Source organism: Orientia tsutsugamushi str. Boryong (genome assembly GCF_000063545.1).
GTDB lineage: Bacteria > Pseudomonadota > Alphaproteobacteria > Rickettsiales > Rickettsiaceae > Orientia > Orientia tsutsugamushi_C.
Genome location: NC_009488.1, coordinates 2,076,173 through 2,127,051 on the forward strand (window position 1 = coordinate 2,076,173; position 50,879 = coordinate 2,127,051).

Annotated in this window: 36 protein-coding genes, 1 tRNA gene and 4 pseudogenes (1 of these 41 cut by a window edge); 24 read left to right on the top strand and 17 right to left on the bottom strand. The window is 29.4% G+C overall.

The genetic code is table 11. The annotated features are described in order from the left end of the window. Positions 1-817 (top strand): IS5-like element ISOt6 family transposase gene (locus tag OTBS_RS13525; protein WP_157866385.1). Its coding sequence is split into 2 segments (ribosomal slippage): positions 1-381 and positions 381-817, totalling 825 coding nucleotides; it begins 7 nt to the left of the window's first position; the frame shifts between segments, so codons are not numbered across the junction. Here OTBS_RS13525 and OTBS_RS09825 read toward each other — a convergent pair. Continuing rightward, the gene (locus OTBS_RS09825) at positions 777-1,277 is read right to left on the bottom strand and encodes an IS982 family transposase (RefSeq protein WP_157866469.1); all 501 of its coding nucleotides are present in this window, start codon (positions 1,275-1,277) and stop codon (positions 777-779) included. The two genes, OTBS_RS13525 and OTBS_RS09825, sit on opposite strands and share 41 nt — an antisense overlap. Before the next feature lie 90 nt (positions 1,278-1,367). Between OTBS_RS09825 and OTBS_RS18095 the strand changes: the two are divergent. Together OTBS_RS18095 and OTBS_RS10755 are read left to right on the top strand one after the other, a co-directional pair. Beyond that, positions 1,368-1,670 (top strand): annotated as a pseudogene (locus OTBS_RS18095) (IS982 family transposase); the annotation flags it as partial. 1,145 nt (positions 1,671-2,815) lie between these two features. Then, positions 2,816-4,765 carry an autotransporter outer membrane beta-barrel domain-containing protein gene (locus OTBS_RS10755; RefSeq protein WP_011944685.1) on the top strand — a complete coding sequence of 650 codons (1,950 nt, stop codon included), beginning with the start codon at positions 2,816-2,818 and terminating at the stop codon, positions 4,763-4,765. A gap of 128 nt (positions 4,766-4,893) precedes the next feature. Here OTBS_RS10755 and OTBS_RS09840 read toward each other — a convergent pair. Further along, positions 4,894-5,310 (bottom strand): annotated as a pseudogene (locus OTBS_RS09840) (transposase); the annotation flags it as partial. Positions 5,311-5,316: 6 nt separating this feature from the next. Here OTBS_RS09840 and OTBS_RS09845 point away from each other — a divergent pair. The 3 genes from OTBS_RS09845 (at position 5,317) to OTBS_RS09855 (ending at position 7,522) form a co-directional block, all read left to right on the top strand. After that, positions 5,317-6,339 (top strand): reverse transcriptase domain-containing protein, encoded by a 1,023-nt coding sequence (locus tag OTBS_RS09845; RefSeq protein WP_232489018.1) that lies wholly within the window; start codon positions 5,317-5,319, stop codon positions 6,337-6,339. A 439-nt stretch (positions 6,340-6,778) separates the two neighbouring features. Beyond that, positions 6,779-7,138: a hypothetical protein gene (locus OTBS_RS09850; RefSeq protein WP_041621383.1), complete on the top strand. Its 360-nt coding sequence runs from the start codon at positions 6,779-6,781 to the stop codon at positions 7,136-7,138. A gap of 36 nt (positions 7,139-7,174) precedes the next feature. Continuing rightward, positions 7,175-7,522 carry a hypothetical protein gene (locus OTBS_RS09855; RefSeq protein ID WP_041621384.1) on the top strand — a complete coding sequence of 116 codons (348 nt, stop codon included), beginning with the start codon at positions 7,175-7,177 and terminating at the stop codon, positions 7,520-7,522. Positions 7,523-8,187: 665 nt separating this feature from the next. On the opposite strand, the gene OTBS_RS09865 is transcribed toward OTBS_RS09855, so the two are convergent. The 7 genes from OTBS_RS09865 to mnmE form a co-directional block, all read right to left on the bottom strand. After that, positions 8,188-8,481, bottom strand: coding sequence for a transposase (locus OTBS_RS09865; protein ID WP_050897580.1), 294 nt, complete (start codon positions 8,479-8,481; stop codon positions 8,188-8,190). A gap of 923 nt (positions 8,482-9,404) precedes the next feature. Continuing rightward, a complete protein-coding gene (locus OTBS_RS09870; protein ID WP_011945164.1) occupies positions 9,405-10,343 on the bottom strand; it encodes an RluA family pseudouridine synthase in 939 nt (312 codons plus the stop codon). Continuing rightward, positions 10,327-11,199: a DNA polymerase III subunit delta' gene (locus OTBS_RS09875; protein WP_011945165.1), complete on the bottom strand. Its 873-nt coding sequence runs from the start codon at positions 11,197-11,199 to the stop codon at positions 10,327-10,329. The genes OTBS_RS09870 and OTBS_RS09875 overlap by 17 nt, the downstream gene beginning before the upstream one ends. A 23-nt stretch (positions 11,200-11,222) precedes the next feature. Further along, positions 11,223-11,750 carry an inorganic diphosphatase gene (gene ppa / locus OTBS_RS09880; protein WP_011945166.1) on the bottom strand — a complete coding sequence of 176 codons (528 nt, stop codon included), beginning with the start codon at positions 11,748-11,750 and terminating at the stop codon, positions 11,223-11,225. Between the two features lie 82 nt (positions 11,751-11,832). Next, positions 11,833-12,264 (bottom strand): RNA polymerase-binding protein DksA, encoded by a 432-nt coding sequence (dksA, locus tag OTBS_RS09885; protein WP_011945167.1) that lies wholly within the window; start codon positions 12,262-12,264, stop codon positions 11,833-11,835. Between the two features lie 33 nt (positions 12,265-12,297). After that, positions 12,298-13,236, bottom strand: a complete 939-nt coding sequence (locus tag OTBS_RS09890; RefSeq protein ID WP_011945168.1) for a tyrosine recombinase XerC — start codon at positions 13,234-13,236, stop codon at positions 12,298-12,300. Positions 13,237-13,261: 25 nt separating this feature from the next. After that, the gene (mnmE, locus tag OTBS_RS09895) at positions 13,262-14,605 is read right to left on the bottom strand and encodes a tRNA uridine-5-carboxymethylaminomethyl(34) synthesis GTPase MnmE (RefSeq protein ID WP_011945169.1); all 1,344 of its coding nucleotides are present in this window, start codon (positions 14,603-14,605) and stop codon (positions 13,262-13,264) included. 80 nt (positions 14,606-14,685) lie between these two features. On the opposite strand from mnmE, the gene OTBS_RS09900 reads away from it, so the two are divergent. Both OTBS_RS09900 and OTBS_RS18100 read left to right on the top strand, forming a co-directional pair. After that, entirely contained in the window at positions 14,686-19,611 is a 4,926-nt protein-coding gene (locus tag OTBS_RS09900) for an NAD-glutamate dehydrogenase domain-containing protein (protein WP_011945170.1), read from the top strand. 582 nt (positions 19,612-20,193) lie between these two features. Beyond that, a pseudogene (locus OTBS_RS18100) lies at positions 20,194-20,523 on the top strand (IS982 family transposase); the annotation flags it as partial. 20 nt (positions 20,524-20,543) lie between these two features. On the opposite strand, the gene OTBS_RS13540 reads toward OTBS_RS18100, so the two are convergent. After that, positions 20,544-21,367 (bottom strand): IS5 family transposase gene (locus OTBS_RS13540; RefSeq protein ID WP_157866471.1). Its coding sequence is split into 2 segments (ribosomal slippage): positions 20,544-20,980 and positions 20,980-21,367, totalling 825 coding nucleotides; the frame shifts between segments, so codons are not numbered across the junction. 60 nt (positions 21,368-21,427) lie between these two features. Between OTBS_RS13540 and OTBS_RS13545 the strand changes: the two are divergent. Further along, positions 21,428-21,541, top strand: a pseudogene (locus OTBS_RS13545) (transposase); the annotation flags it as partial. Between the two features lie 1,428 nt (positions 21,542-22,969). Here OTBS_RS13545 and secB read toward each other — a convergent pair. Next, on the bottom strand, positions 22,970-23,452 hold the full coding sequence (gene secB, locus OTBS_RS09920; RefSeq protein ID WP_011945171.1) for a protein-export chaperone SecB: 483 nt from the start codon (positions 23,450-23,452) through the stop codon (positions 22,970-22,972). Between the two features lie 42 nt (positions 23,453-23,494). Next, positions 23,495-24,061, bottom strand: a complete 567-nt coding sequence (gene dcd, locus OTBS_RS09925) for a dCTP deaminase (protein ID WP_011945172.1) — start codon at positions 24,059-24,061, stop codon at positions 23,495-23,497. A 634-nt stretch (positions 24,062-24,695) separates the two neighbouring features. On the opposite strand from dcd, the gene OTBS_RS09930 reads away from it, so the two are divergent. Continuing rightward, on the top strand, positions 24,696-25,976 hold the full coding sequence (locus OTBS_RS09930) for a porin (protein WP_011945173.1): 1,281 nt from the start codon (positions 24,696-24,698) through the stop codon (positions 25,974-25,976). A 163-nt stretch (positions 25,977-26,139) separates the two neighbouring features. Here OTBS_RS09930 and frr read toward each other — a convergent pair whose 3' ends face one another. Then, entirely contained in the window at positions 26,140-26,703 is a 564-nt protein-coding gene (frr, locus tag OTBS_RS09935; RefSeq protein WP_011945174.1) for a ribosome recycling factor, read from the bottom strand. A gap of 279 nt (positions 26,704-26,982) precedes the next feature. Between frr and nuoG the strand changes: the two genes are divergently transcribed. The 14 genes from nuoG (at position 26,983) to mrdA (ending at position 44,319) form a co-directional block, all read left to right on the top strand. Next, entirely contained in the window at positions 26,983-29,022 is a 2,040-nt protein-coding gene (nuoG, locus tag OTBS_RS09940) for an NADH-quinone oxidoreductase subunit NuoG (RefSeq protein ID WP_011945175.1), read from the top strand. A gap of 56 nt (positions 29,023-29,078) precedes the next feature. Beyond that, positions 29,079-30,149 (top strand): NADH-quinone oxidoreductase subunit NuoH, encoded by a 1,071-nt coding sequence (nuoH, locus tag OTBS_RS09945; protein ID WP_011945176.1) that lies wholly within the window; start codon positions 29,079-29,081, stop codon positions 30,147-30,149. A 31-nt stretch (positions 30,150-30,180) separates the two neighbouring features. After that, a complete protein-coding gene (nuoI, locus tag OTBS_RS09950) occupies positions 30,181-30,660 on the top strand; it encodes an NADH-quinone oxidoreductase subunit NuoI (RefSeq protein WP_041621568.1) in 480 nt (159 codons plus the stop codon). A 3-nt stretch (positions 30,661-30,663) separates the two neighbouring features. After that, positions 30,664-31,272: an NADH-quinone oxidoreductase subunit J gene (locus tag OTBS_RS09955; RefSeq protein ID WP_011945178.1), complete on the top strand. Its 609-nt coding sequence runs from the start codon at positions 30,664-30,666 to the stop codon at positions 31,270-31,272. Further along, entirely contained in the window at positions 31,256-31,579 is a 324-nt protein-coding gene (nuoK, locus tag OTBS_RS09960) for an NADH-quinone oxidoreductase subunit NuoK (RefSeq protein WP_011945179.1), read from the top strand. Before OTBS_RS09955 ends, nuoK begins: the two co-directional genes overlap by 17 nt. Positions 31,580-31,582: 3 nt before the next feature. Continuing rightward, on the top strand, positions 31,583-33,490 hold the full coding sequence (gene nuoL / locus OTBS_RS09965; RefSeq protein WP_011945180.1) for an NADH-quinone oxidoreductase subunit L: 1,908 nt from the start codon (positions 31,583-31,585) through the stop codon (positions 33,488-33,490). Then, a complete protein-coding gene (locus tag OTBS_RS09970) occupies positions 33,491-34,987 on the top strand; it encodes an NADH-quinone oxidoreductase subunit M (protein WP_041621388.1) in 1,497 nt (498 codons plus the stop codon). It begins immediately after the preceding gene. 44 nt (positions 34,988-35,031) lie between these two features. Then, positions 35,032-36,468: an NADH-quinone oxidoreductase subunit N gene (locus OTBS_RS09975; protein ID WP_011945182.1), complete on the top strand. Its 1,437-nt coding sequence runs from the start codon at positions 35,032-35,034 to the stop codon at positions 36,466-36,468. Between the two features lie 84 nt (positions 36,469-36,552). After that, positions 36,553-37,878, top strand: a complete 1,326-nt coding sequence (gene tilS / locus OTBS_RS09980) for a tRNA lysidine(34) synthetase TilS (RefSeq protein ID WP_011945183.1) — start codon at positions 36,553-36,555, stop codon at positions 37,876-37,878. A gap of 16 nt (positions 37,879-37,894) precedes the next feature. Beyond that, complete coding sequence (gene ftsH / locus OTBS_RS09985) at positions 37,895-39,778, top strand: ATP-dependent zinc metalloprotease FtsH (protein ID WP_011945184.1); 1,884 nt, start codon at positions 37,895-37,897, stop codon at positions 39,776-39,778. Between the two features lie 34 nt (positions 39,779-39,812). Then, a complete protein-coding gene (locus tag OTBS_RS09990; protein WP_011945185.1) occupies positions 39,813-40,349 on the top strand; it encodes a DNA-3-methyladenine glycosylase in 537 nt (178 codons plus the stop codon). A gap of 15 nt (positions 40,350-40,364) precedes the next feature. Continuing rightward, positions 40,365-40,787: a tRNA (adenosine(37)-N6)-threonylcarbamoyltransferase complex ATPase subunit type 1 TsaE gene (tsaE, locus tag OTBS_RS09995; protein ID WP_011945186.1), complete on the top strand. Its 423-nt coding sequence runs from the start codon at positions 40,365-40,367 to the stop codon at positions 40,785-40,787. 169 nt (positions 40,788-40,956) lie between these two features. Continuing rightward, positions 40,957-42,084, top strand: coding sequence for a rod shape-determining protein RodA (rodA, locus tag OTBS_RS10000; protein ID WP_011945187.1), 1,128 nt, complete (start codon positions 40,957-40,959; stop codon positions 42,082-42,084). A 486-nt stretch (positions 42,085-42,570) separates the two neighbouring features. Continuing rightward, positions 42,571-44,319 (top strand): penicillin-binding protein 2, encoded by a 1,749-nt coding sequence (gene mrdA, locus OTBS_RS10010; RefSeq protein WP_011945189.1) that lies wholly within the window; start codon positions 42,571-42,573, stop codon positions 44,317-44,319. 156 nt (positions 44,320-44,475) lie between these two features. Here the strand turns inward: mrdA and OTBS_RS10015 are convergent, their stop codons facing one another. The 4 genes from OTBS_RS10015 to OTBS_RS10035 all read right to left on the bottom strand — a co-directional run bounded on the left by OTBS_RS10015 (position 44,476) and on the right by OTBS_RS10035 (position 50,526). Next, positions 44,476-45,969, bottom strand: a complete 1,494-nt coding sequence (locus tag OTBS_RS10015) for a UbiD family decarboxylase (RefSeq protein ID WP_041621390.1) — start codon at positions 45,967-45,969, stop codon at positions 44,476-44,478. 1,607 nt (positions 45,970-47,576) lie between these two features. After that, positions 47,577-47,651 (bottom strand) — tRNA-Ala (locus OTBS_RS10025). A gap of 736 nt (positions 47,652-48,387) precedes the next feature. Further along, positions 48,388-49,914 (bottom strand): ankyrin repeat domain-containing protein, encoded by a 1,527-nt coding sequence (locus OTBS_RS10030; RefSeq protein WP_011945192.1) that lies wholly within the window; start codon positions 49,912-49,914, stop codon positions 48,388-48,390. 384 nt (positions 49,915-50,298) lie between these two features. Next, positions 50,299-50,526: a succinate dehydrogenase assembly factor 2 gene (locus tag OTBS_RS10035; protein WP_232489020.1), complete on the bottom strand. Its 228-nt coding sequence runs from the start codon at positions 50,524-50,526 to the stop codon at positions 50,299-50,301. Positions 50,527-50,879: the final 353 nt, after the last annotated feature.

Genomic DNA, 50,879 nt, shown 5'->3' on the forward strand with positions numbered 1-50,879 from the left:
TAGATCAGATTAAAGAGTTAAAGGATGAAAAATTTCGTCGATTAACAGTAGTAAGGAAGGGAACATTCTCAAAGATGGTGGATATTTTGAGGAAAGCTGATGGTGTTAAGAAATCAAAAGGAGGGCGTAAAAATAAGCTCAATTTGGAGGAACAGTTATTGATGGCCTTAGAATACCTTAGAGAATACCGTACTTATTTTCATATAGGTCAGAACTATGGGATTAGTGAAAGTTCAGCATATAAGGCTGTAAAATGGGTAGAAGACACCTTAGTTAAACACCCAAACTTTGCTCTTCCAGGTCGTAAAGCTCTAATGAATAGCGATATGAATTATGAAGTAGTCTTGATTGATGCTACTGAGAGTCCAATAGAAAGACCCAAAAAAAACAAAAATTCTATTATTCAGGAAAGAAGAAAAGGCATACACTAAAGACTCAAATAGTGGTAGACAAGAAAACACACCAAGTAATATGTACAGATTTTTCTAACGGTAAAAAACATGACTTTAGATTATTTAAGGAATCCAAAATTCTTATCCATCCTAAGATTAAAGCGATTACTGATACAGGATATCAAGGTATACAAAAAATTCACAATAATTCTGCATTACCAAAGAAAAAAAGCAAGAAAAATCCTTTAACTAAAAATGATAAAAAGAATAATCGTAGGTTAGCAGGAAAAAGAGTTGTCAATGAAAACGTTATTGCTATGCTAAAACGGTTCAAAATTATTGCTGACAAATATCGAAATAGACGTAAAAGATTCGGTCTTAGATTTAATTTGATCTCTGGCATTTATAATTTTGAACTACCTTAACCAGTTTCGAAAGAGGTCTATTAAAGACAGACTCAATTAGTGAACGTTTATTTAATAAGCACTTATCATCTATGTCCAATAAATATGTTTTCATATCTTTACGAAGATTAGTAAATAAATGTAGACCATTGGTCAACAGTTGATAAAATAACTCTTTAGATATGTAAGCTTTATCACCAAACAATTTATCAGATAAGCCTTCAGAAATAACTGAAGCTATAGATAGATCGCTTTTATTGCCTTTAGTAATTTTAACTGACATTATTTCACCTTTATTATTGATTATAATATGTAGCTTAAAGCCTAAGAACCAGCCATAACTACTCTTACCAATTTTAGAAATTCTGTTAAAAACTCTATTGCTGGAAATACGTTTATTATGACAAATTGCTAACTTTGTAGAATCGATGTAATATATACCAGTCTCTTCTCCTTTCAGATAATGCATTAATAACGCCAATTTAGGATAAGTAAGAGTATAAAAGGTAGTGAATAAAAGGTATACAAAGAGAGGATGTTAAGTTAAAAAGAAAATTTAAATAAACAAGGAATAACCCAACATGAAAAATGTATTATAACAGTATACTATTTAATAGATAATTTTTGCAAGATATATCAAGAGTGGGAAAGAAAGAGATTAATACCAAGTAGTAATCAAAGGAACAGAGATGGAAAGTTGTCCTTAGCTGAGTTATTAACAATAACGATATATTTTTATTTATCTCCATGCAAGGATTTTAAAAATTATTATCTATATTACTTGCGTTATAAGTATAAAGGATACTTTTGTTTACCAAGCTATAGTAGGATAATACAACTGTGGCCTAGAATATTGCTACCATTAGCCGTATTAACGCCAGATTAGGATAAGGGAAAGTATGAAAAGCATAATGAAAAAGGTCTACAAGAGATAATGTACAATTATGATTATGCGAGATATTAAATATAGTTTTAATTAATAGACATTTATTGCTCACATATCTGCAAATGCAAATTTAGAATAAGAAACAGTTAGAAAGAGATAATATACAAGTGTTACAATTGTCAATGTTCAGGTTATTAAGTATAGTATTATGAACTAATACTTGTAGAAATATGATCAATAAATAAACCGTTATTAATTGAAATTATGTTTAAATATGTTGCATAATTTAATTGTACATTATCTCTTGTAAACTTTTTTCATTATGCTTTTCATACTTTCTCTTATCCTAATCTGGCGTTTATAGTAATAATATATAATAAAAAAGAAATTAGTATGACATGTACTATAGATTTTCGGAAAACAGTGCTGAGGATAAAGGCAATGCAGAAAATCAGTTTCGAAACAGTAGCAAGACGTTTTGGAATAGGAAAAATACAGTATTTGTATGGAGTAAAAACATATTACCGTTACAAAAGAGAAACACAAGCGCCAACAAAAATCTCTATTAAAAAACTAAAAAAAGAAGATGTATCACAATAATGTTATAGGAGCATTAGTAGATAAATCTCTGCTGACTATATCAATTTTAACTGGAATGTTAATACTGCTATTTTTAACTGTTTGATAGAACAGGATTTAATACCGAAATTACCTAATAATTCTCTAGTTGTGATGTACAATGCAAGTTTTCATAAAAGTACTCATTTAAAAACTATTATAGAAAAAGAGACATATATTAGAATATTTACAGCATTATTCTCCTGATTTAAATTCAATTAAAAAAATGCTTTCAAGCTAAATCAAGCAAAATGAAATATTACTGTGACATGGGTACTCTACTTGAAAAGTATATAACATAACTGTTTTATACTAGTTTAGCTATGTCTTTGCATTATACATTTTTACAGAAGTTAAAATTATATAAAATTTGCTGCATTAGCTACTTTAAAGTTACTATATATACACATATATACATATTTTCTATGTAATTTAAAGAAATATCATTGAATTATAGATTAACTTATATTATCATTTATCTTATTTTAGTATATAATTAATAATGATTGTTAAATATGTTAAAAACCAACAAACAAGGAACTATTGTTAAAATATCGCTAATTGTTTCTACTTTATTTTTTGCTAGTACAACTCAAAGGATATTAGGTATGAATCTACTACTTGATTTAGAAACTAAACAAAGCAAGTTTAAAACCTTAGATCAAGATAAGATTCATCTAACTCGGAATATAGGTAATTTAGAACGTCAAGTTAGTGAATTTATTGCCAATCAAACGAATCTTCAGCAAGGAATACAAGATCTTCATGGCATGCGTCAAAGTGTTACTCAGCTAAATCAGGTACTAAGAAATTTGCTAGTTAATGCCAAGGCATTTGATTTTATAAAAAATTTGCGAGTACAACGGGTTAATACTAATGATAATAATGAAGTGCAGCAGAGGGCAGCAGAGTTACGTCAACAATATGACAAAGTAAATGATTGTAAGCAGTTAGTAGAAGGTTTTTATCATGACATAAATCAAGTAGGTTCAGAAGAGGTATTAAAGGGTTTAAGGGGATATCAATTCGATAAATTTGTAGGCGTTGTCCGGGTTGTAAAATATGATCTACAGGATGCATTAGCTAGTCTAGAATATGCGTGTTTAGCTATGCGAGACGCGATAATTCTAATGAATATACAACCTTATGCTGCCAAGGATATTAATGACAAAATACAGTTGGTTAATACACTTATACACGCGTTGCAAGATACGCCACTTATTAAGGCTAGACGCAAGATAAAGCCATTAAGTAATAATACATTACAAAAAATTGATATGTTTGTAAATCAACTAGTGCAAGAACTTCGTGTAGAAATAGCTGAGCTGAATTGTCAAATTGCTGAGTTGAATCAAGAAATAATTAAGGCTGATCAAAAAGTTAAAGCTATTAATAGTAAGCTAGATGATTTGGATAATACTAAGCCAGATGCAAGTGTTATAGAACATGTGATAAGAGAAGATAAAACATTAGAAGAAGCTGTGAAAAATCATGACTCTGCAGTTACTGGTGCTATGAATATGAATATTAACACTGCAGTAAGTGGAGTAACATCCAGTATGGGTAATATTGTGAGTGGACAAGGTAACCAGACTAATATTATAAGTTCTGGATCAAACATTTGTAGTAGTAATAATGGTTGGAATATTCAGGGGAATATTTTTACTTCCAAAAGTAGCCAAGAAGAGAATGAAGAACTAAAGAAATATGATGCAGGAATTAATGGAGTATTTATTACAGTAAATAAATATGTAAATGAGAACACTATTGTTGGTGCTACAGGCTTATATTCAAATCTTAATATTCAGTATGATGAAAACATTAAGCACATATTCAACAAAACAGACTGTAAAACATTCTCATTATCTTTAAATGGTAGATATTATCCTCAAGACAATGTATTTACGCAAGGCATAATTGGGTTTATTACATATGATGGTAAAACTGAATATATAGCTAACAAACCTTCAAGTGAAATTAGTGGTAAAGGTTACTATGTAGATTTTATGTTAGGAGGAGATTTAAATTCAATAGCATATAATCCGAAGTTAACTGTATCACCAATAGTTGGAATTAGGTATAATAAGTTTAACAACTCTAGCTATAAATTATTTAATGATGTTAATGTAAGTGATGCAGAGCATCATATACTAGAAGCTAGAGCAGGGGGGACAGTAAAATATGTTATTGATAATAAAAATATATCAATAATACCTGAAGTATATGCTTTTATTCATAGCAATTTGCCAACTAACAGTAGTAATATAAAACTAGAATATGTTGCTTCATCAAACTCTAGTACTGTGGATATTAAACCAGCAAAAATGCATACACTATTTGGTCAGTTAGGTGGAACAGTAACTATATATCGTGGTCCAATTCGATTTGGAGCATCATATAGTGCTTATTTTGCTGAAAAATATATTGCTCATGTTGGATCTTTAAATATAAAAGCTAATTTCTAGCTTTTATATTTTTTGCTACTTAAATATCTGATGTTATATATTGAAAGCACAAAGTTTGATAAGAAATGCTTAGACTATAGGAGGAGTAAGTATTATGGCTTTTTTTAATGATTATATATAACGCCAATTTAGGATAAGGAGATAGAAGAGAAAGAAGAGGAGATAAGATAAGGATTAAGTTTGGAGATAGAATAACTAGCAAGAGAAGCAATTATATGAACAAAGAAATTAATAGGAGAACGGTGTCTAGTATGCTCTAAAAGCATATGTTTTTTTAGTACATTAAAGACAGACTCAATTAAAGAACGTTTATTTAATAACTGCTTATCTTGTATGACCAATAAATATGTTTTCATATCTTTACGAAGATTAGTAAATAAACGTAGACCATTTGTCAGCAGTTGATGAAATAACTCTTTAGATATGTAAGCTTTATCACCAAACAATTTACCAGATAAGACTTTAGAAATAACTGAAGCTATAGATAGGTCGCTTTTATTGCTTTTAGTAATTTTAACTGACATTATTTCGCCTTTATTATTGATTTAAAGATGTTAGAAGAACAATATAAGGAACTCGATAGCAATAAAGCTATTGGAATAGATGGTATAACTAAAGAGGATTATGGTAAGAAGTTGAAAGCAAATCTGCTTTCGCTTCTTACTAGAATTCGCAAAGGGCAATATCAAGCTAAACCTACACGAATAACGGAAATTCCAAAAGAAGATGGAGTCAAAAAAAGACCTTTGATAATATCATGTTTTGAAGATAAGATAATCGAGTCTACAGTAAGCAAGATACTAAACTCTGTGTTTGAGCAAATATTCTTAAAGTATTCATATGGATTTCGACCTAAATTAAATGCACACGACGCTTTAAGGGAGTTAAATAAACTTACGTATAACTTCAATAAAGGGGCTATAGTAGAGATTGATATAACAAAGTGTTTCAATACAATCAAGCATTGTGAGTTGATGGAATTTCTAAGAAAGAGAATATCTGACAAGAAATTTCTAAGACTAGTTATGAAACTGATTGAAATACCAATCATAGAAAATGGTACTATAGTTACTAACAAAGAAGGTTGTCGTCAAGGATCAATAGTTTCACCAATCCTGGCAAATGTCTTTCTGCATTATGTTATAGATAGCTGGTTTGCAAAAATCAGCAAAGAAAACTTAATGGGACAAACAGGAATGGTGAGGTACTGCGACGATATGGTATTTGTCTTTGAAAGGGAAGCAGATGCGAAAAGGTTTTATGATGTTTTGCCTAAAAGGTTAAATAAGTATGGGCTAAATATCAATGAAGCTAAATCACAAATGATAAAATCTGGTAGAGACCATGCTGCAAATTTAGCCCAACAATGCAGGAAGATCGCAAGTTATAATTTTCTTGGATTTACTTGCTATTGGAGAAAATCAAGATTTGGCATAACATGGAGACTAAAATATACCTCAAGGAGAGATCGTTTTACTGAGAAACTGAAAGGACTGAGAAAATATTTGCGTAGTCAGCTAAACAAGCAAGATAAAACACAAACATTATCACAAGTCATTAGAGTTATTAGGTGAATGGATCAACTATCATGGTATATCGGATAACAAAAGACGAGTAAGTTCATTTATCAACCAAAGTACACGTGCAATATATAACTGGTTCAATAGAATGGGAGGAAAACGTAAGATGAATTGGAAAAGACTAACCGAGATACTTAAAAGAGTAAATTTTCCTAAAATTGGAAAGATTGTCTCAATGTTCTAGACAACAAATAAGGCATAATGCTTATCTTATTTTTGAGAGCCGGATGCGGTAATTCTGCAAGTCCGGTTCTGAGGAGGGGCCTAATTGAGCGATTGGTTAGGTTTACTCACATAGATTTAATTTGATCTCTGGCATTTATAATTTTGAACTACATTAACCAGTTTCGAACGAGGTCTATTATCGCCACAGTTAACAAAAGTATTAAAATACTATAAGTGTTCATTTGCTAATATTTCTAACATCTTACGTGTGGTTAAATCTAATATTGGTGCAGTTTTATCAGAATTATTACAAATATTAGAAAGTTCCAAAATAAGTAACCTGTGTGAGGAGCTAGGGATTAATTTTTCTAGTCTTAGTAGTATCTTAAGTGAAGCAGGATCTGATGGGGCGAAAGCTTTAAAAGGGTTATTACTGTTGTTAGATGGTACAGCATTTATGTTACTACAGAAATATGAGATCAGCCCTCATAATTTTTGTACTATTTTAAGTGGATCTGGAGCTAAGGCCAAAGAAGTTACTCAAAAAGTATTAGAGATATTATCAGACCAACAACTAGATGACTCATGTAAGAAACAATTTTTCAAAAATAGTTCAAAATTTGCATGAAGTGGAGTTAATACTCCTGACATCTTCAGAAAATTTTTGTCATCATCATTAGATGAAACCGTACAACAAACAAAAGAAAATACTTATTATACTACTGGGCAGGTTGAACAACAAGATGATAATATACAAGCATTTCCAAGTACTTCAACTGCAGCGTTAGATGTTACTGATATTAAGATACAAGAATCTGTTGCTGTATCTTCATTAGATTTAGAAGAAAATTTTCAGTTAGCTATGGATTTTATAATGCAAGATTTCGAATCTTCTTCTAGCACTGCAACAGTTATGAGTCCTGATATTAACATGACACAAGAAGAATATATTGATAATATTATTCCCCCCTTGGATCAAGAAAGTAGTAATATATTACTAGATTCTGATTAATTATAACGCTTATGAGGAAGGTGTACAATCTTGGGACTATCATGTAGTTATGCGAGATCTATGCTGTTATTGTTGCTAAGCACATTGCTAATGGCTTATCAGAACATTCTGCCAAAAATTTTGCTCGAGTCTACATTGAAGGTTTTAGTTTGTTTATTAAAAATCATCAAAAATGAGACTGTTATGCTTACAACTATGCTGATGCTTATGCAGATTGTATCAGCAGTGGTAAACACGAATGTTATGCTCAAAACTATGCTGAAGCTAGTACGGATTTTATGTTTACTGAAGAAGAAGAGCAACTTCAGGATATATTTTTGAGCAAATGAGTGCTAACGTTGATTATACTGGAGATAGTATTTTTAATGATTATGTTGAAGAATAGATTAGAACTGCAACCAAATACATAATTTTTAATCTCAGATAGTTCTCATTGTGTGGTGTTATGAGTATATTATTGCATATAAAATCCAGAGTTCGATATAATTGAGAGATCGTAGGTAAGGCAAAGAAAGAGAAAGATAATTTAAACTTGAAAAAGAAACAAAAATTTTATTAGGTTTAAAAACATAAAGCAAGCAATACAGAGAGGACATTAGTGTAAAAATACATACCAGAATCTCTGGCAAGTATTATCAATATGAAAAAGATGTTTTAATTGACCATTATATAGTTTCTATAATAGACCTTTTGTTAAGAGGTGAAAATTTTATAGGATGAATTACTTTTTCTTTCATGTTGGATCTAATTTTTGTGATTAGCCCTAAACTTTGGTTAGTAAGTGATACAACAAGTTTTTTGCTAATAAATCCATGATCAGCAAATAGCCATCCTTTAAGTTTGCATACTAAATATTCTACTACTATTCTATCATTAACATTGCCTGAAGTTAGAGTGAAAAAACTCACAATATCTCTATGATGATTAATAAATATATGCAGCTTACATTTAAAAACCATCCTGTAGAACTTTTGCCAATTCATGTTTTATTTTAAAATTCTTTTTATACCTATAAATCCTCTGATTATTGTATACAGGAAGCTTTGTTGAGTTAATATAATATTTTCTGTTTCTTTTTCTGACAGTAATTGTAAAAAATATAGTCAAACAAGTATATAACATAACTGCTCTACAGCGGTTTAGCTATATAAGATGTGATGGTACTAACCATATTAACAATTTATGTTTATTGCATGAAAACTCTACCACCGATAAGTGCATAGCAAGCACATCAACTTATTGCAGCTGTTTATAAATTGATTGGGCTGTATGAGGAATAATACTTTTCGAAAAGCGTATCTAGATGATAGTGATAGCTAAACTATTACAACTATTTTATAGAGCTATATCTTTCATAAATTATCTATTAAATAGTACACCGTTATGATACATTTTTTCATGTTGGGTTATTCCATTTTTATTTAATTTTTTTTATAACTCAACGTTTTCTCTTTGTATGCCTTTTATTTTATACATTTTATGCTTTACATTATTTTGTCTTAGCGTTGTTATTTATTTTTAAACTTAATGTTCTTGCTTCATTTCTTCCTCATGTTTTAAACATAATAAAATTTCTGTTTCTTTTTCTCAAGTTTGAATTATCTTTCACTTTCTTTACCTTTACCTTTACCTCTACCTAATTATATTCACCAACTTATTTTCCAGATTTGAATCTAATTCAGCATTTTTGACTTAAAAGTAAAAAAAGAAATATGTAGTATCTTACTTATTTAATGATTTTTTTGATGCTGTCTGTTACACTTTACAATGTGTAACTACCTTTCAGAATTAAGCTATATCTTGAATCCATTGGCTTAATTGTGTGCAATATAGTTCTAACTATTGGTATACAAATGTGACGCGTATATCTTATCACTCCTTACTAGTTATGATCAAAAAATGTTGATATTACCTGCTGAAACTGATACGGTAAAGGAGCATAGTATATTCTTTGATTGCCAAACAGGTGCTTTGGAATACAGATTTTAGCAGCATGTAGTTTCAATGAATAGTTATAATAAGTATTGCTAATATTATATTTTTTATCTCCAATAATTGGATAACCAATTTTAGCAGCATGGACTCTTAGTTGATGAGTACGGCCTGTAACTGGAATAAATGATACTAAAGACAATTGCGAATTTATTGAGATTGCCTTAACTTGATATTTAGTAATACTAACTTTACCACCATTTTGAGTTTCTATCATTCTATCACCAGTTTTGGTAATATTAGTTATTATTTCACCTGATAACTGACTAGGAACTCCTTGTAAAATAGCAATATACTCTTTTTCAATTGAATGATGTAAAAATGCTTGAGAAAGTTTAATTGCAGTTCCATGATTTTTTGCAATAATAAGTAACCCAGTAGTCTCTCTGTCTAGCCTATGTACTAATTTAAAATCATAATAAAAAGATTTATTGAGATATTTTATCGCGTCATCAAGTGAAAGTGAAATTTTGCTACCGCCTTGAGTTGGTAATAATGCAGGTTTATTTATTATGATATAATCTGAAGTTTCAGCTATTTTATAATTGTTGACAATTTTATGAGCTAGCGCTTTTACTCCGACATTATCTTTTACTTTCTTTTTAAGTTTTATATGCTTTTGATTGCTACAACTTGTTAAATAATCAGCTATAGTAAGTATATCATTATCTTTAACTTGTAACTTTGCTTTAGATTTTGCATCATTAACTTTTATATGGCCTTTTCTTATTCCGCGCTCTATTACACCTTGTGTAAGGTGCGAATATTTTCTTTTTAAGAATTTATCAAGCCTAGTTGTAACTAAGCAGTTACTAATTGTTATTTTCATGAAAATTCAATTGATTTTGCATTAGTGATAATATTAATAACGTAGCATTACAAACATCTAAGTCAACATTGCTAGTGTTGTATAGAATATTACTTACCTTATCATATTTTTGAACTAGCTCCTCAGTTGAGTTAGTATTGCTGATTTTTTCAATAACTTTCATTTCAGCAATAGCGCAATCATTCTTGCTACAATCTTCAGCTTCCTTAAAGCCAACTTTATATCTGATAGATTTTGCGATTAATATCATGCAAGCTTGACCAAATTTATACCATTCTTGTGAATTGAGTTGTATAGATTTTATTTTTTGAATAAATTCTAATTGAATCTTTATAGTTTGGGCATTAAGCATATTAATTAGATTTTGGTATTCAACTTCAGAATATGCTGCTAATGCAGTATTATTACAATGATCAAATTTTTGAGTAAGTAAATGGCAACGCGATTTAATTGTAGAAAGTATGCTTGCAAATTTAGTAGTAATTAAGAAAATATAGCGATTAATCGGTGGATCTTCAAGTATTTTAAGACAACAATTAGCAGAATTAATATTCATATATTCTGCTTCGTATATAATTGCAATTTTTATAGCTGATTTTATCGGTGTTTTATTCAGAAAAAATAGCATATCACGTATTTGATCAACAGTAATAAATTTATCATTGCTATTACCATTCATAGACCTACGTTTAACTAAAATCATATCTTGGTGAAAAACAGCATCATCATGGTGATTGAGTATTTTATTGCAAAATTTCAGTAAAATACTCATAGCACTATCAGAGTTATCAGTATTAATTATCCAAGCATTAGCAAAAATATTATTTTGCCAATTTTTTATGAGAGTATTTAGCATAAATACACAAAATCAAATCACATTTAGCACAAGTTAGTTTTAATTGACTGATTAATAATAGCTTTTGCTGTTGAATGATTAAAAAAATCTTCTACTTTAACCCATTTATTTTGATCTAAGTCTTTGTAGTGTTCAAAAAAATGAAGAATACACTTCTTAAGATCAGTATCTAAATCAGTAATGTCATGAATACTATCATAGCTGCTATCAACCTTGCTATGAGGTACTGCTAAAATTTTTTCATCCTTACCAGATTCATCTGTCATAGTTAATCCTCCAACTGGTCTAACATTAATTACTGATCCTGCAAGTAATGGATATTTTGCAATAACTAGCACATCTAATGGGTCATTATCTCCTGCTAAAGTATGTGGTATAAATCCATAATTGCAAGGATATGACATTGCTACTTGTAAAAATCTATCTACTATTATTGCTCCAGAGTTTTTATCGATTTCATATTTTATGTACTGCTGATTCATTGGTATTTCAATTATAGCATTAACATCATTAGGTACGTTATTTCCAATTTTAATTTTCTCAATAAACACTGCAAATCTCCAATTTATTAATTATTTTTTCATCTATAGCTAGTTAGTATAATTATCATTTATATTAAATAAACTTGTTAAATTAGTCTGCATCATAATCATCATTATGCTGCTTTTCATATTTTTCATGGCGTTCCTGTGATTCAATACATAATGTTGCTATTGGACGAGCTTCAAGTCTTTTTAATCCTATTTTTTCTCCGCTTTCCTCACAATAACCATATTGTTTTAATTCAATTTTCTTTAATGCAGTTTCAATTTTATCAATTAACTTTTTATACCTACTTCTTGTTTTAAGTTCGAGAGCAGTATCTGCTTCTCTAGAAGCTTGATAGTTTAAATCAGGCTCTTTAAGAGGGCCGTCTTTTAGATGATCAATAGTTTCTAAAGATTCCTGAATTAATTCTTCTTTCCATTTTTCAAGCTTTTGCTTAAAATATTCAAGCTGGTTAGGGCTCATATACTCTTCTTCTTCAGAAGGTTTATATCCTTTAGGTAATATTATTTTACTCATAATGCACTATATTATTTTTTAATTAAATACTTATTAAGTTTTATTATTTTGTTCTCTAACTAATGGGTGTGATTTATTATACACTGAAGTTAAAAAATCAGAATTAATTTTTGTATATATTTGTGTTGATGATAAACTTTGATGACCTAATAATTCCTGTATAGAGCGTAAATCAGCGCCGTTATTAAGCAAGTGACTAGCAAAACAATGCCGAAAAGTATGGGGGGTTAATGATTCTGGTAAGTTTAATTGACGCCGTAATTTAATTAAATGTCGCCCAAAAACTGCTGGCTGCAGTTTTTTTCCTCTTTTGCCAACAAATAATGGAGAGTTCTCTGTTAGTGAATACGGTACAAGATTTACGTAATCTGATACTAGTTGCTTAGTAATATCAAGCCATGGGATTAGTCTTATTTTATTGCCTTTACCTTTAATTATCAATGATTCTGATTTTAAACTAACTTTAGTTACAGATAAAGCTTCAGAAATACGTAATCCTTGACCATATAATAAAAACAGCAAAGCTTTATCTCTTGCCCCTATCCATTTATCATTTGCTATATTATTAATTTCAGTAGTACAAGCTACTGTATCTTCAATATCAAGAGCTTTAGGCAAACGTTTAGCTAATTTAGGGCTTCTAACTGCACTAATAATCTTATTAACTAAATTATGTTGCTTAAATAAATATTTGTAAAAATTTCTAACGCTAGATAATGCTCTACTATTTGAACTAGAATTATATTGAAGGTTATATCTTTGGCTTAACCAACTCCTCATTAATCTTATGTCAACTGAACAAAGATGACTAGTCTTTAACTCACTTAAATTACAATAATCAACTATAAAATTAAGAAACTGCTGTAAGTCATTATTGTAAGAATTACATGTATTAATTGAATAATTTTTATAGTTTTTAAGATGGTTAAGCCACTCAGTTATAATTTTTTCAAGTTGAGAATTAAGTTGCATAATACAAATATTAATATAATTAAACTTATTTACCTATACAAAAGCTAGCAAAAATTTCTGCTAAAATATCATCTATTTTAATCTTTCCAGTAATATGCTCTAGATATCTAATTGCCATTCTTAAATCTTCAGCAGCAAGCACCAAATCATTTTCTAAATTTACTAACTGTAATAATTCTAATGCCTTATTTAAACTATTACGATATCTTTCTCTAGTAATTGCAGGAACATTTCCTGGATCTGCTATTTTTTCTGCATAGCTTACTATTTCTGACATTAATCTATCTAATCCAACCTGTTTTAGCAATGATACTGCAACTATTGGTTTGTCACATGGTAAAATGCTACTGTCATACTTATAATTTACTAGATCAATCTTATTAATTACTATGATTGTATAAACATCATTCAACAAGTGGGCAATAGTTTGATTAACGCTGTTTATATTTGTAGCATCAATCATTAAAATTCTGATATCAGAATTTTTAAATGCTACTAATGACCTCTTAATACCTTCTTGTTCTATTGGATCATCACTTTCTCTAATACCAGCAGTATCACGCACTATTATTGGATATCCTCCAATATCGAGATGAGCTTCAATAACATCTCTAGTAGTTCCGGGAATATCTGAAACAATAGCTGCTTCCCTCATAGTTAAATAATTTAATAAACTAGATTTTCCAGTATTAGTTTCACCAGTAATGGCTAATACTATGCCATGTCTAAGAACCTCACCTTTACGAGTGTCTCCTAAATGATTAGAAATTTCTCGAGTTAGATTATTAATAATTGATTTTGCTTCTCTTAATACTGACTGAGGTATTTCTTCATCTGGAAAATCAATATATCCTTCGATAAAACTTAATATTTTTATTAACATTCCACGCCAGTGGCTATATAATTTCTCAAGCTCACCTTCCATTTGCCTGATTGCTTGCTTATGCTGCATTAGTGTTTCTGATTCAATCAAATCAACTAACCCTTCCGCCATAGTTAGATCCATTTTACCATTTAAAAAAGCTCGCTTTGCAAATTCACCAGGTTCAGCCAATCTAATACCATCACATTCCAGTATGGATCTAGTTAACATTTTTGCGACAGCAACACTACCATGTGTATGTATTTCTACTACATCTTCTCCTGTAAAGCTTTGCTCACCTTTAAAATAAACTATTAATGCCTTGTCAATAACTTGCGATGTAGCGTAACAGCGAATAGTACGATAATAGACTTTCCTTGGTACTATATTAAATTTACCACATAATCTTTCAACAATCAATAATGACAAACTACCAGAAATCCTAAAAACAGCAACGCCTGCTTTGCCTTTAGCAGAGGACTGTGCAAATATAGTTTTACTAGTCATTTTTAGATATTACTTTATTCTTGCTGAAAGCTATAATATAACATAAACTATCGCTATTTTAAAAATTATATTTTATATATATGAATAATCAAGATTTAGATTTAACGCATTCTCCAACCTTTAGCTGTGATAGTACAGAATTACAAACTGAAGTTGTTAACGCAATCAAAAGCGAAGCTAAATATTCTAACGATAAGTTATTAGTTAAATTTATTAAAAGTTTCTATTCATATATTCCAATTGACTATATAGAAAATTATAATGCTAACTTTTTTAAAGATACTGCATTAAGTGCATATGAGTTTTTTCTGAAAAAACCTATAAATAAAAATTATCTAGTTACAATCTCTCAATCTACTCAATCAAGAGAATTTCCTCCTTTTATTGAATTTAAAATTATCAATATAGATGCAGCTTTTATTATTGATTCAATTAAATCTTTGTTAGATAGAATAGGTCTAGAGCCATTTTTCTTTATTCATCCTATAGTTATTGCTCAAAGAAGCAAAGATGGTAAATTAGTCGATGTCCATCCTGCTTTACAGAACAGAAAATCTAATCATATAACAAATAGTAATATTGAATCTTTAATAGTGTGTAAAATACACGGTACTTTTGATAAAAAATTGCTCGATAATATCAAAAACCAGCTTACTACAATCTTAGAACAAATTAATAAAACCTCTGCAGACTGGCAACCTATTTTGCATGAAATAGAAAAGATTATTATATCGCTATCTTGCTCTTCTGATCAGGAAGAAAAATCCATTATAGATTTTCTTCATTGGCTAAAATCTGATAATTTTACTTTTCTAAGTTGTATTAATTACAATATATCAAATAAAAAAAGTAAGCTTATTGCTGGACATAAAGCATTTTTTCATGAACAAGATGTAGAAAATATTGTTCATCTTGCTTGTAATCAGCATAACGATAAAAAGCTAATACTAATTGGCAAAATTAATAAGCCATCCACTGTTCATAAAAGCAGCTTCATTAATTATGTTCTTATAAAGCAACAAGACCAGATCGGAAATTTAAACTCAGCTATGGTCTTCTTAGGTCTTTACAGTGCTTCAACTAGACAGCAATCTGTACAAAATATTCCTATATTACGGGATAAGCTAAAAGATATACTTAGTTTTTCAAAGTTTAGTAGTAGCAGCTATAATGCTAAAAGATTTAATGCAATATTTGAATCTTTACCTAGAGAAATGCTATTTGAGGTTAGCTCAGAGAATCTTTATTGTGCATGCTTAAAAGTATTATCAGCAATGCATAACAATGCGTTAAGGCTTTGCCTTTTTCCAAATTGTCTTAATAATATTATTGATATCATAGTGTTTTTACCAAGCGCAAGGTTAACTCCTAACGTGCATGCAAATATTACTGGTCGCCTAATAAAAGCATTTAATACTAAAATTTTAAGCAGTGAATTAAATACAGTCCCACCAAATTTCTGTAGTATCTATATTAGCATGTCAGTCGATAATAATATACTTGCTAATTTGAATATTAAAGAGCTTGAAAGTGATCTTGAAAATTTATCAGCGCAGTGGATAGAGTCATTTAAGGCATCTTTGATTAAATCTTACGGATTATTTGAAGGATTAAAACTGTTTAAAGATAATGCATGTATATTTCCTAAAAATTATATTCAAAACTTTAATTCAACTGAAGCAGTCAGTGATTTACAATATGTTATTAAAGCTCAAAAAAGTGGTAAAAAAGCCTTCAACTTTATAGTGCATTCGCAACATATGTATAGCTTAAAAATATATAATCCTGGTAGCAAACTTCAACTATCTCAAATTTTTCCTTTAATTGAAAATTTAAATTTTAACATCTTAGACGAGCAAACTTTTAAAATTTCAACTGAGAATGGCAGGCCGCTAATTTCACAACTAGCATTAGATTCTAATAAACAAGAGCCAATAGCAATAGGTAATAGTTTAAACGTTCAGCAGGATTTGAATGCTCTGTATTCAATGAATAGCAATCAGTCTGATACATGGATATATAATTTCAATTTATCTCCCAAAATTGAATTAACTACTCTAAATTTAGAGCTAATGAAAAAGAATGTTGAAGCTATATTAGAAAAGATTACTACCGAAGTATTAGAATATGATGTTCTGTATAAACTAACTACATTAATTAACATCGATGTTTACCAAGTTAGGCTTTTACAAGCATTAGTACACTATCTTCAACAAATCAAATTTGCTTATAGTAAAGACTATGTTAAATCATTACTTATAAAACATTACCAATTTACTAATACACTTTTAAAATTATTTGATTATAGGTTTAATCCTAATACAGTTATAAAGCATGATATCGATAACATTGAGCAGGAATTTCTGAAACATTTAAATCTAATTGGAAGCAGCGCAGAAGATAAGGTACTAAGAACAATGTTGGCTCTAGTTAAGGCTATTTCCAGAACTAATTATTATCATCTTACTAAAAATGGCAAACGCAAAAATTATCTTTCTTTTAAAATTAAGTCACAATTAGTACCAGATTTACCTTTACCAATACCTTACGCTGAGATTTTTGTGTTCTCTAATGAATTTGAAGGTATTCATTTACGAGGAGGAAAAGTAGCAAGAGGAGGAATTAGGTGGTCAGACCGTGGAGAAGATTATAGAACTGAAGTTCTTGGATTAATGAAAGCTCAGATGACAAAAAATACTATCATTGTTCCTGTTGGATCTAAAGGCGGTTTTTTTGTAAAAGTCTCTCCAGAAAATACTACTAATGTATCCTCTTATCAAAAATTAGCTGTAGAATGCTACAAAAATTTTCTTAGAGGATTATTAGATATTACAGATAACACAGTAACAGAGAAAATATTATCTCCTGAAAACACTGTAATTCAAAATGAAGACTATGATGATCCATATTTAGTAGTAGCAGCAGATAAAGGGACTGCTTCTTTTTCTGACCATGCCAATAAAATTTCTCAAGAATATGATTTTTGGTTAAGAGACGCTTTTGCATCAGGAGGTTCTGATGGCTATGACCATAAAAAAATGGGAATTACAGCTAAAGGAGCCTGGATATCAGTACAGCACCATTTTAGACATTTAGGTATTAATGTACAAAATGATGCTATTACTGTTGTTGGTATTGGGGATATGTCTGGGGATGTATTTGGTAATGGGATGCTTAGATCGGACGCAATAAAACTAGTAGGAGCTTTTAATCACATGCATATTTTTGTTGATCCAAATCCAGATCCTAAGCAAAGTTATCAAGAACGGTTAAGATTATTTCAGCTTCCTCATTCGAAATGGTCTGATTATGATCCAAAAGTATTATCTAAAGGTGGTGGAGTATTTTTACGCTCTGCTAAAATCATTAAATTATCTTCAGAAGCTCAGAAGCTATTTAACCTTAGCAAGAATGAAGTTAAACCAGAAGAGTTGATTAAAGCATTACTAAAAGCAAAAGTTGATTTAATCTGGAATGGGGGAATAGGAACTTACATTAAAGCATCAGATGAAAGCATGTTCGATATTGGAGATAAGTCAAATGATGCATTACGCTGTAATGCAAAAGATATATCAGCGAAAGTAATAGCTGAAGGAGGAAATTTAGGAATATCACAACGTGGTCGTATTGAGTATGCAAGACAAGGCGGAAGAATTAATACTGACTTCATTGATAATTCAGCTGGAGTAGAATGTTCTGATCATGAAGTTAATATTAAGATAGCGTTAAATAACGCCATGACTAAAAATAAGCTTACTTTAAAAGAAAGAAATAAAATCTTAGAGCAAATGTCTCCAATGGTGGAAAAATTAGTTCTTGTTGATAATCATAAACAAAATCAAGCCATTACTATTACTGAAAAGTCTAAACTATTCACTATGGAAATGTTTACAAATACGATTAAAACTCTTGAGCAAGCTGGATTGCTAGATCGTACTGTCGAATTTTTACCATCAGATAATGAAATTGCTCAAAGATTACTTTCAAAAGAAAAAATGACAAGACCAGAGTTAGCAATTTTGTTATCCTACAGTAAAATGCATACATACGCAGAATTAATCAAAACTGATTTGGCTAGTGAACCATTTTTAAGTAAGTATTTACTTAACTATTTTCCTGAATTAATGCAAAAAAGATTTTATGATGAAATCTCCACACATCCACTAAGAAAAGAGATTATTTTAACTGTATTAAGTAACAAGGTCATTAATCAGATTAGCGGGCCAATTCTTAATATGATACAGAATGATACAAAAGCTACTCTTGATAATATAGTTAAAGCATATGTAATTACTAATGAAATTTTCTCTATAGATGAGTTATGGCAAAATATTGATGATCTTGGTACTCATATTAATAATGAAGTACAAGTTATAATTTTTAGCGAAATAAATAAACTAATTAGAAGGGGTATAAGTTGGTTTATACAAAATACTGCTGAATTAGATATTACTAAAACTATCAATATCTATAAAAAGCCTACTGTAGCATTGGCTAAGAAAATTTCTTCGTTATCATCTAGTATTACGGCAAAAGCTAAGGATAAATTTGATTATTATATTTCTCACAATATTCCTCAGAAGCTTGCTACTCATTTATCTAATATTGAATATCTAATCTCTGTTTTAGATATTATTTTAGTCTCTGTAAATAGCAACTCAGATTATAATAAAGTTGCTAAAGCCTACTTTGCTGTAGGAGAAGCTTTAAGTTTATATTGGTTAAGAAAATGTTGTGATCAGTTAATTAGCGATCATTATTGGAATAGACTAGCTATACGTTCTCTTAAAGAGGATTTATATAACAAACAACGTAGATTACTATCTTGTATAATTACAACAAAACAACAGTTAACATTTGATCGCTGGTGGCAAAAAAATAAAGCTAATGCTGTAGCTTATCTTGATCTTATCAATGAAATAGCGATGCATAAAACAACAGTAGATTTGCACATGATTGTTTTAGCTAATAAAAAATGCGAAACATTTTTAAATAAAGTTAGCTAGAATCTGTTGTCATAATGGTAGATAGTCGTAACCAAACGTATCAAATGTATACACTTAAAAAGTTTAAAATGACTAAGTTATTATAAGCTTTGCAGAGTTGAAAATTTTGGGCATAGTTATTAATCCTATATTTGCCAATCGTAAAAGTATTGGTTAAACAGCAAAATTTATCTAAATCACTTGCTATGTCTAACATTTTGGATGTCAAAATGACATATAATAGTCATTTGCAATGAGGTTTAAGTATAGAAAAAAGCAACAATGGTGCGTGTATATAAGATTATTTAAAGCTTGGGGACACACCAAGCAGTATTAATTAAGGAGTTAAAGCATGCTCAGTTTGTAGTAATGGATAATGCAGCATTTTATAAATCCAAAAAACCAAAGAGTTAATAACGCTAGATTAGGATAAGTTGAGTGAAGAGAAATAAGAGGAGATGAGATTAGAATTAAATTTAGAGATAGAAGAACTTATAAACGCCAGATTATGATAAGTGGAAATATGAAATGTAGAGAATAAAAGGTATACAAAGTGAGAATGTTGGTTATAAAAAAATTTAAATAAACAAGGAATAATCCAATATGAAAAAATGTATTATAACAGTATACTATTTAATAGACAATTTTTGCAAGATATATCAAGAGTGGAAAAGAAAGAGATTAATACCAAGTAGTAATCAAAGGAACAGAGATGGAAAGTTATCTTTAGCTGAGTTACTAACAATAATGATATATTTTTATGTATCTCCATGCAAGGATTGTAAAAATTATTATCTATATTACTTGAGTTATAAGTATAAAGGATACTTTTGCTTACCAAGCTATAGTAGAATAATACAACTGTGGCCTAGAATGTTGCTACCATTAGTCGTATTAATGCATTATCTGAAAGGAGAAGAGACTGGTATATATTAGACCTCTTTCGAAACTGGTTAAGGTAGTTCAAAATTATAAATGCAAGAGATCAAATTAAATCTAAGACCGAATCTTTTACGTCTATTTCGATATTTGTCAGCAATAATTTTGAACCGTTTTAGCATAGCAATAACGTTTTCATTGACAACTCTTTTTCCTGCTAACCTACGATTATTCTTTTTATCATTTTTAGTTAAAGGATTTTTCTTGCTTTTTTTCTTTGGTAATGCAGAATTATTGTGAATTTTTTGTATACCTTGATATCCTGTATCAGTAATCGCTTTAATCTTAGGATGGATAAGAATTTTGGATTCCTTAAATAATCTAAAGTTATGTTTTTTACCGTTAGAAAAATCTGTACATATTACTTGGTGTGTTTTCTTGTCTACCACTATTTGAGTCTTTAGTGTATGCCTTTTCTTCTTTCCTGAATAATAGAATTTTTGTTTTTTTTGGGTCTTTCTATTGGACTCTCAGTAGCATCAATCAAGACTACTTCATAATTCATATCGCTATTCATTAGAGCTTTACGACCTGGAAGAGCAAAGTTTGGGTGTTTAACTAAGGTGTCTTCTACCCATTTTACAGCCTTATATGCTGAACTTTCACTAATCCCATAGTTCTGACCTATATGAAAATAAGTACGGTATTCTCTAAGGTATTCTAAGGCCATCAATAACTGTTCCTCCAAATTGAGCTTATTTTTACGCCCTCCTTTTGATTTCTTAACACCATCAGCTTTCCTCAAAATATCCACCATCTTTGAGAATGTTCCCTTCCTTACTACTGTTAATCGACGAAATTTTTCATCCTTTAACTCTTTAATCTGATCTAATTTCATTATTACTTCAAATCAGATTTTTATAACACCATTTTACATCATTGTATAGTTTCGAAAGAAGTCTATTACATCGATTCCACAAAGTTAGCAATTTGTCATAATAAACGTACCTCCAGCAATAGAGTTTTTAACAAAATTTCTAAAATTGGTAAAAGTAGTTATGGCTGGTTCTTAACTCCAGATTAGGATAAGGAAAAATATGAAAAGCATAATGAAAAAGGTCTACAAGAGATAATGTACAATTATAATTATGTGATATATTAAATATAATTTTAATTAATAACGGTTTATTTATTGCTCATATTTCTACAAGAATTAGTTCATAATACTATATTTAATAACCTTAACATTGCCCATTGTAAGGTATTAAATCCCGTTCTATTAAACAGTAAAAAATAGCAGTATTAACATTGTAGTCAAAAACATTAGTTATCTTTTACGTATGCTAATTATAAACTCAGTAACATCTCATGCTAAGCATATCTGTGAGTTCTAGGTGTACTATGAAACCGCTATCACGCGTAAAGACAATAACTTTTCCTTTGTCTTTATGAATTTTTATCTTACTCTAAAATTCTAACTTACTTATTCATAGCCATTCAGCTCTTTTATATTGATATGCGTCACTATATTGTATCATATCTTCTTTAATTTATCAGTAGAGATTTTTGTTGGAGCTATGTTTATGTTTTTTAACTCTAATGCTTCATATAAAAACTGTATTCTTTTCTATCCTAAAACGTTTTGATACTTTTTCAAAACTAATTTTCTTTCTTTCATTTATATCTAGCTGTTTTTTCAGAAATTTATAGTACATGTCATCTAATTACTTTTTTATTACATCTTATTATTATAATTGTTTTATAGTAGTTTGGCTATATATTATTATTGTAATAGATCTGTAATCTAAATACTATAAATGATACAAGGTGTTTTGAAGTTCTGCTGAAAGCTTTTCTATTATCTCAAATTAACTTTCTCCATTCTTGTGGAATGATATTTCCAATAAAGCTATAAAAAATTGTTACAATAGTGGTAATATTATTTGTAATAATATTACCACTATTAGCTATAATTATTGGATACTATAGGTAGCATTTTTCATCTCCTGAAATATAGCTATAGTAGGTGGTTTAGAAAAAAATTTTATCCAAAAGATTGAAAATAATCATAAAATAACTCTTATGTAAAACCTATATACATTTTTATACTGATACTATCTGATGTATAAAACCAATTTTGCCTATAGACAAGGTTTAAGTATAAACTTGTTCAACAAAAAATTGAACTTAAAGAGTTGAGCCTTATGACACCAAAGTACCACGTACAGTTCTTATGTGACGTGGATAATGGAAATATTTTTTTTTTGTAAGACATTTAACTAATGTGAAAAAAGCTATTAAACTAGAAGATTTTTTATTTAATTAACTAGAGAGCTTATATAATAGATATGTTATGCTATTATAGAGTAAGTATTATAATCATAGTTAGATAAAATTCAAAGCTCTGCTATTATAGCAGTTGAAAAACTTAAAAAACAATGAAAACTATGCAAAAATAAATATTTTGGATGCTATAAAATAAGCATAAAATGTCTGTAAATTATTGCTTATTACTTACATCAAACTCTGGTTTGATTGATTTTTGCGGATTGTTAGTAGTTTGTGTGTTTGATATAATCTCGGCAAAGTCTATATAATCAATCATTAAAGGTAAAAATCCGCCTTTCTGAGTTGATTCAGAAATAATTTGTCGTACATAAGGGAAAATTATTTCTGGGCAGCGTACTGATAATATAAACTTTTTATCTTCCTCTGATATATTAGTTAGCTGAAATATTCCAGCATATACAACTTCGATATGAAATATTTTTTTATCATTACATGTGGCACTAACGTTAGTACTTAATTCTACTTCAAAATGATTGTCTTCTGATAATTTAGTAATATTTATATCTAACTTAGTATCAATTTTAGGTTTTTCAGTTATTTTAAATAATGAGTTTATTGGATCAGGATTTTCAAATGATAAGTCCTTAACATATTGTGCTTTTACAGCTATTTTAGGTTCTGATGTTGCTACCATATTAGTTATCTTTTTTAATAGATTAATTAACTTAATTTAAACTTATACTGTTGGAAGTGTTACTCCAATTTGCTTTGTATATCTTCCATATCTGTCGAGATACGAAGTATTACAAGGTTGATCTCCTTTAAAAAATAAAAATTGACATGCTCCTTCACCGGCATAAATTTTAGCTGGTAGTGGAGTAGTATTAGAGAATTCTAATGTGATATGACCTTCACATTCTGGTTCAAGAGGAGTAACATTGATAATAATGCCACAGCGTGCATATGTTGACTTTCCTATGCAAATTGCTATTACATCTCTTGGCATTTTAAAATACTCTATAGTTGTACCTAAAGCAAAGCTATTTGGAGGGATGATGCATATATCGCTTATCTTTGTAATTAGGCAATCTTGATCGAATTTTTTAGGATCGATAATTGATGGTTTTGTGTTAGTGAAAATTTTAAACTCATTGCTAACACGGGCGTCATAACCGTACGATGATAGTCCATACGAAAGAATTTGCTGATTATTGCGTGCTCTAACTTGCTTGTCAACAAATGGAGAGATCATATTTTTTGATTCAGCCATTTTTTTGATCCAATTGTCTGACATTATAGACATAAATTAAAATTAACCTTGTTTAAACTCAATAAAACTTAAATTATATTTGAGGAAGTAGTATACTTAAATTAAAAATTATACACAAGACATAAGTTTGCTTGCTAGTGGTAAGTGATAAATTTAATCACTTTTTGTGCTTAGATTGATTAGACAAAGTTGTAAACTTTAGATAGTATTGGGTATTATAAAAACTGCCGCAAAAGCATTGAAAGATCACTTTGATAAATCAAAAAATAAATTTAGGATCAAAATTGCAATAACATATGATACCTTGAGATTTATCAATTTTAAGTAGTTTAATTACAGTATATCCTTTTTGCTATTTATAGCAATTTTGCTGAAGTTTATGTATTATAGGTATTATTTACATGATTTCTGAGTATTATGGATGTTATTAAAATTATTGTTATTGATAATTTTTTGTTAAATATGTATAATACTTGCTATTCAATGCGTGAAGGTTAAGTTGATGGAGCATATCTTAAGTTGATGGAGCATATCTAATTATAAAATAAATTATAAAATAAATTATAGATATGTTAAGTTATGCTTCTTTCTAAGGTAGCATACAAGCATTTTTATGTTAATGCTTGATAATATTGATTATATTACTTTGAAATTTTAAGGGGTAGTTATGAGAAAGTTTATTAAAGTATATAGTATAAAATTAGTTAATGTATTGTACTTGAGTAGTGTGTTTTTTGTTAGCCATGTTTTTGCAGATATTACTCACAAGTTTAGTGGTGCATTTAGTTTTGAAGCTGGAGCTCCCTATTATCATTTTGAGCCGCATAGTGATAATGTTTCGGCCTATAGAAAAAATGTAGGATTATATTCAGAAGGGAATGTAAGTCTTAGTGTACAAGATGAGTTAGAGAATATAAGTTACGGTGGTAAAGTAGTATTGCATACTACTACAAAAGCTAAAGGAGCTGCATCTTTAAATGGATCTAGGCTTTTTATAAAATCTAAAATTGGGTTAATGGAGTTTGGATCTCAGCATAGCATAGCTAAAGTGATGCAAATTAGCCCTAAGGCATGTGGAGCAATGGGAACATGGTCTAGATATGCAAAACTTCCAGAAAATTATGTGTTTGCAGCTAGCAGTAGTTTGCCTATAGAAGCGTTCTCAACTAATTCTGTTGGATATTCAGGAACTGAGTCTGTAAGGAAGATATCATATTATACTCCTGAATATTATGGATTAACATTTGGCGTTTCATATATTCCAGATACTAGTAATAGTACTGGCAATGTTGGAGATGATACTACTACTAAAGCTATAGTTATAAAGTTACCAGGGTATACCAATAGATATGTTCAATACAGATTGGTAGCAACTGATGCTTGGGTAGGTGGAATAAATTATAAACATAACTTTCAAAGTGGTTCTAGTATTAAGCTAGGTGCAGTTATAGAATATGGTAATGCTCTTCCAATGAAGGTATACAATAATCCAGAATGTAAGAGTGAACATAAAATTGATGATGTTATTAATGTTAAAGATATACTAGCTTATAGTCTTGGAGTTAGCTTAAGCAAAGAGAATATTCATTGTGGAGTATCTTATAGTACATGGGGAGATAGTTTTTTCAGTGATGAGATTGTAACAAAACCTAAGAGTGATTCTTGGAGTATAGGCATTGCTTATGTAGAAGTTCCGATAGGTGTTAGTCTTGAATGGTCTTATAACACTTATGGAGATCGTAATAGTAGGCACGCTATAACTTTTGGTAGCGATTATCAATTAGCTGAAGGGTTGTCTGCATACTTTGATCTTAGTTATTTTATAGCTAAGGGGAGCAAGGTATTATTAGATACTGATCCTAAAAAGACGCAGATAGCAAGTTATGATGATCAAGTCAAACCTTTTAGTGGAATATGCGGTATTCTTGGTATTAAAATTAAATTTTAATGAAGGTAAGTATCACCTTCATTAAAATTTAATACTTTGATAAAATACATATTAGCAAAACTTTACTTTACTATATAAAGATTGAGCTATCTAAAGTATTAGCGTTATACTAAGTGATGTAAGCTAGCAAGTGAGAGCTTTTTTAACAATAATTTTGAAATATTTATAAATTAATAATATCTTGTTCTTTAAGTTTAATTATTTTATCAATTTTATCACAATATTTATCTGTTAATTCTTGTATTTCTTTGCTGTATATGTGTGCTTCATCTTTTGAGCATTCAGTGTTTTGTTCCATTTGCTTAATGAGCTCTATGCCATCACGTCTAATATTTCGAACAATGATTTTGCTTTTTTCTTGATATTTATGCGCTATTTTAACTAATTCTTTTCTACGTTCCTCACTTGGAATAGGAAGCTGTAATCTGATTATTTGATTGTCATCTGAAATAATAGAAACTCCTAAATTTGCTTCCATAATTGCTTTTTTAACAGCTTTAACAAGACTTTTGTCCCATACTTGAACAAGGATAGTTTTTGTATCTGATACTGAAATTGTTGCAACTTGTAATATTGGAACTCTGCTATTATATGCTTCAACTTGTACTGGATCTAAAAAATATGCAGATGCTTGTCCAACTCTTAATCCTTTAAGATCTGCATCAAGTACTTGTAGTGCGCCGTTCATTTTTTTTGTTAATGAATTAATTAGTTCTTCATGATTCATAACGCTAATATTTATTATTAAATATCTATAAAAATAATCATATAACTCTATATTATGCAAGCAGGATAATTAATTTAAAAGTTTATTATCTTGCTAATAATTGAGTTAGAATAGTTAGAAGATGGTAATTGATATTTGTTTAGAATGCATTATGATCATTTACAGAATTAATTCAACTTAAGCGCGAATTAATTCACGAATTCCAAGAAATTAGTTTACTGCTGAAAGCTTAAGTTCTATAATCGATAAGTGGTTATTTTATAACATATATTTATTTTAATGGTTAACCTGATAATTAATAATAAAAAAGTTAAAATTAAAGACGAAATAACAATTATTCAAGCTTGTGAGTTATTGAATATCGAAGTGCCAAGATTTTGCTATCACGAACGTTTGGCTATAGCTGGTAATTGTAGAATGTGCTTAGTTGAAATTGAAAGTTCTCCTAAGTTAGTAGCTTCATGTGCGATGCTTATATCAGATGGTATGGTAATTCATACAAATTCTCCAAGAGTTGAAAAAGCTCGAAAAAGTGTTATGGAATTTTTATTAATTAATCATCCACTAGATTGTCCAGTTTGTGATCAAGGTGGAGAATGCGATTTACAGGATCAAGCATTTAAATATGGTAGTCAAGTTAGCCGCTTTAATGAAAATAAACGCATAGTTAAAGATAAATATATGGGTCCATTAATTGCAACTCATATGACACGGTGTATTCACTGTACTAGATGTATTAGATTTGCTCAAGATATAGCTGGGCTACCAGAAATAGGAGCTATTGGCAGAGGAGAAAATATGGAAGTACAGACTTATTTAGAGAAAAGTATGAAATCTGAATTGTCTGGTAATGTAATTGATCTTTGCCCAGTTGGGGCATTGAATTCTAAGCCTTATGCTTGTACAGCAAGGTCATGGGAATTAACATATACTGAATCAGTTGATGTATTTGATGCTATGGGATCGAATATTAAGATAAATTCTCGTGGTTTAGAGGTAATGCGAATTTTGCCATCTTATTGTGATGAAATTAATGAAGAATGGATATCTGATAAAACTAGGTTTTCTTATGATGGGCTAAAATATCAGCGTCTTGATAGGCCATATATAAAAAAAAATGGCAGATTGCAAGAAGCAAGCTGGAATGATGCTGTAGAATATATAGCTGACAAGATGAGAAAAACTCCTGGAGACAAAATGGCTGCTATTGCTGGTACTATGGTAGATTGTGAATCAATGTTTGCTCTGAAATTATTGATGCAAAATTTTGGCTGTAATAATTTTGATACCAATCAATTTAATTATAAATTGGACATTAGCTCTAGGGGCAATTATTTATTTAATACCTCGATTGCTGGAGTTGATTTTTCGGATTTATGTTTGTTGGTTGGTGTTGATATGAATTTTTCTGCTCCAGTTCTTGGAGCGAGGTTAACAAGATTACAACGTTGGAAGAAACTAAAAATATTAAATATTGGCCCAGAAAATTATGAGCACAGATTTAATGTGATTAACATAGGGAATAGCCCTAGTTTATTAGTTGATATTTTAAGTGGTAACCACAAAATTATAAATGAAATTAATAGCGCTAAAAATCCGATGATAATTATTGGTGACTTAGCTTATGCTCGTGATGATGGTTTAAAAGTTCTTGAATTATGTCAAAATATTGCTTACAAGTATAATTTTATTCGACAAAATTGGAATGGGTATAATATTTTACATAATCATGCTTCGACTGTTGGAGCTATTGATTTGGGATTTTTTGCAGATAGTAATAGTAAAAATGTAACTAAAATTTTAAATGGCTGCGAACAAGGAGAAATATCATTAGTTTATTTGTTAGGGGCTGATGAGCTTGATACAAGTAAGCTAAGTAATGCTTTTGTTATTTATCAAGGACATCATGGTGATATAGGCGCTAACTGTGCTGATGTAGTATTGCCTGGAGCAGCATATACTGAAAAAAATGCTATTTATGTTAATTTTGAGGGTAGGGCGCAATATGCTAGACAAGCAGTTGCTAAAGTAGGTTCAGCTAAAGATGATTGGTTAATTATCAAAAATATATCGGATAAAGTAAAATCTAAATTTTACTTTAAGGATCTATATGATTTAAGAAGTCAAGCTGCTAAAGTTGCTAAATCATTAAGAAATATTGGTAATATACAAAAAAGCAGCGTAAAAAAGATTAAAAGTGATATCATATTAAATACGGAAGAAGTATTTGCTTTAAAGAAACGCAATTTTTATATTACTGATGTAATTACTAGAGTATCACCAGTTATGGCAGAATGTACAAAAGTACAAAAAGGATAATATTAGAGTTAAAGTTAAATCTTGTACATTAAATAAAAAATAATAATTATGACTATATGACTATCTGTACAGATATAATTGCCAATGGCTATGATTTAAAGACACTAATTTATAATAGTGGAGTTGTTTCAATAAAAGTTATAGCGTTAATTATTTGCTTGTTACTTGCAACAGCATATTTAACATTTGCTGAGAGAAAAGTCATTGCTTATATGCAATTACGTGTTGGGCCTAGTTTGGCTGGCCCATTTGGATTGTTACAGCCAATAGCTGATGCTATAAAATTAGTTTTTAAAGAGCCTATTATACCAGCAAAAGCTGATAGGAAATTGTTTATTATAGCTCCAATTATTACTTTTGTATTATCTTTATTAGGTTGGTCTGTAATTCCAATTGACCATGATATCGTTCTTTCTAGAATTCATATAGGAGGAATATTATTTATATTAGCAGTAACTTCATTAGGAGTTTATGGAATTATAATTGCTGGCTGGGCAAGTAATTCTAAGTATGCTTTTTTAGGTGCTGTAAGGTCTGCAGCGCAAATGATTTCATATGAATTAGCAATGGCACTAAGTATAGTTGCAGTACTTATTGTGACTGGAGAAATGGATTTGATTCAAATTGTTGAAGCACAAAAAACTAGGCCTATATGGTTAACAATAATGATGCTACCATTAGCAGTTATTTATTTTATATCAATATTAGCTAAAACTAATAGGCTGCCATTTGATCTTCCAGAGGCTGAATCTGAGCTAGTTGCAGGATATAATGTTGAATATTCTTCTATGGCTTTTGCTATGTTTTTTCTTGGAGAATATGCTAACATGATATTGGGTAGTAGCTTAATGACTATCATGTTTTTAGGAGGATACTTGCCTCCATTTAATTTAGAGATATTAACTTTCATTCCAGGTTATATATGGTTTATATTAAAAGTATCTATGGTATTATTCTGTTTTTTATGGATACGAGCAACATTGCCACGATATAGATATGATCAATTAATGTATTTGGGATTGAAAGTATTTTTGCCGATTGTATTAGCTTGGATAATAGTAGTATCAACTATTTTAGTATATAGTAATAACTTACCCATAGCACTAGAAACTGTGCTAAACAAATAATTGGATTTAATGTAGAGAATCGAAAATGAAAATAACTAATTTTACTAAATCTTTTCTTTTGTATGAAATTATTGTTGGAATGTTTTTAACTTTGAAATATTTTTTTAAATCTAAAGTTACGATTCGTTATCCTAATGAAGTTAGCAAATTGAGCCCAAGATTTAAAGGAGAGCATGCTTTAAGACGCTATCCAGATGGTGAAGAGAGATGTATAGCATGTAAATTATGCGAAGCTATTTGTCCAGCTCAAGCTATTACTATTGAAGCAAAAGAGCAGCCGAATGGTAGTAGGCGCACTACTAAATATGATATTGATATGACTAAGTGTATATATTGCGGATTATGTCAAGAGGCATGCCCAGTAGATGCTATTGTTGAAGGGCCAAATTTAGAATTTGCTACAGAAACTCATCAGGAATTATTGTATAACAAAGAGAAACTTTTAAGAAATGGTGATATGTGGGAACATGTAATAGCTAAAAATTTAAAAGTGGATAGTATTTACAGGTAGTTAATGTTATTTTTTTATTTATTTTCTGTTTTAGCACTACTTGGGAGTATTGGGGTTATAACAAGCAAAAATCCAGTATATGCAGCATTGTGGTTAATATTTGTGTTCTGTAATACATCTGGGTTACTAATATTACTTGGAGCAGAATTTTTAGCTTTCTTATTAGTAATAGTTTATGCTGGAGCTGTAGCAATTTTATTTCTTTTTGTAGTAATGATGTTGAATATAAAGTCTGACAATCTAGTTTTAGTGAAAACGCGTACTATTTTAAATATTCCAATTTATGTAATTATTGCTTTCATTTTTATCATTGATTTAAGCATAATTATTGTTATGTGTTTTAGCAATTACTGTCCCATACATTATGAGGAAAATAACTTAGATATTAAAGCTATTGGTAGAGTATTATATACTGAATATGCGCTACAGTTTCAGTTATCTGGAATAATATTGTTGATCGCAATGATTGGTTGCGTTGTATTAACAGTACGTAAAAGATCTGGAGTTAAAAGGCAAGATCATTACTCTCAAATTAATCGCAATAGAAATAGCAGCATTCAAGTTGTTAAAGTTGAAGTTAACAAGGGGATAGAGGATGTCGATTCTAATTAAAGAAATAGGTCTAATACATTATTTGATATTTACAACGATACTATTTGGAATTGGATTGATTGGAGTTATGCGGAATTGGTGTAGTGTAATTTTGACCCTCATGTCAATAGAGTTAATGCTATTAGCAGTTAATGTTAATTTCATAGTGTTTGCAAGTTATTATAATAATATTATAGGGCAAATTTTTAGTATAATGATATTTTCGGTAGCAGCAGCTGAATCTGCTATTGGATTAGCAATAATTGTGGTACATTTTCGTAATTGTTCTTCAATTTCAGTTAAGGATTTAAACAAATTGAAGGGATAAGATATGTCATTTTTAATTACATTATTACCGTGTTTACCTTTAATTTCAGGTGTAATTAGTAGATTAAATAATAGTTTTGCGACAAAAATAATATCGTATATAACTGTTATGTTAATTGCTAGTACTAGCTTTGCTGCAATTTTAGTTTTTTGGAATATTAGCAAGCATAATAGTGTTGAACATATAATATTGTTTGAGTGGCTTGAGCTGTTAAATTTTAAATCACATTGGGCTATTTACATTGATAAATTAACAGCACTAATGTTAGTCATAGTATCCTTAATTTCTACGATAGTTCATATTTATTCTATAGGTTATTTACATGACGATAAAGAATTACCTAAATTCATGTCATATTTATCTTTTTTTACTTTTTTTATGTTGATGTTAGTCTCATCAGATAATTTTTTACAGCTATTTTTTGGATGGGAAGGAGTAGGGGTAAGTTCTTACTTATTAATAGGATTTTGGCATAAAAAATATGCCGCAATAATTGCAGCATATAAAGCATTTATTGTTAATAGATTTGCTGACTGTGCATTTCTTTTAGCAATTATTGCTATTATTTATAATTGCAACTCTGTAGAATTTAAGACAGTATTTAGTCATGCTGAACAATTATCAAAAACAATAGTCTCAATTGTTGATATTAAAATCAGTGTTTTAGACTTAATTTGTTGTTTGCTATTTATTGGATGTATGGGCAAATCTGCTCAAATTGGTTTGCATATATGGTTACCAGATGCTATGGAAGGGCCTACTCCTGCATCAGCACTAATTCATGCTGCTACTATGGTAACAGCTGGCATATTCTTATTGGCTAGATGTTCATTTATGTTTGAATATTCTACAGCAATATTAAATCTTATTGCTATTACTGGTGGGTTTACTTGTATATTAACTTCAATAATTGCAGTTTGTCAAAATGATATAAAAAAAATCATTGCATATTCTACCTGTAGTCAATTAGGTTATATGGTAATGGCATGTGGATCATCTAGTTATAATGGAGCAATGTTTCATTTACTAACGCATGCTTTTTTTAAAGCAATGTTATTTTTAGCTGCAGGCAATGTTATACATATGACTCATCAGCAAGATTTAAATAAAATGCCGCAGCAATTGTGGAGAGTTATGCCTTATACTTATGGGTTATTTTGGTTAGGAACATTAGCAATTGTTGGAATATTTCCTTTTTCAGGATTCTATTCAAAGGATATGATACTAGAATCTGTTTATCTTACAGATAATAAATTTGTTTATTATCTGGGGATTATTGCAGTATTTTTCACAGCGATGTATTCAATTAAATTAATTATAGGAATTTTTCATCAACCTTCTTTTTCATCAACTAAACATTCGATTAAGGAAGTTTCGATAATTATGAATCTGCCGTTATTAATCTTAGCAATTGGTAGTGCTATTTCTGGATGGTATTGTTATAATATCTTAACTATTGGAAAAGTTGAATATTTTGCTAATTCATTATTTAATAATGGAAATTTAGAAAATTTACATATTAATTGCTGGATGATAAAAATACTTCCAATTTTAGTAGGAGTATTTGGCTTAATAATTGGGGGGTTAATTTATTATTATAAAAGTAACGTGAATATTAGCATAATCAGGAGTATTAGTTCTCCAGCTAGGAACAAGTTTTATTTTGATGAAATATATAATACTTTACTAGTGAAAACCTTTAATATTGTTTCATACTACTTAAGTATATTTGATATTAAATGCATAAATAAATTTTTAGATGATAGCTTGATATTTTTAGTGCAAAGTGGGTTTTCAGGTATAAAAAAAATGCAATCAGGGTATGTATCTTGCTATATATTAACAGCACTAGTTAGCATGACTGCATTTTTTACTTTAATTGTTATTAATTACTTTATAACTAGTAACTAAATGCCAATAGTAACTCAAGATATTCCTATATTATCAGTTTGTATTTCTTTGCCATTAAGTGCATTGATAATTTTGTTGCTTATGAGATTAAGCAATTATTTTAATAAATTAGTGTATGTTAAATTCATTGCACTATTAAGTTCATTATTAACATTACTTTGTACCATATATTTATTATTACAATTTGATAATACTGCACATACATATCAGTTTGTTGAATTATATTCAATATTTAAATTGATTGGGCTTAATTATCATGTAGGTATTGATGGTATATCTATCTTCTTTATTGCTTTAACAGCTTTACTTACATTATTATCTATTGTTATTAGTATTTTTACTGTTCAGAAAAAACTGGAAGATAATTTATTATGTTTTTTATTAATAGAATCATTAGTTATCGGAGCCTTTAGCTCGATGAATTTATTGCTATTTTTCATGTTTTTTGAAGCATCATTGTTTCCAATATTTTTACTAATAGGAATTTGGGGAAGCAGCAATAGAATCTATGCTGCATTAAAGTTTTTTCTGTATAGTTTTGTTGGATCAGTATTTTTCTTGGTAGCTATTATATATATACACACATACACTGGTACACTTGAGATTACAGAGTTATATGATCTTATGCCTAGGTTTGATATATCAGTACAAATGCTATTATGGTTAAGTATATTTGTTGCTTTTGCTATTAAAATACCTATGTTGCCTTTGCATAGTTGGTTGCCTGATGCTCACGTTGAAGCCCAAACTGGAGGTTCTGTAATGCTAGCTGGAATATTACTTAAATTGGGTGGATTTGGATTATTAAGAATATGTTTGCCTATGTTGCCAGCTGCATCACAAAAATTTAGTAGTATCGCCATGATATTCAGTGTGGCTGCTATTATTTATTTTTCCATTATAGCTTTTCAACAAATAGATATAAAAAAAGCAATTGCTTATTCTTCAATTGCTCATATGGGGTATGTTACTGTTGGTATTTTTAGCTTGAATACTTATGGAATTCAGGGAGCAATTTTTCAAATGTTAAGTCATGGATTGATATCACCAGCTTTATTTATGATTATTGGTATTTTATATGATCGAACTCATACTAGAGAAATAAGGTTTTATGGTGGTTTAGCTGTTAAAATGACTAAATTAGCTAGTATTTTTATGGCAGCAGTACTTGGGTCAATAGGTGTGCCAGGTACAAGTGGATTTATTGGTGAATTTTTAGTGTTATTAGGGGCTATTACCGCATCTCCATTAATTGGAAGTTTTGCAATTCTAGGAGTGTTACTTGGGGCTGTATATATGCTTTCGCTTTATCGGCGTATTATGTTAGGAGAAATTACTAATCAAAGAGTTTATCAGTTGAATGATATTTTATTAAGTGAAAAGGTAGCTGTGCTACCTTTAATAGTAGCTATGTTTATAATAGGTGTATATCCTAAATTTGTATTAAACATTTTATTGATACCAGCTAAGAACTTAAGCAGTTTATTTATTATATAAATTGTAATTGCTGTGTACGTTTAATTTTATTTGAAAGAGTTATTATGGAAATGTTATATGGTATTATGCCAGAAATTTCGCTTCTTTTATCAGCTTTGATTTTTCAACTAATTGGAGCATATAGTAACAATACGCTAACTCATGTTATAGCTAAAATGGCAATTGGTTTTGCCGCCATATTAATAGCTATTTTAGTATTTCATCCTAACTTGTTTAATGGTATTTACTGGAATAATACATTTATTGTTAACCAATCTAAAATATACTTAAAAATTATTATTTTAATTTTTTATATATCTCTTACTTTAATTTATTCTGGATATATCAAGGTTGCAAACTTAAAAGGCCATAGTGAATATATAGTACTAATGCAGCTTGGAGCTTTAGGAGGATTAATATTGGTTTCAGCTAATGATTTTATGGTTATGTACCTTGGTATTGAGATGCAAGGAATAATAGGATATATTTTAACTACTTTTAATTATAATAATTCTAGATCATCTGAAGCTGGTTTAAAATATTTTATATTGGGGACAGTTTTCTCAGCTATTATGTTGTTTGGTATATCTTTAGTATATGGTATTACTCAAAGTATAAGGTATGATATTGCTTTGCATGCATTGCAAAATCCAAGCTCTGATATTGCTGCGCTAGTGGCTATACTAATGATACTTGTTGGAGTCTTATTTAAATTATCTATCGCGCCGTTCCATATGTGGACACCTGATATTTATGATGGTGCACCTTTAGTAGTAGTTGCGTTATTTTCTAGCTTTCCTAAAATTAGTGTATTAGCATTGCTTGGAAATTTATTATCTGAATTAAAGTTTGCTAGTGAGACCTTCTTTTATATAAAAATGATAATAATGGTACTTGCATGTCTATCATTAATTGTTGGTGCATTTGGCGCATTATTACAACAATCAATTCAAAGGTTTATTGCCTATAGTGCAATATTAAATTTAGGATATGCTGTACTTGCTTTAGTTGCTAACAGCTCTAATGTTATTAGAGCTGAAATATCATATTTTTATATTATTATTTATGCTGCTAGTATGTTAGGATTTATTGCGATAATAATAAACAATTTTACTAATCGTGCTAATTATTTAAAAATTAGTCATCTTAGTGGATTATCTAATGTAAAAAAATTATCGTCAATATTAATAGCAATACAGATGTTCTCATTAGTAGGAATTCCACCTTTTGCAGGGTTTATTAGTAAGTATATCATTTTTACTAGTATTTTAAAATCTGGTATGTATGAATTAATAATTATGGGAATAGCAGCAGTTGTGATTGGATCATATTGTTATCTTAATATTGTTAAAGTAATGTACTTTTTACCTGCTACAGTCAGGTTTCAGAATTCCAGTATAAATTTTGAGCTAAGCTTAGTAAGTATATCTTCAACAGTAATTGTTATATCATTAATGATTATATGTATGTTTTTTGGTGAAGGTTTAAGCGTTATTGTATAATGCTTAGTCAAAATGAGATATGGATTATTCAAGTTTGAAACTATTGATAGTATGCAGACAGAAGGGTTTAAAGCTATTTAATCAATGAATATTGAGGTGAATTTTTGTCATAATATGGAGCATTTTGGAGCTTTTGAGGAGAATCCAAAGCTCGCTATAGCTGTCTCTGGAGGAACTGACTCATTGGCTTTAATGTTACTAGTGAAACACTGGAACGAGAAGGTAAAAGGAGAAATAACTGTTTTAACAATAGATCATCACTTGCGTTCTGAATCAACTAGCGAAGCAGATTATGTTAGTAGTATATGTCAGAATATAAAACTTCAGCATGTTACTCTACACTGGATACATAAAGGAATTACAGGAAATATTCAAGCTCAGGCTCGTAAAGCCAGATATCATTTGTTAACTAACTATTGTCAAGAGCATGACATTTTACATTTGATTACAGGACATCATGCAGATGATATAGTTGAAAATTTTTTCATAAGATTACTTCGTGGAGCAGGACTAGCTGGATTGAGTTCTCATAATATTTTCTTTGTTAATAATGTTCGAATTATTCGTCCACTATTTAATATTACTAAACAAGATTTAAAAAAATATTTAGAACAGCAGAATATTAAATGGATAAATGATCCATCTAATAACTCAAATAAGTATCTTCGTACTCAAGTTCGGGATTTATTAAAATCTATGCTTATTTCTTTTCAGAATAATTTTACAGTAGAATTACTAAAAAAAAGAATAATGCTTAGCCAAATGCATTTAACACGAGCTTTAGACAGTGTAAATAATGAAATAATTCACTATGTAGTTTATGCAGTTAAAATTTATTCAGCCGGTTTTGCTGTAATCGATAGAAAGCTTTTTAGGCAAGCTTCACCTGAGGCTCGATATGCTATATTATCATACTTACTGATGATTGTTGGTGCTAATACAAAACCTCAAAGATTTTCTTCTTTACAACATATTATTTTGCATGATATACAAGAGTATAATACTTATAAAACTTTACATGGATGCATTGTTGAATATTCTATACAATATATTATAATATATAGAGAGTTTGGGCGTTGCTATCCTAGATCAAAGGTTGTAAGTAATTCAGTAGTTTGGGACTATAGATTTAAAGTAGTTGATAATAGAAAAAATAATCGTATGAATTTAACTATTGATTATTTAAAAAAAAGCGACTATCACTTAATTAAATCCTATGTTGAAAGTAATCAGAGAAATGCTTACTTTAACTACAGCAGGAAAATATTATTTACTTTTCCTGTGATTAAACATCTTGAAAAAGTCATAGCGATTCCACATATAAAATACTATAGTGATAAAACAATTCAAGAAAGTGTGAGCTTTGTTTTTGAACCGAAGTTAATATCGCGTTGGTTTCATTATTGTTAAAAAATTTAGGGTTAATATGAATAATCAAAACAGAAATGTATTATTTTGGGCAACAGTATTTATTGTACTTGTTGTAGCATTTAATTTGCTGCAAGGAGAAAGTTTTATTACTAGTCAACAGCAACTACATTTATCTGATTTTTTAGCTAGAGTCGATGCTAAGCAGGTTAGTAGAGTAAAAATTCAAGGTCATAGTTTAGAAGGAGAGCTTACTGATGGTAGTAGTTTTTCAACTTATTTTGGCAATTATGATAATTTAGTTAATCGTCTAAATGATAATGGAGTACATATTGAGGTACTACCTACAAGTACTAGAATGGGAGCATTTATAAGTACTATTATTTCATGGTTTCCAATGTTGTTGTTTATTGGAGTATGGATATTTGTTATGAGACAAATGCAAAGTGGGTCTAGTAAGGCGCTATATTTTGGTAGATCTAAGGCTAAATTAATGGCTGAGAACAGTGTAAAAGTTTCCTTTAAAGATGTTGCTGGCATAGAAGAAGCTAAAGACGAGTTAATGGAGATTGTAGATTTTCTTAGAGATCCAGGAAAGTTTCAAAAATTGGGTGGTAAGATTCCTAAAGGATGCTTATTAATAGGTCCTCCTGGTACTGGTAAAACTTTATTAGCAAAAGCTATTGCTGGAGAAGCTAATGTTCCATTTTTTCATATTTCAGGTTCAAATTTTGTTGAGATGTTTGTAGGGGTAGGGGCTAGTCGAGTTCGAGATATGTTTGAACAAGCTAAAAAAAATGCTCCTTGTATTGTTTTCATTGATGAAATTGATGCAGTTGGTAGACATAGAGGTATAGGATTAGGTGGGGGAAATGATGAACGCGAACAAACCCTTAATCAGATATTAGTTGAAATGGATGGGTTTGAATCTAACGAAGGTGTGATAGTAGTTGCTGCTACTAACCGTGCAGATGTTTTAGATCAAGCTTTATTACGTCCTGGACGATTTGATAGAAAGATTGTTTTAATTAACCCTGATGTAAAAGGTAGAGAAAAAATTCTAAATGTTCATTTACAAAAAGTAAAGCACGCTGCAGATATTAATATTAAAGCTATTGCTTGTGGAACATTTGGATTATCTGGGGCTGCATTAGCCAATATCGTTAATGAATCTGCATTAATTGCAGCTAAAAATAATAAAAAAGAAATTAGCAATGAAGATTTAGAGCAGGCAAAAGATAAAATTATGATGGGAAGTGAACGTCGCTCTATGGCTCTTACTGATGAGCAGAAACGTTGCACTGCTTATCATGAAGCAGGTCATGCTATTGTTGCTTTATATGTTAAGGCTTCAGATCCAATTCATAAAGTAACGATTGTGCCTAGAGGATCTTCTCTAGGTATGGTAATGAGGTTGCCAAAACATGATAGATTAAATTATACTAAAGAACAACTAGAGTCTAATATTACAGTAGCTTTAGGAGGGCGTATAGCTGAAGAAGTGATTTTTGGAAAAGATAAAGTAACTACTGGTGCTGCTGAGGATATTAAGCAGTGTACTAAAATTGCCAGGTTTATGGTACTTGAAGCTGGTTTAAGCGATAAAGTTGGGTTACAAGAGTATACTTCATACTATGAATCATCATCATATCCAAATCAAAGAGGTAAGTTAGCTTTTATGTCAGAAAAAAATGCTCAAATTATTGAAGATGAAGTAACAAGACTAATCAACGCAGGATATAAATTAGCTCGAGAAATAATAACATCACATTTAGATAAATTAAAACTTATTGCCAATAGTTTACTTGATAAAGAAACTTTAAACGGTGACGATGTTAAATTATTAGTATTTGGTGAACAAAAGACTAAGGTTAAAAAGAAAAATACTCAATCTAAAATAAATGTCGCTTCTGAAAAAAATGAGGAAGCTGCGGCAGGATAAATAAATTTTGTTTTCTTGAAATAGAAAAGACCAAATGGTTTTAGGTAGAGAATTTTTTTTGCAGGATACAAATATAGTTAGTACTAATTTGATTGGTAAGCTGTTATGTTATAAGAATTTCTGTGGTATTATTACTGAGACAGAAAGCTATATTGGACAAGATGATCCTGCTTGTCATGCTGCTAAAGGTATGACAAAAAGAACTAAAATTATGTTTGGGCAGGCTGGATTTAGTTATGTATACTTTATCTATGGTATGTACTATTGTCTAAATATTGTTACTGAGGCTTTAAATTTTCCAGCTGCCACTTTAATTAGAGGAATAAAATTAATTCATCCTCCATATACCCATCTTAATGGGCCAGGTAAAGTTTGCAAATTTTTAGGTATTAATTTAACTCATAATGCTATCGATATTACTTTATCAAAAGAATTATACATTAAGGACATAAGCTGCACATTAAATTATATATCTACACCTAGAATAGGTATTTCTAAGGGATTAAATAAAATGTGGCGCTATGTTATTACTGATAAAGAATTTCCTTCAAATATTTTCCTACCTTCTTAGAAGTGATATATCGAGATGGTTGAAATAAAATTAGGAAATCGAAGTGCAACTAAAGCTTTTGCTCAGCACTTAGCTGTAAATTTGAAGCCAGGATCAATAGTTACTTTCAGTGGAGATTTAGGAGCTGGAAAGACTTTTATATGCAGAGAAATTATTCGTACAATATGTGGAATGAATACTATAGTATCAAGTCCAACTTTTAATGTACTACAAAGATATCAGGCTGATAACTTTGCAATTTATCATTTTGATTTATATCGTCTAAGAGATAGTAGTGAGATTTATGAGCTTGGCATTGAAGATGCGTGGCAACAAAATGTTTGCTTGATTGAATGGCCAGAACTGATAGAAGCTATAATACCTAGGCCTTACGTTAGTATAAGGATAACAATGAATACTAATTTAGAAAGGATTATTTCAGTTGTAAATTTACTGTAATGATAGTGCTTTTTTACAAATTGTATCTTTATAAGATATGTTGATTGCCTTAAAAAATAAAAATTTACAGATCTAAAATAAAATCTAGCATTGAAACTAAGAATAGTAATGAGAAAAATTTATTATTAAGGTATGCTTAAACTAATAATCCATAAGTGAAATATTCAAAATGCAGATATACCAGAATAGATCATTAGTTAAGGATAAACTTAAAATGTTGCCATTTACATTAATATTGACAATATGCATAGTTTGTATTTTTGGATTGATAACATTATACTCTGCAACTGGTTGTAAGTTTTTTTTGCGCGCTCATAAGCAAATTCTATATTATATTACGTTTTTACCAATTGGAATACTGTTAGCCTTAGTAGATGTAAGATATATATATAAATACTCGTATATTTTATATTTTATTGTGTGTGTTGTATTAGTTATGGTTGAGATTGCAGGATATAAGGTAATGGGGGCAAGGAGATGGATAGGTATTTCTGCTCTCAGAATTCAACCTTCTGAAGTTGCAAAAATTTCTGTCATTCTAATGCTAGCTAGATATTTTCATGACATTAGTGTTTATAAACTAAAAAAGATACAGTATAGTATAGTTCCACTATTATTAATAGCGATACCAATAACGTTAGTAATAAAACAACCAGATTTAGGCACTGGAATAATTATACTGCTTATTACAGCATCAATGTTTTTTGCAGCAGGAATAACACTATGGATATTTATTATTACATTTATAGCTGGAATAATTCTCTTGCCTATTATTTGGAACCTTTTACATAATTACCAAAAGAAACGCATTAAAGTTTTTCTTAATCCAGAACTTGATCCACTAGGTTCTGGGTACAATATTATTCAGTCTAAAGTTGCGATAGGTTCCGGAGGGTTGAGCGGTAAAGGTTTTGCACAAGGAACTCAAAGTCATTTAAATTTTTTGCCAGAACCTCAAACTGATTTTATTTTTGCTTGTCTAGGAGAAGAATTTGGGTTTATTGGTGGGTTTCTGCTATTAACTTTATATTTTATAATAATTTGCTATTCTTTAGTAATTGCAATTAATGTAAGAAATACTTTTAGCAAATTAATTGCAATTGGAATTGCTTCTATGCTGTTCTGGCATGTTTTTATTAATATTGCTATGGTAACAGGGCTACTACCTGTTGTAGGAATTCCTTTGCCGTTAATATCTTATGGAGGTACGATAATTGCTTCTACACTTCTTGGGATTGGACTAGTTATGAATAGTTATGTAAATAAAGACTTTGACATAGTTAAATCGCATTATTGATCATAAAAATTATGCTTTATCAGTCGTTAATTTTTTATGTTATAATTCTACTTTCTGGTATATTTAATTTTATTTTATTTAATTTAAGAATCGATAGTGCTGCTTTTCCAGATATTGAAATTGTGGTTGTTTTTTGTGCAGCATTTTATTATGGAGCATCACTGTTTTCAATTTTTATATATGGTTTAATAATAGACTTTTGGCATGGTACTCATTTTGGCATCACATCTCTAGTTCTTATAATTACTTTTTTAGTATTTACTGCTATACAAAAGAATTTTAAATTATTGGATTATTGTAATAGTTATATCGTTTGCTTAATGTATCTAATGTTATTTACTAGTTTAAAATTATTTCTAATTGCTATTTATGATCATATAAACATTAATTATCAGATTCTAATTTTCAAAATTCTAACTAGCAGCTTGTGTTATTTTCCTTTAAGCAAAATTTTCCAATATATTTTTCGTAATTTAACACTCAGTGATGTTGAATAACAAAGTACATCAAAATAGATTGATTAATCGCAGAGCTTTTCTATTATTGATAGGGAAATTAGGTCTATTATGTATGTTAGCTGGTAGACTTTTTCACTTGCAAATTTTTCAATCTAGTAAATATAAAATTTTATCAGATAAAAATAGGATTAATATTGTATTATTAATAGCTAGGAGAGGCAAAATTTTAGATTGTAATGGTAATGTTTTAGCATTTAATAAGCGTGCTTATCAAATTAAAGCAAATAAGAAGACTCTAGCTCAAAATCAATATTTTGCTCTTGATTTACTATATGATATTTTAAATTTTAGTCACGAAAAGCGCGAAAAAATTAACCAAAAAATACTTGCTAGTAAAAATCTTTATGAAGTTCTTATTATGGATAATATTTCATGGGATGAGCTAGCTGCAATAGAAGAAAATTCATTAAATTTACCAGGTATATACATTGATTGTATGGAATATAGAACCTATACTTATCCATTATCAACATCACATATTTTAGGTTATACAGCATGGCCTAATGATGCTGAAAGGGTAAATTTAAATATAGAACACACTAGGATTCAAATTGGAAAAAGAGGTCTTGAAAAACATTTTGAAGAGGATCTTAGGGGAACTTGTGGCTTTGAAAAGATTGAAGTAGATGCTAGAGGCCTAAAGGTTAGAGAGCTTGATACTATACCTAGTATTCCTGGTAAGGATATAGCATTAAGCATTGATGTTAATTTGCAAAATAAACTTTATGAGATGTTTGATGATAGAGTAGGGGCTGCAATATTAACTGATGTAAATACTGGAAAGATTAAAGCTCTAGTTTCAGTTCCAGGTTATAATATTAATGCCTTTCCTAGAAGAATTAGTACAAAGGACTGGAAAGCGCTTCTAGATAATCCTAATCTACCATTGGTTAGTCGTGCTTCACAATCATTATATCCTCCTGGTTCAATATTTCAATTAGTAACCGTACTTGCAGCTTTAGAAGCAGGAGTTAATTCTAAGTTAACTGTGTATTGTAATGGTAAAAGCTTTATGAATGAGACTAATTTTAGCTGTTGGAATCATCGTGGGCATGGTAATATTGATATGCTTAGTGCAATTAAATATTCGTGTAATAGTTATATTTATCATCTTGCTAGTTTGATTGGCTATAATGCTATTTTAGCAATGGCTAGAAAGTTAGGATTTTGGAGAAGGGCTGTAGTAAATCTTCCGAATGAGCTAGTTGGAAATTTACCTACGCCAGAATGGAAAAAACGAAAAACAAAACAACGATGGATGTTAGGTGATACACTGAATATGGCTATTGGGCAAGGATATATTACTACTACTCCTTTGCAATTAGCAAGAATGATTACTAGCATTGCTAATGGCAAGCAATTATTGCAGTTAAGTTTGACTTTAGATGAAGATGGTTATCATAAAAATTTGAATATTAATGCATGTTATATTGACTTTATTCATCAAGCTTTAAAGGCTGTTATTAATAATGAAAGTAGTGGTACTGCTTATTCTTTGGATAGTGATAAAACTAAGCTAATGATTTCAGGTAAAACAGGTAGTGCTCAAGTAGGATCATCTTTGCAAAGTCAAGCTCATGGGTTATTTGTTGGATTCTCTACTACTAATAAGCCTGAATATGCTGTTGCAGTGATTTTAGAACATGGTGGACAAATCGGAATTAAATCTGCAGCTACAATTGCTAAAAGTATTTTGATTGAAGCATCAACTTTATAAACACCAGAATAAGATAAGGAGAAGTATGAAGATATAATCATAAAGGTTTGCAAGAGATAATATTTCATTATAACTTTTAATACATTACATTAAGCACCACTTAATGTATAACTGTTTTATAGTAGTTTAGGCTATGTATATCCTCACATTGCACGTTTACATAATATTTTTATTAAATCCATAAAGATGCCATTTTCGAGTTACTGTATCAACTAAATCCTGAGGCATGTCTATTTTTTTCCCCCATTTTCTTGTAGTTTCAGGATACATTTTGTTAGTAGCGTCAATACCCATCTTACTACCTAGTCCTGATTCTGGCGAAGCAAAATCTAAGTAATCAATTGGAGTATTATTAATTATTGTAGTATCTCTTTGAGGATCGGTTCTAGTTGATATTGCCCACATTACTTCTTTCCAATTACGTATGTTAATATCATTATCTACTACAATAACATATTTAGTATAGATAAATTGCCTTAAAAAAGACCAAACTCCCATCATTATTCGCTGAGCTTGGCCTGGATAATCTTTTTTGATGCTGACAATTGCAATTCGGTATGAACATCCTTCAGGAGGAAGCCAAAAATCCAAAATTTCAGGAAATTGTTTTTGAATTAACGGTATCACAATTTCATTTAATGCTTCGCCAATAACAGATGGTTCATCTGGAGGTTTGCCAGTATAAGTAGTTAAATATACAGGATTAGGTCTCATAGTAATAGCCTTAACAGTAAAAACTGGAAATTTTTCTACTTCATTGTAATAGCCAGTATGATCTCCAAAAGGTCCTTCATTCTGATAATCATCAAAGCTAACCTCTCCCTCTAAGATTATTTCAGCTTCAGCTGGCACTTTGAGGTCAATAGTTAAACAATTAACCAGATTAATATTACTTCCTCTCAATAAGCTAGCGAAATTATACTCTGAAACGTTTTCTGGTAATGGCATAACAGCAGCTAAAATTGTTGCTGGATCAGCTCCAATAACAGCAGCTGCAGGAAAAGACTGATGTTTTGCTGTTTGAGACCATCTTAAATATTGCTGAGCTCCGCCCCTAAGTTTTAACCATCGCATTAATAATTTATCTTTTTCTATCAATTGCAATCGATATACACCTAAATTAAATTGATCAACTTGATCAGATGTAGGGCCTTTAGTAACCACTAAAGGCCAAGTAATTAGAGGCCCAACATCATCAGGCCAACATTTTTGAATTGGCAAGGAATATAGGTTCACTTCTTTCATTACTATTGATTGGCATGCTCCTGTTGATACAATTTTAGGAGGCATACTTATCACTTTTCTTGCAATTGGTAATAATTTTAAAATCTCCTTAAAAGAAGACGGAGGATTTGGCTGCCTTAAAAATGCTAGTAGATTTCCAATTTCCTTCAAATAGGAAATATCACCACCTAACCCTAGTGCAATTCTTTCAACTGTCCCAAACAGATTAGATACTACTGGATACTGATATTTATTTCCATGATCATCTAACACGTTGCTAAAAAAAAGAGCTGGCCCATTATTGTTAAATACTCTGCGACTAATTTCTGTAATCTCAAGAGTAGCAAACACAGGTTCTGAAATATGGTGTAATAAATTTTTTGTTTGTAGTAATTCTAAGAACTGCTGGAAATTTTTATATGCCATAACATTCACTATTGAATTGAAAACGCTACTAATTATTAACTACTTTAGTAAGATACAATGTAACAATTTACAAATTAAAGACACTTCTATATTACATTTTATATTTTCGTAAAAACATCAAAAAATCACTAATCATAATACAATCAAGATTTGTCAGTTTTTATTTAGGCAGTTTAATTGCAACATATCTTTTTCTTCATATATGCATTTTTATAAAAGTCCTAACATGATTAAAACTAGAAATATTTTTATAATCGAAAGTAAGAATAATTATTTTATCATTTTAATATATAAGTGTATAATGATTTAAAAATATATCTGCATCGTTATCAATGACCTACATATCTGAAATATATCTACTATTAGCAAGTAATATTTTTGCCTCTAATTTTATTTTTAGCATTGAATCAGAATATGTTTTTAGTGCCATGAGACATTTTGGCAACTATCAATTACATTTAGTAGTAATATCTATTATAGCTTCATTGTTTTGTGTTGGTAGCATAAATTATTTTTTAGGCGAACTATGCTATAAAATATATCTTTACTATCAAAATCCTAATCTAATTGCAAGATATAATAAATTATTTACAAGATTTAATGAGCATTGGAAACTAATAATATTATTAACTCTTGCTCCAATAATAGGAAACACAATAATTTTTATAGCTGGTTTTCTACATAACTCTTATGCTAAAAATATTAGCGCATTTATAACAATAAAAACGCTCTATTATTTGTTACCAATATTCTAGTTATCTAACCTAGGATCAATATAAGTGGTAGATAAAATATAGAGAAGAGATATAGTATTACAGACCTGTAATGTTTTCTATAATGAACATTGCATGTTTCAAGATATTTATAACTAACTAAAAGAAATAAGTTAGAGCAAGAGTTATTGTAATCTTTATATGCTTTATAAAAGCTGCTATTGAGTTTATTTTAGTTTGAGTTGATACATGAATTTATATGACAATAATATCCTGAATATCTAGGTAGTAATTGCAAAAATACAACATAGATTTATGTATGATATTTGGCTAATTGATGGATGATCTAAAAAAAATAACTTAAATTTATAGTTGTGATAAGCTTGGAGTAAGATGGAATGGAATTAATATTGATAAATTATTTACTATTAAATAAAAAGCATACTACAGATTCATAATTTAATTAAATAAATTACTTCAATTTTAAAATTATGAAGTGCGATAAATATGGAGTTAATTATTTTATTTTACACAAGCAGCGTTAAATAAAATAAAACCAAGCAAAGAAGAAAAAATATTCCAGTTTAGAGATACAAAAGAAAAGAACCCACTTTTTACAATATCATATAAGAGAGATAATATTATTAGTCCTTGGAATTGACAGCAAAGCTTTGTAAAGCTTTGTTCTTAGTTGCGGAAGATCATTTAAGCATACATGCTTGATGTTAAGAAGAAACTACTAGTTGCATAGAATTCTAAAAAACAGTGAAACATTAAACTTTACTATCTTATACCTGTACAGTAGTATATGAGTTTTTTTTATAGACTAAGAATATTAGAAATAAGAAAAATTTTAATAAAACTGCCGCACTATTTAAAAATATTATGGTAACATGGTGGAGATGAAGGGAATTGAACCCCCGACTTTCTGCGTGCAAAACAGATGCTCTACCACTGAGCTACATCCCCACTGAATTAACTATATAGAAAATACTCTATAGTAAAAAGCTTATTTTAACACCTAATACTAACTCAATATTTTATCTTAAACGTATTTTATCTATTTATAAGCTATTAGTCAATTTTTTTTTGAAGAATGTACTATTACCTTTTCTAAACATAAACTCAAAGATGATAAGCAGTATTACAAAAATACGTGAATAAGAGGTATTACACCTCTTTTTACAATTATAGCTAAACCATTATGAATTGGTATGACTTAGCAGCTTTATCAAAAAGTATATAAATATAACTATTTTATAGTAGCTTAGCTATATTTAACATTTGCTGCTCTAATATTTTTAGAAAATATACCTTTGTATAAGATAACCCTCCATCTCTGTTTCTTTTGATTATTAGTTGGTATTAATCTCTTTCTTTCTATCTTGATATATCTTGCAAAAATTATCTATTAAATAGTATACTATCGTAATACATTTTTTCAGGCTGGGTTATTTTATTTTTATTTAAATTTTCTTTATAACTCAACATTCTTTTTTTATCATAATTTGACATTAATTACGATGTGTTTAGCCTTTAATTCCTTCATTAAAATCTATTTACCAATTCATAAAACCACTCAGTATTAACAAGATAAGCTATACTTTTTTATTAATATAACCAGCAATGATAAATGATATTAGTACGTTGATAATATTTGCCATTATTGCCAAAGAGTATCTGACCTATTCTATTAACCTATTCATTAGACTGAACTCTCGTTACCTACACCTATAGGCTGAGTATTTAAATCTACTTCATTATTAAATTGAAGACTTGATACATCAGAACTATTTAAATCATCTGTTAAAAGTTGTAATGTTTCTAATTCACGCAACCCTAAATAACTGAAAATTTTATATCTTATTTCATTAGGTAGAGATTGCAAACCTGCCATCTTACCTGCATTCTCTATTACGCTCGGCATTAATTGAGCATATTTGATATTATCTTGAACAGGTTTAGCAATTGTAGGAATGGTTTGTGCACAATGCCTGTAACAATTTTCAACTGCATGATGATTAGCATATTTCATTTGTATATAACTTATATTATTTGGTAAATAATATAAGTTATATACATTGTGATTTTCGACATAGATATTTTTTGTTGTCCACATATCCATAGCTATTTTCGCCAACGCTGCATTTCTATTTACAAAATCTTGATTTACTCCAAATTTTTCTGATTGTTCTATACAAGATTGTTCAGTACAGTTAGCTTTATTACAATGTTTTGATGTAACAATATGAGAAATAAATAATTCAGCTACTTTTAGCCCTAGATTATTATTTTTACAAACCATAAGAGGAGTTTTTTCAAAATCATTTTGTGCATTTATATCAAAATTACAATCCAAGAAAAATCTAACAACATCTGTATGCCCATTTTTAGCAGCAAAATGCATAACTGTGTTACCATGGTTATCTCGTAAATTAATATCAGCATTATATTGCTTCACTAATAGTTTAACATCATCTACATTTCCATTGCCAGCCAAAATATGTAATGCTGTTTCTCCTGTAAAATTTTGTAAATCAATGGTTGCGTTATGCTCTGCTAAAATTTGCAATACGTTGGCAAAATTATCTTTTTTCAAGTAACGACAACAAAAATGTACAGCAGTATTGCCTTGATTATCTGGTAAGTCTATATCAATATCTGCACAATGCTCTAACATATACCGCAAAGTTGTTAGGTTACCATGTTCAGCAGCGCAATGTACAACGTTCATACCAGAATTATTTACAAGATTATGCATACCTATAAGAAGCTTTACAGCTTCTATACGATCAAAGCACACAGCATAATGTAAAGCTGTACTGCCGTTTCGATCTTGTGTATCAGCAATGACATTACGTGTTGCTAAAAGAAGCTTTATAATTTCTACATGTCCATGTGTAGCTGCATAATGTAATGGTGTTATGTAAGTAATTGGTGTTTTTACATTAATATCCAAATTATTTTGTGTTAACAGAAGCCTTACAATTTCTGTATGCCCACGTGCAGCTGCATAATGTAAAGGAGTCATACCATTAGCATCTAGTTCATTGATGTTTCTATTATCTTCTACTAGAAGACGTTCAACAGCTGCAACGTTGCCATCTTTCGCAAGCTGATGTAAATCATTATTATTATCTAAATAATTTTCTTCTCTAATTAACCAAAAGTTTATACTATTGCGTATAAACCTATAACAATGTAATAATATATAACGTAATAACTGATCCATAAGATAACTATCTATATTTCAACTATAAGTATATATAAAATAGATAGAAAAAACTACTAGATAAAACTAAATTGTGTAAAAATGAGTGAAAGAGGATATAGTAAAGAAAAAATAAAAAGAGATAGAAAGTACAGTGGTAGCATATCCATATAATTCAAGAAAATAAGTAATGAAATTAACAAAAAAGATACTGCCATTATTTTATTAATATCATCGTTTACTTAATTCTATTATCTATATAATATAGACGTTCTTTTTTATATTTTCGGCATTTTGCAGAAGTTATGCCAAACTAGCAATTTTAGATTTATAAAGATGTGAGTTTTGAATGAAATTGCTGCTAAATTCAGTTCAATATCATATAGTTTTATTATATAAGGGTTACTATACCGTATTAATACTTTTTAACATGCTAATTAATTTTTTATTTAAATGTTTGGGGGAAGGTTTTTTATTTGTTGTCCATTCATAAATGTCTTTGTCATCGCAATCCAAAATTAATGCAAAGTCTAGTAGTTCTTTATCGCTAAGAAATTCAAGATGCTTACTTAAAAATTGGCTTAACAAAAGATCACTTTCTTTACATCCGCGATACGTTGCTCGATATATCAATCTCTTTATAATTCTCTGCTTCTCATCTTTATTCATATAAACATTCTAAAAAACAATTTTATCTTAAAAGTCACATTTAAAACTTTATTTTGCTAGAACATCATAATTAATAAAATAGCCAGTATTAACAATAAATATCCAACTTCAGGAATATATAGTTCAAAAATTATACTCTTGAATTTTTTGGGTTATTATACGATATTTACAATGTTTATAATTAAAAAATACTTTTGTTACTACATAAAGTAATTAAATTAATAGAAATACAATATAATATTGTTTACAGCATATATCCTTTAATTATATGCAAAACATTTAGTTGATAATTTGTTTTAATCTTAATACCAACCATT

Bases quoted from the DNA above. Each gene is read 5' to 3' on its own strand.
- OTBS_RS09975 (WP_011945182.1), top strand. From the start codon at position 35,032: ATGGAAATGTTATATGGTATTATGCCAGAAATTTCGCTTCTTTTATCA.
- mnmE (WP_011945169.1), bottom strand. From the start codon at position 14,605: ATGACTAGTAAAACTATATTTGCACAGTCCTCTGCTAAAGGCAAAGCA.
- OTBS_RS09970 (WP_041621388.1), top strand. From the start codon at position 33,491: ATGCCAATAGTAACTCAAGATATTCCTATATTATCAGTTTGTATTTCT.
- nuoK (WP_011945179.1), top strand. From the start codon at position 31,256: ATGTCGATTCTAATTAAAGAAATAGGTCTAATACATTATTTGATATTT.
- frr (WP_011945174.1), bottom strand. From the start codon at position 26,703: ATGAATCATGAAGAACTAATTAATTCATTAACAAAAAAAATGAACGGC.
- OTBS_RS09865 (WP_050897580.1), bottom strand. From the start codon at position 8,481: ATGGTTTTTAAATGTAAGCTGCATATATTTATTAATCATCATAGAGAT.
- nuoH (WP_011945176.1), top strand. From the start codon at position 29,079: ATGACTATCTGTACAGATATAATTGCCAATGGCTATGATTTAAAGACA.
- dcd (WP_011945172.1), bottom strand. From the start codon at position 24,061: ATGTCTATAATGTCAGACAATTGGATCAAAAAAATGGCTGAATCAAAA.
- nuoL (WP_011945180.1), top strand. From the start codon at position 31,583: ATGTCATTTTTAATTACATTATTACCGTGTTTACCTTTAATTTCAGGT.
- OTBS_RS10030 (WP_011945192.1), bottom strand. From the start codon at position 49,914: ATGGATCAGTTATTACGTTATATATTATTACATTGTTATAGGTTTATA.
- OTBS_RS09990 (WP_011945185.1), top strand. From the start codon at position 39,813: ATGGTTTTAGGTAGAGAATTTTTTTTGCAGGATACAAATATAGTTAGT.
- rodA (WP_011945187.1), top strand. From the start codon at position 40,957: ATGCAGATATACCAGAATAGATCATTAGTTAAGGATAAACTTAAAATG.
- mrdA (WP_011945189.1), top strand. From the start codon at position 42,571: ATGTTGAATAACAAAGTACATCAAAATAGATTGATTAATCGCAGAGCT.
- OTBS_RS09875 (WP_011945165.1), bottom strand. From the start codon at position 11,199: ATGCTAAATACTCTCATAAAAAATTGGCAAAATAATATTTTTGCTAAT.
- OTBS_RS09930 (WP_011945173.1), top strand. From the start codon at position 24,696: ATGAGAAAGTTTATTAAAGTATATAGTATAAAATTAGTTAATGTATTG.
- ftsH (WP_011945184.1), top strand. From the start codon at position 37,895: ATGAATAATCAAAACAGAAATGTATTATTTTGGGCAACAGTATTTATT.
- OTBS_RS09845 (WP_232489018.1), top strand. From the start codon at position 5,317: ATGTTAGAAGAACAATATAAGGAACTCGATAGCAATAAAGCTATTGGA.
- tsaE (WP_011945186.1), top strand. From the start codon at position 40,365: ATGGTTGAAATAAAATTAGGAAATCGAAGTGCAACTAAAGCTTTTGCT.
- tilS (WP_011945183.1), top strand. From the start codon at position 36,553: ATGAATATTGAGGTGAATTTTTGTCATAATATGGAGCATTTTGGAGCT.
- OTBS_RS09900 (WP_011945170.1), top strand. From the start codon at position 14,686: ATGAATAATCAAGATTTAGATTTAACGCATTCTCCAACCTTTAGCTGT.
- secB (WP_011945171.1), bottom strand. From the start codon at position 23,452: ATGGTAGCAACATCAGAACCTAAAATAGCTGTAAAAGCACAATATGTT.
- OTBS_RS10015 (WP_041621390.1), bottom strand. From the start codon at position 45,969: ATGGCATATAAAAATTTCCAGCAGTTCTTAGAATTACTACAAACAAAA.
- OTBS_RS10755 (WP_011944685.1), top strand. From the start codon at position 2,816: ATGTTAAAAACCAACAAACAAGGAACTATTGTTAAAATATCGCTAATT.
- OTBS_RS09890 (WP_011945168.1), bottom strand. From the start codon at position 13,236: ATGCAACTTAATTCTCAACTTGAAAAAATTATAACTGAGTGGCTTAAC.
- OTBS_RS09870 (WP_011945164.1), bottom strand. From the start codon at position 10,343: ATGAAAATAACAATTAGTAACTGCTTAGTTACAACTAGGCTTGATAAA.
- nuoG (WP_011945175.1), top strand. From the start codon at position 26,983: ATGGTTAACCTGATAATTAATAATAAAAAAGTTAAAATTAAAGACGAA.
- OTBS_RS09955 (WP_011945178.1), top strand. From the start codon at position 30,664: ATGTTATTTTTTTATTTATTTTCTGTTTTAGCACTACTTGGGAGTATT.
- dksA (WP_011945167.1), bottom strand. From the start codon at position 12,264: ATGAGTAAAATAATATTACCTAAAGGATATAAACCTTCTGAAGAAGAA.